Origin of the sequence: Marinobacter sp. C1S70 (assembly GCF_000475355.1) — a bacterium.
Classification (GTDB): domain Bacteria; phylum Pseudomonadota; class Gammaproteobacteria; order Pseudomonadales; family Oleiphilaceae; genus Marinobacter; species Marinobacter nauticus.
This window is the reverse complement of sequence record NZ_AXBW01000012.1, coordinates 1-54,728: the sequence shown is the minus strand read 5'-3', so window position 1 is coordinate 54,728 and position 54,728 is coordinate 1. Positions and strand designations below refer to the sequence as shown.

Annotated in this window: 43 protein-coding genes and 1 tRNA gene; 16 read left to right on the top strand and 28 right to left on the bottom strand. The window is 57.5% G+C overall.

Annotation, left to right across the window (positions count from 1 at the left end; translation table 11 throughout):
* Nucleotides 1-99: 99 nt before the first annotated feature.
* A complete protein-coding gene (locus Q669_RS03725) occupies nt 100-1,317 on the bottom strand; it encodes an aspartate aminotransferase family protein (protein WP_014422570.1) in 1,218 nt (405 codons plus the stop codon).
* A 44-nt stretch (nt 1,318-1,361) separates the two neighbouring features.
* Entirely contained in the window at nt 1,362-2,825 is a 1,464-nt protein-coding gene (locus tag Q669_RS03720) for an exonuclease domain-containing protein (protein ID WP_036148721.1), read from the bottom strand.
* Between the two features lie 176 nt (nt 2,826-3,001).
* On the opposite strand from Q669_RS03720, the gene Q669_RS03715 reads away from it, so the two are divergent.
* Nucleotides 3,002-3,997, top strand: a complete 996-nt coding sequence (locus Q669_RS03715; RefSeq protein WP_031211565.1) for a DcaP family trimeric outer membrane transporter — start codon at nt 3,002-3,004, stop codon at nt 3,995-3,997.
* Between the two features lie 399 nt (nt 3,998-4,396).
* Here the strand turns inward: Q669_RS03715 and Q669_RS03710 are convergent, their stop codons facing one another.
* From Q669_RS03710 to aceE, 3 genes are all read right to left on the bottom strand, one after another.
* A complete protein-coding gene (locus Q669_RS03710; RefSeq protein WP_036148705.1) occupies nt 4,397-5,650 on the bottom strand; it encodes an NADH:flavin oxidoreductase/NADH oxidase family protein in 1,254 nt (417 codons plus the stop codon).
* A gap of 143 nt (nt 5,651-5,793) precedes the next feature.
* Nucleotides 5,794-7,449 (bottom strand): dihydrolipoyllysine-residue acetyltransferase, encoded by a 1,656-nt coding sequence (aceF, locus tag Q669_RS03705; protein ID WP_022991301.1) that lies wholly within the window; start codon nt 7,447-7,449, stop codon nt 5,794-5,796.
* Between the two features lie 10 nt (nt 7,450-7,459).
* A complete protein-coding gene (gene aceE, locus Q669_RS03700; protein WP_022991300.1) occupies nt 7,460-10,123 on the bottom strand; it encodes a pyruvate dehydrogenase (acetyl-transferring), homodimeric type in 2,664 nt (887 codons plus the stop codon).
* 664 nt (nt 10,124-10,787) lie between these two features.
* On the opposite strand from aceE, the gene Q669_RS03695 reads away from it, so the two are divergent.
* Nucleotides 10,788-12,170, top strand: a complete 1,383-nt coding sequence (locus tag Q669_RS03695) for a KamA family radical SAM protein (protein WP_022991299.1) — start codon at nt 10,788-10,790, stop codon at nt 12,168-12,170.
* A 64-nt stretch (nt 12,171-12,234) separates the two neighbouring features.
* On the opposite strand, the gene trxA is transcribed toward Q669_RS03695, so the two are convergent.
* Entirely contained in the window at nt 12,235-13,098 is an 864-nt protein-coding gene (gene trxA / locus Q669_RS03690; protein ID WP_022991298.1) for a thioredoxin, read from the bottom strand.
* Nucleotides 13,099-13,236: 138 nt separating this feature from the next.
* On the opposite strand from trxA, the gene lon reads away from it, so the two are divergent.
* Nucleotides 13,237-15,687 (top strand): endopeptidase La, encoded by a 2,451-nt coding sequence (gene lon / locus Q669_RS03685; protein WP_022991297.1) that lies wholly within the window; start codon nt 13,237-13,239, stop codon nt 15,685-15,687.
* 47 nt (nt 15,688-15,734) lie between these two features.
* Here the strand turns inward: lon and Q669_RS03680 are convergent, their stop codons facing one another.
* The gene (locus Q669_RS03680) at nt 15,735-16,259 is read right to left on the bottom strand and encodes a MarR family winged helix-turn-helix transcriptional regulator (protein ID WP_011786745.1); all 525 of its coding nucleotides are present in this window, start codon (nt 16,257-16,259) and stop codon (nt 15,735-15,737) included.
* A 175-nt stretch (nt 16,260-16,434) separates the two neighbouring features.
* Between Q669_RS03680 and Q669_RS03675 the strand changes: the two genes are divergently transcribed.
* The 10 genes from Q669_RS03675 (at nt 16,435) to Q669_RS03630 (ending at nt 26,434) form a co-directional block, all read left to right on the top strand.
* On the top strand, nt 16,435-17,346 hold the full coding sequence (locus Q669_RS03675; protein ID WP_022991295.1) for a TPR end-of-group domain-containing protein: 912 nt from the start codon (nt 16,435-16,437) through the stop codon (nt 17,344-17,346).
* 163 nt (nt 17,347-17,509) lie between these two features.
* Nucleotides 17,510-18,622 (top strand): branched-chain amino acid ABC transporter substrate-binding protein, encoded by a 1,113-nt coding sequence (locus Q669_RS03670; protein ID WP_022991294.1) that lies wholly within the window; start codon nt 17,510-17,512, stop codon nt 18,620-18,622.
* A 162-nt stretch (nt 18,623-18,784) separates the two neighbouring features.
* Nucleotides 18,785-19,708, top strand: a complete 924-nt coding sequence (gene livH / locus Q669_RS03665) for a high-affinity branched-chain amino acid ABC transporter permease LivH (RefSeq protein WP_014422583.1) — start codon at nt 18,785-18,787, stop codon at nt 19,706-19,708.
* Nucleotides 19,708-20,979, top strand: coding sequence for a high-affinity branched-chain amino acid ABC transporter permease LivM (locus Q669_RS03660; RefSeq protein WP_022991293.1), 1,272 nt, complete (start codon nt 19,708-19,710; stop codon nt 20,977-20,979). The genes livH and Q669_RS03660 overlap by 1 nt, the downstream gene beginning before the upstream one ends.
* A gap of 5 nt (nt 20,980-20,984) precedes the next feature.
* Nucleotides 20,985-21,740, top strand: a complete 756-nt coding sequence (livG, locus tag Q669_RS03655) for a high-affinity branched-chain amino acid ABC transporter ATP-binding protein LivG (protein WP_022991292.1) — start codon at nt 20,985-20,987, stop codon at nt 21,738-21,740.
* 9 nt (nt 21,741-21,749) lie between these two features.
* Complete coding sequence (locus tag Q669_RS03650) at nt 21,750-22,451, top strand: ABC transporter ATP-binding protein (protein ID WP_011786751.1); 702 nt, start codon at nt 21,750-21,752, stop codon at nt 22,449-22,451.
* A 140-nt stretch (nt 22,452-22,591) separates the two neighbouring features.
* Nucleotides 22,592-22,900, top strand: a complete 309-nt coding sequence (locus tag Q669_RS03645; RefSeq protein WP_022991291.1) for a TRL-like family protein — start codon at nt 22,592-22,594, stop codon at nt 22,898-22,900.
* Between the two features lie 276 nt (nt 22,901-23,176).
* Nucleotides 23,177-23,641, top strand: coding sequence for a DUF3015 domain-containing protein (locus Q669_RS03640; protein WP_011786753.1), 465 nt, complete (start codon nt 23,177-23,179; stop codon nt 23,639-23,641).
* 79 nt (nt 23,642-23,720) lie between these two features.
* Complete coding sequence (locus Q669_RS03635) at nt 23,721-25,589, top strand: DUF4105 domain-containing protein (RefSeq protein WP_022991289.1); 1,869 nt, start codon at nt 23,721-23,723, stop codon at nt 25,587-25,589.
* On the top strand, nt 25,559-26,434 hold the full coding sequence (locus tag Q669_RS03630) for an alpha/beta hydrolase (RefSeq protein WP_022991288.1): 876 nt from the start codon (nt 25,559-25,561) through the stop codon (nt 26,432-26,434). Before Q669_RS03635 ends, Q669_RS03630 begins: the two co-directional genes overlap by 31 nt.
* Before the next feature lie 213 nt (nt 26,435-26,647).
* On the opposite strand, the gene pnp is transcribed toward Q669_RS03630, so the two are convergent.
* From pnp to ftsH, 13 genes are all read right to left on the bottom strand, one after another.
* A complete protein-coding gene (gene pnp / locus Q669_RS03625; RefSeq protein ID WP_227501053.1) occupies nt 26,648-28,762 on the bottom strand; it encodes a polyribonucleotide nucleotidyltransferase in 2,115 nt (704 codons plus the stop codon).
* A gap of 344 nt (nt 28,763-29,106) precedes the next feature.
* A complete protein-coding gene (gene rpsO / locus Q669_RS03620) occupies nt 29,107-29,376 on the bottom strand; it encodes a 30S ribosomal protein S15 (protein ID WP_011786757.1) in 270 nt (89 codons plus the stop codon).
* Between the two features lie 80 nt (nt 29,377-29,456).
* Entirely contained in the window at nt 29,457-30,380 is a 924-nt protein-coding gene (gene truB / locus Q669_RS03615; RefSeq protein ID WP_022991286.1) for a tRNA pseudouridine(55) synthase TruB, read from the bottom strand.
* Nucleotides 30,377-30,808, bottom strand: a complete 432-nt coding sequence (rbfA, locus tag Q669_RS03610) for a 30S ribosome-binding factor RbfA (RefSeq protein WP_011786759.1) — start codon at nt 30,806-30,808, stop codon at nt 30,377-30,379. The genes truB and rbfA overlap by 4 nt, the downstream gene beginning before the upstream one ends.
* The gene (gene infB, locus Q669_RS03605; RefSeq protein ID WP_014422593.1) at nt 30,808-33,354 is read right to left on the bottom strand and encodes a translation initiation factor IF-2; all 2,547 of its coding nucleotides are present in this window, start codon (nt 33,352-33,354) and stop codon (nt 30,808-30,810) included. Before infB ends, rbfA begins: the two co-directional genes overlap by 1 nt.
* Before the next feature lie 20 nt (nt 33,355-33,374).
* Nucleotides 33,375-34,868, bottom strand: a complete 1,494-nt coding sequence (nusA, locus tag Q669_RS03600; RefSeq protein ID WP_022991285.1) for a transcription termination factor NusA — start codon at nt 34,866-34,868, stop codon at nt 33,375-33,377.
* A 54-nt stretch (nt 34,869-34,922) separates the two neighbouring features.
* A complete protein-coding gene (rimP, locus tag Q669_RS03595; protein ID WP_011786762.1) occupies nt 34,923-35,384 on the bottom strand; it encodes a ribosome maturation factor RimP in 462 nt (153 codons plus the stop codon).
* Nucleotides 35,385-35,697: 313 nt separating this feature from the next.
* Nucleotides 35,698-35,782 (bottom strand) — tRNA-Leu (locus Q669_RS03590).
* Between the two features lie 8 nt (nt 35,783-35,790).
* Nucleotides 35,791-36,174, bottom strand: coding sequence for a preprotein translocase subunit SecG (gene secG, locus Q669_RS03585; protein ID WP_014422594.1), 384 nt, complete (start codon nt 36,172-36,174; stop codon nt 35,791-35,793).
* A 24-nt stretch (nt 36,175-36,198) separates the two neighbouring features.
* Nucleotides 36,199-36,957 (bottom strand): triose-phosphate isomerase, encoded by a 759-nt coding sequence (tpiA, locus tag Q669_RS03580; protein WP_031211574.1) that lies wholly within the window; start codon nt 36,955-36,957, stop codon nt 36,199-36,201.
* A gap of 79 nt (nt 36,958-37,036) precedes the next feature.
* Entirely contained in the window at nt 37,037-38,380 is a 1,344-nt protein-coding gene (gene glmM, locus Q669_RS03575; protein ID WP_022991283.1) for a phosphoglucosamine mutase, read from the bottom strand.
* Complete coding sequence (folP, locus tag Q669_RS03570) at nt 38,380-39,210, bottom strand: dihydropteroate synthase (RefSeq protein WP_022991282.1); 831 nt, start codon at nt 39,208-39,210, stop codon at nt 38,380-38,382. The genes glmM and folP overlap by 1 nt, the downstream gene beginning before the upstream one ends.
* A 97-nt stretch (nt 39,211-39,307) precedes the next feature.
* Nucleotides 39,308-41,251, bottom strand: coding sequence for an ATP-dependent zinc metalloprotease FtsH (gene ftsH / locus Q669_RS03565; protein WP_022991281.1), 1,944 nt, complete (start codon nt 41,249-41,251; stop codon nt 39,308-39,310).
* 279 nt (nt 41,252-41,530) lie between these two features.
* On the opposite strand from ftsH, the gene yhbY reads away from it, so the two are divergent.
* Nucleotides 41,531-41,839: a ribosome assembly RNA-binding protein YhbY gene (yhbY, locus tag Q669_RS03560; protein WP_022991280.1), complete on the top strand. Its 309-nt coding sequence runs from the start codon at nt 41,531-41,533 to the stop codon at nt 41,837-41,839.
* A gap of 78 nt (nt 41,840-41,917) precedes the next feature.
* Here the strand turns inward: yhbY and greA are convergent, their stop codons facing one another.
* From greA to grpE, 7 genes are all read right to left on the bottom strand, one after another.
* On the bottom strand, nt 41,918-42,397 hold the full coding sequence (gene greA, locus Q669_RS03555; protein WP_022991279.1) for a transcription elongation factor GreA: 480 nt from the start codon (nt 42,395-42,397) through the stop codon (nt 41,918-41,920).
* Between the two features lie 4 nt (nt 42,398-42,401).
* A complete protein-coding gene (carB, locus tag Q669_RS03550) occupies nt 42,402-45,620 on the bottom strand; it encodes a carbamoyl-phosphate synthase large subunit (protein ID WP_022991278.1) in 3,219 nt (1,072 codons plus the stop codon).
* Between the two features lie 82 nt (nt 45,621-45,702).
* Nucleotides 45,703-46,833, bottom strand: a complete 1,131-nt coding sequence (gene carA / locus Q669_RS03545; RefSeq protein WP_022991277.1) for a glutamine-hydrolyzing carbamoyl-phosphate synthase small subunit — start codon at nt 46,831-46,833, stop codon at nt 45,703-45,705.
* 345 nt (nt 46,834-47,178) lie between these two features.
* Nucleotides 47,179-47,982 (bottom strand): 4-hydroxy-tetrahydrodipicolinate reductase, encoded by an 804-nt coding sequence (dapB, locus tag Q669_RS03540; RefSeq protein WP_011786772.1) that lies wholly within the window; start codon nt 47,980-47,982, stop codon nt 47,179-47,181.
* An 11-nt stretch (nt 47,983-47,993) separates the two neighbouring features.
* Nucleotides 47,994-49,118, bottom strand: coding sequence for a molecular chaperone DnaJ (gene dnaJ, locus Q669_RS03535; RefSeq protein ID WP_011786773.1), 1,125 nt, complete (start codon nt 49,116-49,118; stop codon nt 47,994-47,996).
* Between the two features lie 78 nt (nt 49,119-49,196).
* A complete protein-coding gene (gene dnaK / locus Q669_RS03530; protein ID WP_022991275.1) occupies nt 49,197-51,122 on the bottom strand; it encodes a molecular chaperone DnaK in 1,926 nt (641 codons plus the stop codon).
* A gap of 93 nt (nt 51,123-51,215) precedes the next feature.
* Nucleotides 51,216-51,824 (bottom strand): nucleotide exchange factor GrpE, encoded by a 609-nt coding sequence (gene grpE, locus Q669_RS03525; RefSeq protein ID WP_036148710.1) that lies wholly within the window; start codon nt 51,822-51,824, stop codon nt 51,216-51,218.
* Nucleotides 51,825-52,084: 260 nt separating this feature from the next.
* On the opposite strand from grpE, the gene recN reads away from it, so the two are divergent.
* On the top strand, nt 52,085-53,764 hold the full coding sequence (recN, locus tag Q669_RS03520) for a DNA repair protein RecN (RefSeq protein ID WP_022991273.1): 1,680 nt from the start codon (nt 52,085-52,087) through the stop codon (nt 53,762-53,764).
* A 54-nt stretch (nt 53,765-53,818) separates the two neighbouring features.
* On the opposite strand, the gene fur is transcribed toward recN, so the two are convergent.
* Nucleotides 53,819-54,238: a ferric iron uptake transcriptional regulator gene (fur, locus tag Q669_RS03515; RefSeq protein WP_014422607.1), complete on the bottom strand. Its 420-nt coding sequence runs from the start codon at nt 54,236-54,238 to the stop codon at nt 53,819-53,821.
* A 122-nt stretch (nt 54,239-54,360) separates the two neighbouring features.
* On the opposite strand from fur, the gene Q669_RS03510 reads away from it, so the two are divergent.
* Nucleotides 54,361-54,693, top strand: a complete 333-nt coding sequence (locus Q669_RS03510) for an outer membrane protein assembly factor BamE (RefSeq protein ID WP_022991272.1) — start codon at nt 54,361-54,363, stop codon at nt 54,691-54,693.
* Nucleotides 54,694-54,728: the final 35 nt, after the last annotated feature.

Below are 54,728 nucleotides of genomic sequence, written 5' to 3'. Positions count from 1 at the left end.
TTCCGGAAACCGCTACAAGCACATCCCTGTGCGCTTCTCTCCGGCCATCCATGGCCTCCGAAATTTCCGGAAGGGGAACCCAGCCCCAGGGGCTACATTTTACTTAGCCGTGATCTTCTTCACTGCAGCTTCAAACCTTTCCAGCGCTTCTTCAATATCCGTTTCCGGAATGATCAGCGAAGGCGCCAGCCGCACCACATTGGCTCCGGCTACCAGGACCATCACGCCCTCATCCAGACCGGCGTTCAGGAAGTCTTTGGCCTTGCCCTGCCATTGTTCGGTCAGTACACAACCCAAGAGTAGACCAGCACCGCGAACTTCGGAGAACACGCCGTAGCGTTCGCCGATGTCCATCATGCCTTTGCGCAGTTTTTCGGAGCGGGCTTTGACGCCCTTGAGGATTTCCGGCTGGCTGACGGTGTCGATGACTTTCTGGGCCACGGCGCAGGCTAGCGCGTTGCCGCCGTAGGTGCTGCCGTGGGTGCCTACGCCCAGGCTGGCCGCGACTTTGGCGGTAGTGAGCATGGCGGCAACGGGGAAGCCGCCGCCCAGGCCTTTGGCGCTGGAGAGGATGTCTGGCGTTACGTCGTACATTTCGTAGGCGTACAGGTAGCCGGTGCGGCCTACGCCACTTTGGACTTCGTCGAAGACCAGCAGGGCGTTGTGTTCGTCGCAGAGCTCTCGCAGCCCTTGCAGGAATTCGGGATCTGCCGGCATGACGCCGCCTTCACCCTGGACGGGCTCGACCACGACAGCGCAGGTCTTCTCTTTGGAGATCAGCGCTTTCACTGAGTCCAGGTTATTGAATTCGGCGTGATGGATGCCGCCGGGGGCCGGTTCAAAGCCTTCCAGGTATTTGGGCTGGCCACCCACACTGACGGTGAACAGGGTGCGGCCGTGGAAGGAATTCTTGAACGAAATGATCTCGTGTTTTTCCGGACCGTAGTGTTCCCAGGCGTAGCGACGGGCCAGTTTGAAGGCAGCTTCGTTGGCTTCAGCGCCGGAGTTTGCAAAGAACACCCGCTCGGCGAAGGTGAGGTCACACAGGGTTTTGGCCAGCCGCAGGGCAGGCTCGTTGGTCATGACGTTCGACAGGTGCCAGATTTTTTCTGACTGTTCCTGTAACGCACCCAATAGCCCCGGATGGGCGTGGCCCAGGCTGGTGACGGCAATACCGCCCTGCAGATCCACGAACTCTCGGCCTTCCTGATCCCACACGCGGGAGCCTTCGCCTCGCACCGGGATAATGGTTCCGGGGGCGTAGTTGGGCACCATGACTTCATCAAAAAGTTCGCGGGAGACAGGTTCTCTGTTCATGGATCTCTCTCTGAGTGGATGAATTCCTCCCCATAATACGCCACTCAGGGCATAAGAACAGCCGGTTGTGTTATAGCATGTAACTCGATGATGCGATGGTGGTTTCGATCTTTCCCCAGGAGCGCTTTAATGAGCAGCTTGTAGGAATCCAGATCAAAGGTGACCGGGTCTTCGCCGGGCTGATAGTCGTGCAGATCGGCCTCGGTGTGCTGGTCGCTGCGCAGCGTTTCTATATGAATCCAGTTCCAGATGATCAGCCAGTCCGTGCGTCCGTTTTCCGGGTTTTCTTCGGCCAGGGCAACTGGGCCGGGCCAGGGCCAGGTTTTCAGACGCAGATTATGAAAGGCGATCTGCATGCGCAGGTTGAACCGGGTGACGTCTTCCGCGCCTTCACAGGCACCTTTGCACCGCCCCAGGGATCGTTGAAAGCATGGTCCCGGGGTTGCCGGCTCCAACCCCAGGAGTTTTCCGCACAGGTCGTTTTTGCTGGCGATGCCCCGTAACGCACTTAACGCGTCCCGCTTGCTGCGAAACAGGCCGAAGTAATCTCCCAGTTGATCCGGCGTGATGGTTCTGGCCAACTCGGCATTCAGGTAGCCGGAGTTGTCCGGGTGCAGGGCGATGCTGACCAGGCTTTTCGCCGCCCGTGAGCGACGGTTGAACAGCGGGCTCAGGGTCTTTATCTGTTTGAGTTCCAGCAACAGGGCACCTAGCTCTCCGGCAGTTTCGGTGTATTCCACCCGGCGCAGGCTTTCGGACAGCCGGATTCCACGGCTGCTCTGATGATCACCGGAAAAATGCGAGGCCACCCGCTGGCGAATATTGGTGCTTTTGCCCACGTACAGCAGCACATCGTTATCTCCATAAAACCGGTACACACCGGGCCCCGCCGGCAAGTCAGCGAGCATTTCCGCGGGTACGTTGGAGGGTGTGCTGGGGCGCTGGAGCAGGCGGTTGATGGTGGCACCAACGGTGTCTTCGCCATGCTCAAGCAAGGTGTGTTCAAAGAACGCCAGCATGGCAGTGACATCGCCCATGGCCCGGTGGCGCTCAACAGCGGGTAATCCGTGCCGGGCGATCAGCGCATCCATGTTGTGGCGTTCGGCCTCCGGATAGAGCGCCCGGGAAAGTCGAACGGTGCAAAGCACCCGGGCACTGAACAGACGCCCCAATCTGCGGAATTCACTCTTGATAAAACCGTAATCAAAGCGTGCGTTGTGGGCGACAAAAATGCACCCGTCCAGGTGCCGCTCCAGCTCGTCGGCAACGGTCTCAAAACGAGGGGCACTCGCCACCATGGCATTGGAGATACCCGTCAGTCGTTCGATGAACCCGGAGATCCGGGCTTCCGGGTTCAGGAGCGTTTGCCATTCCCCCACAACGGCCCCGTTGCGCCAGAAGCGGATACCAATTTCGGTGATCCGATCCCGCTGGGCATTGCCGCCGGTGGTTTCAATATCGACGAAGGCAAACGTAGGTTCAGATAGCATCTCGTGTTTGAAAGTCATCTTGCCCATTACGACCAAAGTACTCCTCCGGATGCCACCATGACTGAATCGAAGGCCTATAGACATTCGTCTAAATAATCACCGATTCTGTTTGAATTGTCATAGATTCGTAACTACTTTGTCTGTGGGTCCAACAACAATAAACGTGTGGAGACAACAACAATGCAAAGCAACAAATTAAGAATGGCAATTCGTGCGACGGCTACGCGCGACTGACTGCCACTTACGATATCAACGAAAAGATCACCGGTGACAACAGTACTCTGGCTGGTGATTTCTCAATGGTTGACGGCTCTGACAATGAAGGTCATTTTGACGCTTCTGCCACACAAAGCCGTATTGGCGTGAAGGCAACTCTGCCGCAAGACTTCAGGATTACCGTTGAAGGTGACTTCGCCAGCGGAGGCAATTTCCGCCTGCGCCACGCTTTCGGTGAGTATAACGGCATCCTCGCCGGTCAAACCTGGTCAAACTACAACAGCTTCACCGGCAATACGCCGACCCTGGACTTCAACGGCAGCGCCGGCTGGGCAGGCTACCAGCTTCGCACAGCTCAGCTTCGCTACACCACGGGCGGACTGTCCGTTGCCCTGGAGGATCCAAAAGGATCTATCGATGACACTACGGAAGAAAAAGACAGCATGCCCGCTGTCACTGCCCGCTATGAGGGCTCCGCGGACGCTCTGTCATTTGCTGTAGCAGGCCTGGTCAAGCAAAACGCCTATGAGGATGAAACCGCGGATGCAGACGACTCCGCCATGGGTTACGGCATGTTTGGCGCTGCCAAATTCAAGGCTTCAGACATGGTGTCTATCCAAGGCGCCCTGAACTACACAGACGGCGCCAATGCCTATCTGTACCAGTCCGGTTCAGCTGATGCCTACCTCGACGGTGAAGACCTCGAAACCATCTCAGGCTACGGCGCTTCAATCGGCACCAGCTTGTCCCTGGGCAACGGCCGCAGCGTCAACCTGACCTACGGTATGGTGGAACTGGATGTTGAAAATGATGGAGACGAAGAAACCCGCTCCAACATCATTGCCAACTACATGTGGACGCCGGTCAAGAGCGTGATGATGGGCGTTGAATACCAGTACTGGAAAACCGAAACCAAAGGTGGTGACAGCGAAGACGCTAACCGCCTGATGTTCGCAGCACAGTACAACTTCTGATCCTTCCTATCAGAAGTTAACTCAGAATTACCCCGGCTTCGGCCGGGGTTTTTCGTTCCAGGATGGTGCGCCAGCACCATTCCTGCTCAGCTCTTATCTTCCAGCCTCAAAGCCAATTATTCCTTACTTAACATTTTCATAGACTTACCTTCTGCCAGAAGGTTTGGCACGGCCAATGCAGAAGCCTGGATACGCTGGCGACAGCGAACTCGCATTCCTATCGCAACGACGTGAGGTAACGCCATGAAACTCGCCAAAGACCAAAACCTGTTGTTTGAACTGACCCAACCTGCGGAAGCCTGGGCCATGCAGGATCTGCACGATTATTTTGACTGGATGTTCTTTGCCAACTAATCAGAAAGGCGGCCGGCTGGCCCCTGGGGACAGCCGGCCCTCCGATTAGCTGCCCGCACGTAACCGTGTTCGAACGCCTCGGGTGGCCATAACCGCCAGCACCTCCATCAGGGATAACAGGCCCCGGTCGTGCTGTTTTGGAGCCCTGCCACGGGCAATCCTTCCGATCTGACGGGTGTACCAACTGACCTCCATCAGAGCCATATCGTCGATCATTCGAAGGCCGGTTTTAATAGGCTTGACCGCACTGGTAACCGGATCGCCCGCCATAATACGAACCGGCAGATCAGGCTCCACAACCAAGGGCCTTGCCAGCCCCACCAGGTCCGTGGCACCAGAATCGATGGCCTGCGCCATCCCCCGCTCTGTGCGGAACCCGCCCGTGACCATCAAGGGTACGTCCGTCAATTCACGGACTTTTTCAGCAAACTCCAGGAAGTAGGCTTCCCGTGCCAGGGTGCTGGCTTTCACCTCCTCGCTTCCGGCACCTTTCGCCATGGCGGGGTTTTCATAATTTCCTCCTGAGATTTCCACCAGATCAATGCCCTCGGCCACCAGCGCCTTGATCACAGCCAGAGACTCATCCTCAGTGAAGCCCCCGCGCTGAAAATCAGCCGAATTCAGTTTGATACCAACATTAAATTCCCTGCCACAAGCCTTGCGGATTTCTCGATACACAGACAGTACAAAGCGCCGCCGGTTCGCCGCAGAACCACCCCACTCGTCGGTGCGTTGATTGTGATGGGGAGACAAAAACTGGCTAACCAGATACCCATGGGCTCCGTGAATCTGTACACCATCAAATCCCGCCTTTTTGGCGACGGCTGCGGCCTGCGCAAAGCGACGAATAATGTCATCAATCTCCGGCCCCGTGAGCGCACGCGGAGTTGCGAACATCCCCCGCAGGTCCTTCTTGAACGGAATCGCGCTTGGAGACACCGGGTCTCTATTAAGCATCTTCGGGCTTTGCTTGCCTGGATGATTGAGCTGCATCCAGATCTGTTTCCCGCCACCCCGCCCGGCCCTGGCCCAGGATTTGAGAAGATCCAGATCGGCCTCATCCTCGACCACGACGTTTTGCGGCTCCCCGATGTGCCTCCGGTCAATCATCACGTTGCCAGTGATCGACAGCCCGGCACCCCCGTCTGCCCAGGCTCTGTAAAGGGTGATCAATTCTTTAGTCGGATGATTATCAATGCTTCCCAGCGTTTCGCTCATTGCGGACTTGGCAAAGCGATTGGGGATAACCGATCCATTCGGCAGCGTGAATGGCCTGGACAGCAGTTCTGAGGGAGTCATGGGAGCCTCGTATCACAGTCGTTTGTTGTGACACTGATGGTGGGTGGCTCATAACGTGCAGACATTGGCCGAGCTGACCAGGCCTGAGCGGAAGAGTGGTCGCACTGCAACGACACCGTCGCAGTGCGACCAACAAGGCTACATCACAGCAGCAGGGTCCGAATATCCCCAAGCAGCTGCGTCAGCAAGTTGGTAAACCGGGCAGCATCTGCCCCGTTCACCGCACGGTGGTCGTAAGACAGCGACAGCGGAAGCATCAGCCGCGGCTGGAACTCCTTGCCGTCCCACACCGGCTTCATAGAAGCCTTGGAGACACCCAGGATCGCCACTTCCGGCGTGTTCACAATCGGTGTGAACGCGGTGCCACCAATACCGCCCAGGCTGGTGATGGTAAAGCAGGCGCCCTGCATTTCTGCCGGCTTCAGCTGCTTGTCCCTCGCCTTCTGGGCCAGCTCGGCGCTTTCTGCCGCCAGCTCCCACAGGCCTTTCTGGTCGACATCCCGGATCACCGGAACCATCAGGCCATGAGGCGTATCCACCGCAATGCCGATGTGGATGTACTTCTTGCGCACCACCTCTTTGCGCTCCATGTCCAGGGACACGTTGAACTGAGGCAGTTCCGCCAGTGCCGCCGCGCAGGCCTTGAGCAGGAACGGCAGCGGGGTCATTTTCACGCCACGCTTTTCGCCGGCCGCTTTCTGGCCCTTGCGGAAGGCTTCCATTTCGGTGATGTCGGCATCGTCGAACTGGGTTACGTGGGGCACGTTCAGCCAACTGCGCTGCATGTTGGTGGCCGTGGCCGCCATCATGCGGGACATGCCTTCACGCTCGATCTCACCAAACTGGCTGAAGTCCGGCAGTTTCACGCCCGGAATGCCAGAGCCAGTGGCCACGCCACCGCCCTGCTGGGCCTGCTGTAACTGGCTCTTCACGTAGGCGTGGACATCGTCTTTCACGATCCGGCCTTTCGGGCCAGAGCCTTTCACGCGAGTGAGGTCGGCACCCAGTTCCCGAGCCAGTTTGCGCACGGCCGGGCCGGCGTGCACCTTGGTGCCAGGTGAAGGCGGCTCGTAGGTGGAACCCTGCGGCTGGGGCGCCGATTCCTGCTTGCCCTGTTTTTGCTCCGGTTTGCTTTCCTGGCTGTCTGGCTGGGAGCTTTCTCCGGAGTCTGCAGAGTCTTCCTCTTCACCACCATCGTCTTCGATGGTCATTTCCAGCAGGTCTGAACCTTCGGAGAGCTTGTCGCCTTCCTTCACCAGAATCTTGCCGATCTTGCCAGCGTAGGGTGACGGAATTTCCATGGTGGCCTTGTCGGACTCCACTGTTACCAGCGGATCTTCCTCACCAACCGTATCGCCTTCAGCCACGTTGATTTCAATCACCGGCACATCTTCAAAGCCATCCAGCGAAGGCACTTTCACCACTTCGGTGCGAGAGCCGCCGGACTTTTTCCTGGGCGCCGGTTTGCTGTCTTCGGATTTGGCCTCGGTTTTACTTTCTGCTTTCGGCTCGGGCTCGTCGGATTTGTCGCTGCCGTCGTCGTCCGAGCCCCCAGCATCACCGCTGGCGGCCAGCATGCCGATCACGTCGCCCTCTTTCACCTTGTCACCCACTTTCACTGTGATTTTGGTGATCTTGCCGGCCGCAGGTGCCGGCAGTTCTACCGAGGCTTTGTCAGACTCAACGGTCAGAATCGGATCTTCTTCTTCAACCGAATCCCCTTCACTGACGATGATTTCGATGATCTCGACTTCATCAGCACCGCCGAGATCGGGAACCTTGATTTCCTGTTCACTCATGGCGGTCTCCTTAGCTCAGCACCGGGTTCGGTTTGTTGCGATCGATTCCGTACTTGCGCATGGCTTCGAGAACCTGCTCCTGTTTGATCTCACCATCTTTAGCCAGGGCGGCCAGTGCAGTCACCGCCACATAGTAACGATCCACCTCGAAGAAATTACGGAGCTTCTCACGGGTATCGCTGCGGCCGAAACCGTCGGTGCCCAGGGTCATGTAGGTTTTCGGGATGAATGCCCGCAACTGCTCGGAGTGCAGTTTGATGTAGTCGGTAGACGACACCACCGGCCCCTGGGCTTTCTCCAGGCACTGGGTGACGTAAGCCTTGCGCGGCTTGTCATCCGGGTGCAGGTGGTTCCAGCGCTCCACATGCTGGCCATCACGGGCCAGTTCGTTGAAGCTGGTGACACTCCAGACATCCGAGGCCACACCCCAGTCGTCCTTCAGCATCTGCGCCGCGGCACGGACTTCGTTCATGATCGCGCCGGAGCCCAGCAGCTGAACCCGCGGGCTCTTCTTGCGGCCCTTGGTTTCCACCGACTCGAACTTGTACATACCCTTGATGATGCCGTCTTCAGAGTCTTTCGGCATCGCCGGCTGTTCGTAGTTCTCGTTTTCGATGGTCAGGTAGTAGTAGACGTTCTGGTTGTCTTCGAACATCTCCTTCATACCGTGACGGATCACCACGGCCATTTCGTAGCCGTAGGCCGGGTCATAGGCCTTACAGTTGGGAATGGTGTTGGCCAGAATGTGGCTGTGGCCGTCCTGGTGCTGCAGGCCTTCGCCGTTCAGGGTCGTCCGGCCGGCGGTACCGCCGATCAGGAAGCCTCGGGCCTGCATGTCGCCGGAAGCCCAGGCCAGGTCGCCCACGCGCTGGAAGCCGAACATGGAATAGAACACGTAGAACGGAATCAGCGGGAAGCTGTTAGTGCTGTAAGACGTAGCCGCCGCCATCCAGGTGGACATGGCACCGTCTTCGTTGATGCCTTCCTGCAGGATCTGGCCCTTCTTGTCCTCCCGGTAGTACATGATCTGGTCACGGTCCTGGGGCACGTATTTCTGGCCTTCCGCCGTGTAGATACCCAACTGACGGAACATGCCTTCCATACCGAAAGTACGGGCTTCGTCCGGCACGATAGGCACCACGCGCTTGCCGATGCGCTTGTCTTTGACCAGGGCACTCAGAATGCGGACAAAGGCCATGGTAGTGGAGATCTCACGGCCGTCAGACCCTTCCAGCACCTGCTTGAAGATATCCAGTTCGGGGATCTGCAGCGGCTGGCAATCCTTGTTGCGCTTGGGATAGAAACCACCTAGCTCCTGCCGGCGCTTCTTCATATAGACCAGCTCCGGGCTGTCCGGCGCCGGACGGTAATAAGGTACATCTTCCAGTTCTTCGTCTTTCAGCGGCACACCGAAACGATCCCGGAATGCTTTCAGGGTGTCGATGTCCAGCTTCTTCAAAGAGTGTGCCGTGTTCTGGGCTTCACCCGCCGCACCAAAACCATAGCCCTTGATGGTGTGGGCCAGAATCACGGTGGGCTTGCCGTTGGCCTGGTTCACAGCCTTGTGATAAGCCGCGTAGACCTTGTAAGGGTCGTGGCCGCCGCGGTTCAGTTTGCTGATATCCTCGTCCGACAGATTTTCCGCCAGCTTGGCCAGCTCCGGATGCTTGCCGAAGAATTCCTTGCGGGTATAGGCCGGGCCTTTGAACGTCAGGTTCTGAAGTTCGCCATCGCAAAGCTCGTCCATGGCCCGTTGCATCACGCCGTCTTCGTCTTTGTCGAACAGCGGATCCCACATGCGGCCCCAGACCACCTTGATAACGTTCCAACCAGCGCCACGGAACACACCTTCCAGCTCCTGTACGATCTTGCCGTTACCCCGAACCGGGCCATCCAGGCGCTGCAGGTTGCAGTTGACCACCCAGATCAGGTTATCCAGTTTCTCGCGGCCCGCCTTGGAGATGGAGCCCAGAGTTTCCGGTTCGTCGCACTCGCCGTCACCGACAAACGCCCACACTTTGCGGCCGTCCATGTCGATCAGCTCGCGACTGTGCAGGTACTTCATTACGTGGGCCTGGTAGATGGACTGAATTGGCCCAAGTCCCATGGAAACCGTCGGGAACTGCCAGTAATCCGGCATCAGCCAGGGGTGTGGATAAGAAGACAGGCCTTCGCCATCGACTTCTTCGCGATACTTGTCCAGTTGCTCTTCGCTGAAGCGACCTTCCAGGAAGGAACGGGCATAGATGCCCGGCGACGCGTGGCCCTGGAAATACACCAGGTCTGAAGCACGGTCCTCACCACCGCCATGAAAGAAATAGTTGAAGCCCACATCGTACAGAGTGGCTGCTGAGGAGAAAGTGGAAATGTGGCCACCAAGGTCACCCGGGCGCTTGTTGGCACGCACCACCATGGCCATGGCGTTCCATCGAATCAACGAGCGAATGCGACGTTCCATGAACAGATCGCCCGGCATGCGAGATTCCTGGGTCACAGGGATGCTGTTACGGAATGGCGTGGTTATGGAATAAGGCAGTTCAGTGCCATCGCGGCTGGCTCGCTCGGAAAGCCGTTCAAGAATGTATTTGGCACGGTCTACGCCTTCGTTCTCGATCAGAGATTCCAGCGCATCCAGCCATTCACTGGTTTCAATGGGATCATCATCCTGGTACATCAAACCCTCCCCTTGGCATCAAAAGGTGCAACGCCGGCCACGATCAGCGACCAAAGACGGTGCGAAGTCGATAAGCTGCGATGGTATGCAGTATTTTTTTGTGGAAACGTCAGCTTGTAAGAAAGGCTGAGCTGCGTGATTGACCTCTCTCAAGCATAGAACAGCTTTCTCATTTTTCCTGCCGCGCGAACGGTTATCGGTATGGCTTTTGGCACGGACCGATTGCGCGGAGAATGGTTCTGCCAGCCCTGACTATCCAGCAGAAGCAAAACTTTCGTTCTTTTACTACAAAATGACACTAAGAAACAAACAAACACCTGTTTGAATGGCAGATAGCCGCCATTTATTTAGATTACTTACGCAATAATGGCGATATTCCGATCACGAAACAACCGATCTCCGACCAAGGTCGAACCCTCTCCCAGCTCTCATTTACATCAACACACTAAGAATAATCTAAAACTGTCGTTCACGACTTTTCGCATCCTTTAACGACAAATAGGCGCTAATACCGACTGAACGACCGAAAACCCTCGCCCGGACCTCCGTTTTATTAATTAGACCTGAAAATAAATTATGATTTATGTATACTTGCCTGCCCGTTTTTTAACCAGTGAAGGAGGCACACCTCCTTTTGTCTTTGGCTCACAACAGAGGGCGATCCATGAACTCCATCGTCACCTTTCCGAACCGAATTCCGGTTCAGGAATTCGAGGAGCGCCGGTTCAAGGTTTTTACCGACCGCCAGCTCGACAAGATTGAGGCGATCCAGAATCTCCCCGAGGAAACCCTGTTTGAAATGAAAGTGGTGGCCAGCGTGCTGCCCTTCCGGGTTAACGAATATGTGATCAACGAACTGATCAACTGGGACAAGGTGCCCAACGACCCGATCTATCAGCTGGTCTTTCCACAGAAAGGCATGCTCAAGGACGAACACTACGAGCGCATGGCGCAACTGCACCGGGAAGGCGCCGACAAGAAAGACATTCAGGCCGCTGCCAAGGAAATCCGCGACGCACTGAACCCGCACCCGGCCGGGCAGATGGAAATGAACATGCCGGAACTGGACGGAGAGGTGCTGGACGGCGTGCAGCACAAGTACCGCGAAACCGTGCTGTTCTTCCCGTCCCAGGGCCAGACCTGCCACAGCTACTGCACCTTCTGTTTCCGCTGGGCGCAGTTTGTCGGTGACAAGGACCTGAAGATGGCCAGCACCGACGCCGAGAAACTGCACGGCTATCTGCAGGAGCACACCGAAGTGACCGACCTGCTGGTCACCGGCGGCGACCCGATGGTAATGAAGACCAAAAACCTGGTGCAGTACCTGGAACCGCTGCTGCAGCCAGAGTTCGATCATATCCAGACCATCCGCATCGGCACCAAGGCCCTGACTTTCTGGCCCTATCGCTTCGTGACCGACAAGGACGCCGACGAACTGATCGAACTGTTCGCCAGGCTGGTTGATGGCGGCAAACACGTGGCCATCATGGCCCATTACAACCACTGGCAGGAGATCACCACCGACATCGCGGAAGAGGCCATCCGCCGCATTCGCGCCACCGGTGCCGAGATCCGCGCCCAGGGCCCGCTGATCAAGCATGTGAACGACGATGCCGATGCCTGGGCCAAGCTGTGGAAGAAAGAAGTGAAGCTGGGCATCATCCCCTACTACATGTTTGTAGAACGGGATACCGGTGCCAAGAACTACTTCGAGGTCCCCCTGGCCGAGGCTTATCACATCTATCGTGAGGCCATGAAGCAGGTCAGCGGCCTGGCCCGCACTGCCCGCGGCCCCAGCATGAGCGCCGGTCCCGGCAAGGTGGAGATCCAGGGCATCACCGAAATCAATGGCGAGAAGGTCTTCGTACTGCGCTTCCTGCAAGGCCGCAACCCGGATTGGGTGCAGCGACCGTTCTTCGCCAAGTACAGCGAAACGGCCACCTGGCTGCATGAGCTCGAGCCCGCATTCGGAGAAGAGAAGTTCTTCTTTGAGGATGAGTTTGAGGCGATGAAGAAGGGGAATGGCTGGCCGCTCAGCCTGCACTAACCAAAAAGGCCGGAGGATTACCCTTCCGGCCTTTTATTTCCAGTCAGATAAACAAACATACCGTTCAATGCATTAACGTATACAGCTTCCTACGATACGTGCGCACATCCGGATTGTTGTTGCCCAGTTTCTCAAACAACTCCACCAATGTGGTTTTGGCGACGCCGTCCTTGTAGGTGCTATCGGCCTGCATCAGCCGGATCAGCAAATCCATGGCTTCCGCGTTTTTATCCTGCAAAACCATGTGCAGGGACAACTGATGCAGGGCCTCAGGATCTTTCGGGTTGGCCTCAAGTTTTGCCTCCAACTCCGCCTGCGCGGGCAGTTCACCCGACAGCTTGAGGAACTTCACCCTCGCCGCCAGCTGTTTGGCTTTATGCTGCATTTTTTCTTCCGGCGGCAGGCTGTTGAGCACCTGCTCCGCGGTATCCAGATCGCCCTGCTCGGCCTTCAACTGGGCCAGATCAATCAGCACATCCAGGTTTTCCGGGTCTTTCTGGTTCAGCTCCGTGAGGATGGCCAGAGCTCCGTCCACATCACCGGCTTCCCAAAGAGCGTGGGCTTTCTCGTAAGGATCTTCCGCCGGGGCTTCGATGTGCTTTTCCAGAATCTTGCGGATTTCGCTCTCGGGCAAGGCGCCATTAAAACCATCCACAGCCTGGCCATTCTTCACCAGAATGATGGTCGGCAGACTGCGCACCCCCAGGGAGGCCGTCAGCTCCTGCTGCTCGTCGGCATTCACCTTGGCCAACTGGAAGTTACCCTGATATTCCTCCGCCAGCTTTTGCAGAATCGGCATCAGCTGTTTGCAGGGCGCGCACCACTCCGCCCATACATCCACCAGAATCGGCGTGGTAGCAGAGGCTTCCATCACTTTCTGCTGAAAGTTGTCGGCGGTGGCATCAAAGATATGCGGCGAATTGCTCATATGTCGGGAACCTGAACCAGAATGAATGAAATTGTCTGAAGATATGGAGCCAGCGGCGGAAAAATCAAGCCAGCTTGAAAACCCGGCTTTTGTCGTTACATAGGTCTTTAACCACTCACGCCTTGAGAGCAATCCGGTATGAATGACGAGAACCGCAAAGACTCCCTGGAAGAATTTGAAGAAGACGTGACCGAATACATCGGCAAAGACGAAAACAGCAAGAGCCTGGCGCTGCCACAGCAGGTTATGCCGCAGCGCATGTATATTCTGCCGGTCTCCAACCGGCCGTTCTTTCCTGCTCAGGTACAGCCAGTCATGGTCAACCAGGACCCCTGGCAGGAAACCCTGAAGCGGGTTGGTGAAACCGATCATCGGGTTCTGGGCATCTGCTTTGTCGAGAATCCAGAAGCCGAAAACGGCATTCCGGAGAGTGAAGACCTTGAGACCATGGGCTGCGCCGTGCGCGTGCATCAAGCCCAGAATGAGAGTGGCAAGGTTCAGTTCATTGCCCAGGGTCTGCAACGGTTCAGAATTGTCCAGTGGCTTCGCCGTCGCCCACCTTATCTGGTGGAAGTTGAATACCCACAGGAGCCCGAAGAACCGGCCGACGAACTCAAGGCCTACACCCTGGCCATCATCAGCGCCATCAAGGAACTGCTGCGCACCAACCCGCTTTATGGCGAAGAAGTGAAGCAATATCTGTCCCGCTTCGGGCCCGATGACAGCTCACCCCTTGCGGACTTCGGCGCATCCATGACCAGCGCTCCGGGTCGCGAACTGCAGGATGTTCTCGATACCGTGCCCCTGCTCCGGCGCATGGAAAAAGTACTGCTGCTGATGCGCAAGGAGCAGGAGGTCGCCCGCCTGCAATCCGAGATCAACGAGGAAGTAAACGAGAAGGTGCAGAAGCACCAGCGGGAGTTTTTCCTGCGCGAGCAGTTGAAAGTGATCCAGCGGGAGCTGGGCATTGCCAAGGATGACAAGACGGCGGACGTGGAACGCTTCGAAGAGCGAATGGCCAAACTGAATCCGCCGGAAGCTGTGCAGGAGCGATTCAAGGATGAAATCCAGAAACTGCAGGTGCTGGAACAGGGCTCACCGGAATACGGGGTAACCCGCAACTATCTGGACTGGATTACCCAGGTGCCCTGGGGCGTGCATTCACAGGATCATTTTGATCTGGCCGAAGCCCGCAAGATTCTGGACCGGGACCATGACGGCCTGGACGATGTAAAGGACCGGATCATTGAATTTCTGGCTGAAGGCACGTTCAAGGGCGAAGTGAGCGGCTCCATACTGCTGCTGGTCGGCCCGCCCGGGGTCGGTAAAACCTCTATCGGCCATTCGGTGGCGGATGCCCTGGGCCGGGAGTTCTACCGTTTCAGCGTGGGCGGCATGCGGGATGAAGCCGAAATCAAGGGACACCGTCGCACCTACATCGGCGCCATGCCCGGAAAGTTCGTACAGGCCCTGAAAGACAGCAAAGTGGCCAACCCGGTGATCATGCTCGACGAGATCGACAAGATCGGCAGCTCTTACCAGGGCGACCCGGCCTCAGCCTTGCTGGAAACCTTGGACCCGGAACAGAACAGGGAGTTCCTGGATCACTACCTGGATGTGCGCATGGACCTCTCGAAAGTGCTCTTCATCTGTACCGCCAACCAGTTGGACACGATCCCCCGGCCGCTGCTGGACCGGATGGACGTGATCCGCCTGTCCGGCTACATCGGCGAAGAAAAACTGGCCATTGCCAAACATTACCTGGTACCTCGCCTGCTCAAACGGGCGGGCCTGCTGAAGAAGCAGCTGAACATCAGCGACGCTGCCATTCGCCAGGTGATTGAGGGCTACGCCCGGGAAGCCGGCGTGCGGAATCTGGAGAAGCTGCTGCACAAGATTGTCCGCAAGGGCATCGTGCGCCTGCTGGAAAACCCGGATGACCCGGTTCGAGTGGGTGTTGGCGATCTGACCGACTATCTCGGCCAGCCGGCATTCAAGAAGGAGAAATCCCTGAAAGGCACCGGCGTGGTGACGGGCCTGGCCTGGACCGCCATGGGCGGCGCCACTCTCAGCATTGAGGCCTCACGCATTCACAGCAGCCAGCGGGGCTTCAAGCTCACCGGGCAACTGGGAGATGTGATGAAGGAATCGGCCGAGATCGCCTACAGCTTCGTGTCCTCTAACCTCAAGCGGTTCAAGGGTGACCCGACTTTCTTCGACAAATCCTTTGTCCACCTGCACGTGCCCGAGGGCGCAACGCCAAAAGACGGGCCGAGCGCCGGCATCACCATGGCCACCGCCCTGTTGTCCATTGCCCGCAAGGAAGCGCCGCAACAGAACCTGGCCATGACCGGGGAACTGACGTTAACCGGGCAGGTCTTGCCGGTGGGCGGTATTCGGGAAAAGGTGATTGCCGCACGCCGGCAGAAGATCAACAACCTGATCCTGCCGGAAGCGAATCGCGGGGATTACGAGGAACTTCCCGATTACCTGAAAGAAGGTATCTCTGTGAACTTTGCCAAACACTACAACGATGTGTTTCAGGTGTGTTTTGGCAGCAAGCCGAAGCAGGGATCAAGCGTTCATTAATGAACTGCTGAGGCCGGCCCTCGATCAGGGCCGGTCTCAAAACCAGGTCAGGGCTTTTCTTTCCAGCCGTCGTCTTTCAGAACCGAGCCAACGGTCAGCACCGGTGAAGCATCAATATCATCGGCATCCATCATGTTGGCCACGCGCTGCAACGAGGCCAGAATCATGGTCTGCTCCCACTCCGCCAGGCTCTGAAACTTCTGGATGAAGTCCTCCTGCAGAGGGTTGGGCGCACGAGCCAGAATCTCAGCACCTTCCTCCGTGAGATGGGCGTGAACCTTGCGCTTGTCTCTCGTGCTGCGAACCCGGTACACCAGCTTGCGATGCTCCAGTCTGTCGAGAATGGTGGTCACCGTGGCCTGGCTGAGACTCACGTTCTCGGCAATCGTGCCGATCGTAACCTCACCCAGATCCCGGATAGTGCGCATGATCAGCAACTGGGGGCCGGTAAGCCCGGCGTGCTTGCTGAGTCGCTTGGAATGAAGATCCGTGGCCCGGATTACCCGGCGCAATGCCACCAAAACCTGCTCATAGCTGTTCACATCCGTCCCCCGGAAGAGATTTCTGACCATTATTTATACCACTAATTATTAGAGGTCTTTGCACCAAGGATTGCAAGTGTGCAGTTTTACTAGCTTGCTTTCTTGTTGGCATTACCCTCTTCGGTGGGCAATGCAGCATTATTTCTGCCAGCCACTATGCTAAGGTCAGCAATCGCCTCAATTCACTGACTGATGGATCTGGTTAATGATCAGGTATTACCTCATGTTCGCCCTCGCGCTCACTTTTGTCGGCCAGGCTAATGCCCAGCAACAACAACTCGGCCCGGAAGAAGAGCTGACCGCGGAAGACGTAGAGGAAAGCACACGAACCCTGGAAAAACCCATGTATACCCCGTTTGTGGAGCTTTACCTGCTGGAGGAGACCAAGGCACTGCGCCAGGAAATGCAGAACACCCGGGCGGAACTGATCGAGAAAGTGGTGGACAAGGAACTGTCCGTGGCCGACAAAACCATGTCCTACGCCACCGACACGGTGACTTACTTTTTCTACCTGATCGCCGGCGCCACCTCCATTCTGGTGGTGATTGGCTGGAACTCCATCCGCGACATGCGCAACCAGCTGACCAGCCTGGCCGAGAAACGGGTAAACGAACTGGTGGTGGAATATGAACAGCGCCTGAAGGCCATTGAAGAACAACTGCAGCAGAAGTCCGAGATCATCCATCAGAACCAGGCCGAGATTGAGCGCACCAACGAAGTGCACGCGCTCTGGTTGAAGGCAAGCCAGGAAACCTCGCAGCAGAACAAGATCGCCGCCTACGACCAGATTCTGGACCTGCGCCCGGACGATGTTGAGGCATTGAGCTATAAAGCCGACGCCGTACTCGAAATGCAGGAGCCCCTCTGGGCCATCAGTTTGTGCCAGCGCGCACTGAAACTGGCACCAGACAATGGCCACGCACACTACCAGTTGGCGTGCGCCTATGCCGAGATTGGCCGCTGGGAAGATGCCGTCAGCAATCTGGAAAAAGCCATTGAGATCTCGGAAGCCTATCGGGACGACGCATCGGTTGACCCGAGCTTCGAACACCTGCACGATCACGAAAGTTTCAGGAATCTTGTCTTTCAAAATAAGGACGACAGCACGGACGCGTGACACTGCTCAGGACGGCACGGCGCTTGCTAATTCTTTCCCGATAGCTGCGCCGTGTTCCAGAGCAGACACCCTGGCCTGATTTGCTTGACAAGCAACAGACTGTGGTGCTTGTTTAAGTCTCTGAGAACATAAGAATAACCCTGACACAAACAGGAAAAACACGATGAAAACCTCCGTAAAGAAACTCGCTACCGCTGTAGGCGCGTCCGTTGCTCTGATGGCTGCCGGCCAGGCCGCCGCTGAAATCAAAGTTGGTATCGCCGGCCCGATGACCGGCCCCGTTGCCCAGTACGGTGACATGCAGTTCTCTGGTGCCCGCATGGCCATCGAGCAGATTAACGCTGCCGGTGGTGTTATGGGCGAAGACCTGGTGGCCGTTGAAGTGGACGACGTGTGCGACCCGAAGCAGGCCGTTACCGTTGCCAACCGGCTGGTCAATGAAGGTGTTCGCTACGTGGTGGGCCACCTGTGTTCGAGCTCTACCCAGCCGGCGTCTGACATCTATGAAGACGAAGGTATTCTGATGATCACGCCGGCCTCCACCAGCCCGGAAATCACCGAGCGCGGCTACGAACTGGTGTTCCGCACCATCGGCCTGGACAGCATGCAGGGGCCGGTTGCCGGCAACTACATTGCCAGCCAGAGCCCCGAGCGCGTGGCCATCGTGCACGACAAGCAGCAGTACGGTGAAGGTATTGCCACCGCCGTGCGCGATACCCTGCAGGATGCCGGCATCGAAATCGCCATGTTTGAGGGCATTACCGCCGGTGACAAGGACTTCTCCTCCCTTGTCACCAAAATCAAGCAAGCTGATGTCGATTACGTGTACTACGGCGGTTACCACCCTGAGCTGGGCCTGATCCTCCGCCAGGCACGCCAGTCTGACGTAGATGCCAAGTTCATGGGCCCGGAAGGCGTCGGTAACAAAGACATTAACACCATCGCCGGCGAAGCCGCTGAAGGCCTGCTGGTTACCCTGCCCCCCAGCTTCGACCAGAAAGAGGAAAACCAGGAGCTGATCGCCGCCTTTGATGCCAAAGGTGAAGATCCCTCCGGCCCCTTCGTACTCACCTCCTATGCCGCCGTGCAGTTGATTGCGGAAGGCATTGAAGCCGCCGATTCGAAAGATCCGTTCGATGTGGCCCAGGCTCTTCGTGCCGGAAGCTTCGAGACCCCCATCGGCACTGTTCAGTACGACAAAGCCGGCGACATGAAGTCGTTCGAGTTTGTGGTGTACGAATGGCATTCAGACGGCAGCAAAACTCCGGTAAACTGAGCCCAAATCGTTAACTAACGGTAATAATGAGAGCACCTTCCCACCGCGATCCGGGGGAAGGTGTTTTTCTGGGCTCCTGCAGACCCTCACTGCATCCGCACCGGCGACACCGGTGATCGGTCGCAGCCAGGCGAGGGAGCGGGCTTTCGGAGTTCCACAAACATGCAAGACCTCCTGTATTTTTTTCAACAGCTCATTAACGGGCTGACGATCGGGAGCACCTACGCCCTGATCGCCATCGGCTACACGATGGTTTACGGCATCATCGGCATGATTAACTTTGCCCATGGCGAGGTTTACATGATCGGTGCCTACACCGCGCTGATCGCCATAACGGGCCTGGCCACCCTCGGTATCGCCTGGTTACCCCTGGTACTGATCGTTGCGCTTATATGCGCGGTGATTGTCTCCAGCTCCATGGGATGGGCCGTGGAACGAGTGGCCTATCGGCCGGTACGCGGGCGTCACCGCCTGATTCCACTGATCTCCGCCATCGGCATGTCCATCTTCCTGCAGAATTATGTCCACCTCGCCCAGGGCTCCCGCAACATCGGCTTCCCGGCATTGATTGAAGGTGGTTTCCAGTTCGGCTCCGAAGATACCTTCCCGATGTCCATCTCCTACATTCAGATCACCATCTTTATCACCACCCTGATCTGTATGACGGCTCTTTCCCTGTTCATCTCCCGCTCCCGTATCGGCAGGGCCTGTCGCGCGGTCTCGCAGGATCTGGGCATGGCGAACCTGCTGGGCATCGACACCAACCGCATCATTTCAGCCACCTTCGTGATTGGTGCCGCGCTCGCTGCCGTCGCCGGTCTGCTGCTGGGTATGTATTACGGTTCAGTAGATCCGCTCTTCGGCTTTATTGCCGGCCTGAAAGCCTTCACCGCAGCTGTTCTTGGCGGTATTGGCAGCATTCCCGGCGCCATGCTGGGCGGCCTCATCCTCGGCGTTGCCGAGAGCATGACCTCGGGCTATCTGAGTGGTGAATACAAAGATGTGGTGTCGTTCAGCCTGCTCATTCTGATTCTGCTGTTCAAACCCACCGGACTGCTGGGCAAACCGGAGGTTGAGAAGATCTGATGGCTGCCAACAATTTTCGACACGCGCTCTTCTGCGCGATCATCACACTGATCATTTCCTACCCGATCATCGGCTTCAACCTGGAAGCTCAGGGCATCAGCGTGACCCTGACCGGCGCCGATACCAGCACAGTAATCCTCGTGTTGCTGGCCGCGGTGATCGTGTTCCTGTTCCAGTTGTTCCGGGATCAGATCATGGGCGGGCTCAAGAGCATCCCAAGCCCGCTGCCCAAAACCCAGAAGGAGCCGATGGCCGAGAACAAAAGGGCCAAAATCGAATCCTGGGTACTCACCGGCATTGTCGTTCTGGCCCTGTTCTGGCCCTTCTTCGTTTCCCGAGGTGCGGTGGATCTGGCCACTCTGGTCCTGATCTATGTCATGCTCGCGCTGGGACTGAACGTCGTGGTCGGCCTGGCCGGCCTGCTGGATCTTGGCTACGTGGCGTTCTACGCGGTTGGCGCCTACACCTTTGCCCTGTTGTCCCAATACGCCGGTATTTCCTTCTGGATGGCACTGCCTATCGGGGCTTGCCTGGCGGCCTTGTTTGGCCTGGTTCTGGGCTTCCCCGTGCTCCGGTTACGAGGGGACTACCTAGCCATCGTCACACTCGGCTTCGGTGAAATCATCCGGATTCTGCTCAATAACTGGACGGCCGTCACCGGCGGCCCCAACGGCATTGGCGGCATTCCCGACCCTACCCTGTTCGGCATGGAATTCGGCCGTAGGGTGCGCGAAGAAGGCAACACCTCCTTCCATGAGACCTTCGGTATCGCCTACAGCAGCGAGCACAAGGTGATATTTCTTTACCTGATTGCTCTGGTCCTGGCCGTGATCACAGCCCTGATCATCCGCCGGTTCATGCGCATGCCCGTTGGCCGTGCCTGGGAAGCCCTGCGGGAAGACGAGATTGCAGCCCGCTCCCTGGGCCTGAGCCGTACCGCGGTGAAACTCTCCGCCTTTACCATTGGCGCTTTCTTTGCCGGGTTTGCCGGCACGGTGTTTGCCTCCAAGCAGGGCTTTATCAGCCCGGAGTCGTTTGTGTTCCTTGAGTCTGCCATCATCCTGGCGATCGTGGTACTCGGCGGCATGGGCTCGCAGCTGGGCGTCGTGCTTGCCGCCATTGCCGTGACCATCCTGCCGGAACTGGCCCGGGAGTTTTCCGACTACCGGATGCTGGTGTTCGGTGCCGCCATGGTGCTGATGATGGTCTGGCGGCCACAGGGGCTGATGCCCATGCGCCGCATTCATATTGAACTCAGACGCCAGGAGTGACAGACATGCTAGATGTACAGAATCTGTCCATGCGCTTCGGCGGCCTGCTGGCAGTCGACCAGGTAAGCCTGGATGTGCAGGAACACGAAATTGTCTCCATCATCGGCCCCAACGGGGCCGGCAAAACCACGGTCTTCAACTGCATCAGTGGTTTTTACAAGCCCACGGGCGGGAAAATCCTGTTTGAGGGCAATGAAGTCCAGGGTAAACCGGACTACAAGATTTCCCGACTGGGCATGGTGCGCACGTTTCAGCACGTGCGTCTGTTCGGCCAGATGACCGTGGTGGAAAACCTGCTGGTAGCCCAGCATCGCCACCTGAACACCAACCTGATCTCCGGCCTGGTCAAGACACCGGACTACCGGGACCGGGAACGCAAGTCCCTGGACCGCGCCGCCTACTGGCTGGACCGGGTGGGCCTGCTGGAACTCGCCAACCGGGAAGCCGGCAACCTGGCCTATGGCCAGCAGCGCCGGCTGGAAATTGCCCGCTGCATGGTGACCGAACCGAAACTGCTGATGCTGGACGAACCAGCCGCAGGCCTGAACCCGGCGGAAACCAAAGACCTCAACCAGCTGATTGTCAGCCTGAAAGAGGACTACAACGTTTCCGTATTGCTGATTGAGCACGATATGAGCCTGGTTATGGACATCTCAGACCGGATTACCGTCATCAACCAGGGCCGCCCCCTGGCTGCCGGCACCCCGGACGAAGTTCGCCAGAACGACGATGTGATCAAAGCCTATCTGGGCGAGGCCTGAGGAGACACCATGCTGGTACTGGAAGACGTACATACCCACTATGGCAAAATCGAGGCCCTGCACGGCGTGTCCGTGGAAGTGAAGAAGGGAGAGATTGTGTCACTGATCGGCGCCAACGGCGCCGGCAAAACCACGCTGCTGATGACCGTCTGCGGCAGCCCGCAGGCCAGCTCAGGGCGGGTGATTCTGGAAGGCCGCGACATTACCAATGAAGCCACCTCCAACATTATGCGTTCCGGCATTGCCATTGTGCCCGAAGGCCGCCGGGTGTTTCCCGGGCTGACGGTGGAAGAGAACCTGCACATGGGCGGTTTCTTCAACACCAAATCGGAAATCCGTAAAAGCCAGGATCACGTGTACGAGCTGTTCCCGCGCCTGAAAGAGCGGGAGCACCAGCGTGCCGGCACCATGTCAGGCGGTGAACAACAGATGCTGGCGATCGGCCGGGCGCTGATGAGCAAACCACGGATGATCATTCTGGACGAACCGTCACTGGGGCTGGCACCGATCATCATTCAGCAGATCTTCGAGATCATCGGCCAGCTGAGAGAGGAAGGGATTACGGTGTTCCTGGTGGAGCAGAACGCTCACCAGGCCCTGAGCCTGGCAGACCGGGGCTATGTGCTGGAAACCGGTCGTATCCGCCTGCACGACACCGGCAAGAACCTGCTGGCCAACCCGGAAGTGAGGGATGCCTACCTTGGTGGTTGACGGAAATATCTTTGCTTTCACAACTACCTGATAAATCAGAGCGTTACAACATTCCAAACTCCGAACGATTGGATTACAATCCGACGCGGAGTTTGTAACTCTGTTCGTACTAAATCGAAATAGCAAAAAGGACTTCAGTTTTGAAAAAAATCATGTCAACAGCAGTACTCGCCGCTTCCATGACCATGGCCGGTTGTGCAACCTCTGTACCCGTAGGTGGCCTGTTCACTGACATCCAACTCCCGGTTGCGGCTACTGCCAACGCTCAAGGATCGAAAGTCGGTACCGCTAAATGCCAGAGCATCCTTGCTCTGATCGCTCAAGGTGACTGCAGCATCGAAGCAGCAAAAGCTGACGGCAACATCACCTCCGTTACTCATATTGACTGGAAAGCGAACAACATTCTGGGCATTATCGGTAACTATGAACTGACTGTTCACGGTAACTGATTACCTTGAGTGCTACCGGAGCTTTGTGCTCCGGTTTGCTTCCACAGGGTCCGAAATAGACTTTTTAGCCAAGAAATTCCCCTCCTCGGTCTTTACCTGCTTCATCATCAAGCTTGAATCACTCCAAGCGCTTGACTCCTTTTCAATCCTAGGTTTTGATCTATACTCAAACTGACGGTCTCTAACCCTAATCAGATACTGGCCGTTGTCTTGCAGCCAGGGAATCAGACAGCTGCAGGGTATGCGACAAAGCAAAACCACAGAAAGGAGTGGATAATGAAAAAACTGATCGCAGGTGCAATTCTTCTTGGTGCTTCCTCCATGGCTTTCGCCCAGCCCGGCTGTGGCGTGGGAGCCATGATCTGGAAGGGGCAGTCCGGCATTGCGCCACATGTACTGGCCGCGACCACCAACGGAACCTTCGGTAACCAGACCTTTGGTATGACCACCGGCACTCTGGGCTGTCAGACCAACCAGTCTGTTCAATCCATGGCCATGTACATGGACAGCAACATCGACAAGGTTGCCCGCGACATGTCCCGCGGTTCCGGTGAAAACCTGGACACTCTGGCAGTCCTGCTGGGTGTAGAAGAAACCGACCGTGATACCTTCCGCAAAGTACTGCAAGACAACTTTGCTTCCATTTTCCCCAACGCTGATACCACCTCAGGTGAAGCCGTAGACGCCATCGTGGCCCTGCTGGAGCAGAACGACGCTCTGAGCAAATACGTAGCCGCCTGATCACTGGCGACAATGGAACAGAATGGCGCCATGGACGGCGCACAAACCCCAGAGCCACTAATCCGGAAACACCAACTCCATGGGCTTTACCCTCCGTATCGGGCAGGCCGTTTTATGGCTTGCATGCAGTACTGCCTGGGCACAGGCAGAATCCGTTAAACTGCCAGACAACCTTCATCACAATCCAACCTGGCTGACCCTCGGCCATTATCATCAGGACAAGTTCGGTTCCGATTACACCAGCCAGGCCGATGACCCGGCGTTCTTTCTGAGTGACAACGGCAAGACATCGCCCAGAGCCGAGCTGGAAGCCACCCTGGAGGCCATACAACAACCCGGAGGTGGTGATAGCCACGCCCGCTGTCGATTCCCGGCCCGGGATGCCTGGCTGAGAGAGCAACTGGATTTGCCGGACACACCGGTCAACTGCCCCGCTTTCGAGGAATGGGCAGGCACACTGAATACCGAGAAAGTCACCCTGGTGTTTGCCGCGTCCTATCTGAATAGCCCCTCATCCATGTTCGGCCACACCTTCTTGCGGCTCGATCCCCCCCAGGATGACGAAGAAACCGATCTGCTGCTTGCCAACACCATTTCCTACGCAGCCGATGCCGCCGAACATGACAGCGAGTTGTTGTTTGCCTATCGAGGGATTTTCGGCGGCTATCCGGGCATCACCTCCATCAAGCCCTATTACGAAATGATCCGGCTGTACAACGACATCGAACACCGGGATCTCTGGGAGTACACCCTGAATCTCGACCAACAGGAGGTCGACACCCTGCTGGCCCACACCTGGGAAATTCAGGACAAGAACTTCGACTATTACTTCTTCGACGAAAACTGCGCATACCGCCTGCTGGCCCTGATCGACGCCGCCCGCCCGGGCACCGACCTTCTGAGCGAAGTAAGCACTCACGCCATCCCGTCTGACACCGTCCGCTGGGTAAGGGATGCCGGGCTGCTTGACAGCATCCATTACCGCCCGTCTGCTGCTACATCTGTAGCCCATAGCCTGGATAGCCTGCCCTCAGACCACCAGACAATCGCCGCTGCCTTAGCCAATGGCTACGTGGCAGTGAACGACCCGGAAGTTCTCGAGCTGGCTAAAGACGACCGCGCCCAGATCCTGGATGCCACTTACGATTACGTCCGCTACCAGAGCGAAGCCGAAGGCTGGCCCCGGGAACACGCGGCACCGCTGTCTCATCAACTACTGGTCGCCCGCAGCCAGATTGATGATGCAGAAGAGCTTCCAGACGTGCCTGAACCAGAGATCCGCGATGATCAGGGGCATGACACCTTTCGCCTGAGCCTCGGTTCCGGCCAGCAGGCCCACAGCGAATTCACGCAGTTGACCATCCGGCCGGCCTACCACGACGTACTGGATCCGCCCGCCGGTTACCGTACCGGTGCACAACTTCAGTTCCTGCGTCTGGACGCCAGGCTCTACCACAAAAACGACGAACTCCAGGTGGAACAGATCACCGGCGTGGAAATACGCTCCCTGAGCCCCCGGAACCAGTTCTTTGCACCGATCTCCTGGCAAGTTGGTTTTGGCGGCCGCCGCACGGACACCGGCGATGACCGCGTTCTGGCGCCCTATCTCGAAGGCGGAGCCGGCGGCAGCTGGAGCCTGGCCCAGAACACACAGGCCTTCGCCATTGCCACGGCCGATGTAGAAATCGACGATGACATCAAACGTGGCTACGACTTCGCCCCGGGTGCAGACCTTGGCCTGCTGCACCAGAACAACCGCTTCAGCCTGCTGACCGGCGTAAAAACCAAAGCCTGGATCGTCAACAGCCAACACCGGCAAGACCAGTTTTACGCCGAAGCCAACTGGCACATTGGCCGGGAATTCAGCCTATTCGCCAAATTCACCCGGGAAGACCACTACGACAGGTACCAAAGCACATGGCAAGCCGGCCTACACGCCTACTTCTGAGCGCCAGAACGACCATCGTCACACTGCTGGCCATCGCCGCGGTGCTGCAAACAGGCTGCAGCAGCGTATTCTTCTATCCGGACAACGCCACCTACATTACCCCCGACCGGCTTAACCTGGATTTTGAGGACGTCTACCTCGACACCGCCGACGGCGAAACCCTCCACGGCTGGTGGCTCCCTGCCCTCACCGACGAACCAGCCAAGGGCACCATCTACTACCTGCACGGCAACGCCCAGAACGTCAGCGCCCACATCCTCAACGTTGCCTGGCTGCCGGAAAAGGGCTACAACGTGTTCACCCTCGATTATCGGGGCTACGGCCAGTCTACCGGCGCCCCGGACATCGAAGGCGCCCTGCACGACGCAGAAACCGGCCTGCGCTGGCTGACCCATCAGGAACACACTGAAGACCGTCCGCTGTACCTGCTCGGCCAGAGCCTCGGTGGCGCTCTGAGCATCGCGCTCGCCAGCGAATGGACCCAGCGCAACGAACAACCCACCCTGGACGGCATCATCCTCGACGGCACCTTCTCCGGCTTTCGCTACATCGCCCGGGAAAAACTCGACCTTTTCTGGCTCACCTGGCCATTCCAGTACCCACTGAGCTGGACCATCCCGAATGACTACGAGGGCACAGACCGCATCGCCGGCGTGTCACCAGTGCCAGTAATGATTATCCACAGCGTTCGAGATGGCATTATTCCGTTTGAGCACGGTGTCCGGTTGTATGAGGCGGCGGAGCAGCCCAAGGAGTTCTTGCAGACCGATACGCCCCATGCGGCGACGTTTGTGATTCCGGCATACAGGGAGGCAGTACTGGAATTCATGGAAAAAGGCCTTTAGAGGCAAGCACAAGGTCTAGCGCAGCGGTTGTGGGAAGCCTTTCCAAAAGTCTTGAGGGCCATGGACGGCCCGAAAGAAGCGCACATGGATGTGCTCGTAGCGTCTTTTGGAAAGGCTTCCCACAACCGCTGCAGGCACTAAAACTACAAGGCCCATAAACGAAAAAACCCGCCAGGCTTGAAGCCTGGCGGGTTTTTCTAACCAAGAATCATCTTAGTCAGCGAAGTCAGTCGGCTGCTCGCCTTCTTTGACTTCCTTCATGGACAGCTTGACGCGACCACGGTTGTCCACATCCAGCACCTTGACCAGAACTTCCTGACCTTCGCTCAGCTCGTCAGTGACGTTCTCGATACGGCGCTCGGAGATCTGGGAAATGTGCACCAGACCATCCTTGCCAGGCAGGATGTTAACAAAGGCACCGAAGTCCACAATCCGCTCAACGCGGCCCTTGTAGATAGCGCCCACTTCGATCTCGGCAGTGATTTCCTTGACCCGGTTTACAGCAGCCTGAGCGGCGGCGGCGTCAGCGGCGTAGATTTTCACGTTGCCGTCGTCATCCAGGTCGATGGAAGCACCGGTCTCGTCACAGATACCACGGATGGTCGCGCCACCCTTACCGATAACATCACGGATCTTGTCCGGATGGATCTTGATGGTGGTGATGCTCGGAGCGCGCTCAGACAGCTCGGCGCGGGGCTCGGCGATCACTTTGTTCATCTCGTCCAGGATGTGCAGACGCGCAGCGTTGGCCTGCTCCAGGGCGATTTCCATGATTTCGTCGGTAATACCCTGGATTTTGATATCCATCTGCAGCGCAGTAACGCCGTCTTTGGTACCGGCAACCTTGAAATCCATGTCACCCAGGTGATCTTCGTCACCCAGGATGTCAGTCAGGACCGCGAACTTGTCGCCTTCCTTGACCAGCCCCATGGCGATACCGGCCACCGGAGCCTTCAGGGGCACACCGGCGTCCATCAGAGCCAGGGAAGAACCACACACGGAAGCCATGGAACTGGAACCGTTGGATTCAGTGATCTCGGATACCGCACGGATGGCATACGGGAATTCTTCGATGGTCGGCATAACCGCGGCTACACCACGCTTGGCCAGGCGACCGTGACCGATTTCACGACGGCCCGGGGAGCCCATACGGCCCGCTTCACCTACGGAGTACGGAGGGAAGTTGTAGTGGAACAGGAACGGGTCTTTGCGCTCACCTTCCAGGGCATCGATGATCTGCACGTCACGGGTGGTACCCAGGGTGGCAGTTACAATGGCCTGGGTCTCGCCACGGGTGAACAGGGCGGAACCGTGAACGGACGGCAGCACGCCAACTTCCACCTTGATCGGGCGAACGGTCTTGTTGTCACGACCATCGATACGCGGCTTGCCTTCGATAACCTGCAGACGAACCACAGACTTCTCGACCTTGCCGAAGTACTTCTTCACTTCCTCTTCGGAAGGCTGGCCTTCCTCTTCTCCGGCCAGTTTTTCAACGGCGGCAGATTTGATCTCGCCCAGACGCTCGTAACGGGCCATCTTGTCGCGAATGGCATAGGCTTCTTCGATAGCACCACCGAATTCGGCCTTGATGGCGTTCAGCAGCTCGGTGTTCTCTGCCTCAGGCTGCCATTCCCAGCGCGGCTTGCCATTCTCGGCAGCAAATTCCTTGATGGCAGTGATCGCAGTCTGCATTTCCTGGTGGCCGAACAGCACGGCGCCCAGCATCTGGTCTTCTGTCAGGCCTTTGGCCTCGGACTCAACCATCAGCACCGCTTCGTCGGTACCGGCCACAACCATGTCCAGCAGGGAAGTGCTGAGCTCTTCGAAGGTCGGGTTCAGGAAGTAGCCTTTCTCATTGGTGTAACCCACACGGGCAGCACCAATCGGGCCGTCGAACGGGATACCGGAGATGGCCAGGGCTGCAGAAGCAGCAATCATGGCAGCGATATCCGGATCGTGGTTCTTGCTGGCCGACATAACCGTCAGCACAACCTGAACTTCGTTCATGTACCCGTTCGGGAACAGCGGGCGAATCGGACGGTCGATCAGGCGGGAAGTCAGCGTCTCTTTCTCGGACGGACGACCTTCACGCTTGAAAAAGCCGCCCGGAATTTTACCGGCGGCGTAGGTTTTTTCCTGGTAGTTCACAGTCAGGGGGAAGAAGCCCTGGCCCGGCTTGGGCTCTTTGGCGCCAACAACGGTGCCCAGAACGGCAGTGTCGCCGGTGCTTACCAGTACCGCGCCGGTTGCCTGACGGGCAATACGACCGGTTTCCAGGGTGAAGGTTTCCCCACCCATTTCAAATGTCTTGATACGTGGTTGCAGTTCCACAATAAACTCCTGCATTTTCAGCGGTTTTGATTCTGGCCAATGACCCATTCATTCGCCATTTTCCAACAACTGCAGAAGTCTGATCAGTGAACCGAAAGGCAACCCGTCTGAAAGCTAACAGGCTGTTGCAAAACCCCGGCCAGAGTTCCCGGGCTTTTCAACAACCTGCTATCAATAGCGGCTTTCCATTGTGACAGGGAAAATCCTTCGGTTTCACAGACAAATCAACTGCAGCAAAAACGCTTCCTGCTTGTTCGGAATGAGCAAGGCAGGGAGCGGGAGAGAAGCACGGCTGAACCCGGGAACCCCCGGGCCAGCCATCAGGTCGCCAAACCGGATTAGCGACGCAGACCCAGACGCTGGATCAGTTCCAGGTAACGGTCAGCGTTCTTGCGCTTGAGGTAGTCCAGCAGCTTACGACGCTGGTTTACCATCCGGATCAGGCCGCGGCGGGAATGGTGATCCTGCTTGTTGGCCTTGAAGTGATCCTGCAGCTTGTTGATGTTGGCGCTCAGCAGAGCTACCTGAACCTCAGGGGAACCGGTATCGCCATCACCTTGCTGAAAATCTTTAACGATCTGAGCTTTCTCACTGGCAGACAGTGCCATATTTCACCTCATTGGTTGCGATGCATAAGTATTCAGCCGAACCGCGCATCTCTACAGCCCGGCTAATCAGCAAAAGGCGTTTACCGTTTGCTGTTCTTGACCAGACGGCGCGGCACCAGTTGAGTGCCATCGCCTTCCGGCAATGCTTCTGCCAGCCCCACAAAGGAATGCTCGCCATACAGGCGGACGAAACCTTCAAAGGGCTGACCCGGTATTCTAACCGGTTGTCCGTTCAAGATCGATACCAGCGGCACGCCGGACAATCGGTACTCGGGAAACATGGTGAGAGCGGTTTCCGGAGGCAGCAGCAGGCCATCCAGGCTTTCCCCACGCTCACGCATGGCTTCCAGGTCTTTGACATCGTGGGCATTTGCCAGGGTGTAACCGGATGCCAGGGTTCGGCGCAGAGCACTGACATGAGCACCGCAGCCCAGAACCTCCCCAATATCCTCAACCAGTGAGCGGATATACGTACCCTTGGTACAGGTAACCGCGAGATCCAGCTCCTGTTCCCGAACCGCCAACAATTTGAGCTCGTAAATGGTCACCGGCCTGGCCGGGCGCTCAATTTCGATGCCCTCGCGGGCGTATTCGTACAGTGGCCTGCCCTGATGCTTCAGAGCCGAGTACATGGAGGGCACCTGCTGAATGTCGCCACGGAACCGGGCCAACACGGCCTCCAGCTCATCCTCACTGAACTGGGGAACCGGCTTTTCCTCCACCACAGCCCCTTCACTGTCTCCGGTTTCTGTCCGGATGCCCAGGCGTGCGGTGGTGATATACGCCTTGTCGCTGTCCAGCATGGTCTGGGAGAACTTGGTGGCCTCACCAAAACACAGGGGCAGCACGCCAGTAGCGAGCGGATCAAGCGCACCGGTATGGCCGGCCTTCGCCGCACCATACAGGCGCTTGACCTGCTGCAGAATCCCGTTGGAGGTAACGCCCTGGGGCTTGTCGATCACCAGGATGCCGTTTACGTCACGGCCTTTGCGTCTTCGGCTCAAGCGTCACGCTCCGGGTTGTCGGAAACCGGGTCATCGTTGTCGTCCCGGGGCACGGCAGGCTTGTCGCCAACCGCTTCGCGGATCAGGCGATCCATCTTGCGGCTCTGCCCCAACAGCTTGTCGAAGTGAAACCGCAGATGGGGCACCACACGCAATTTCATGGCGCGACCAACCTGCCCGCGCAGAAACCCGGAGGCCTTGTTCAGTACCGTCAGGGAGTCCTGCACTTCGGGTGAATCTTCGGTGAGTTCCTCGGTGGACAGCAACGAAATATAGATATCGGCATAGCCGAGGTCACGGCTGACTTTCACATCATTAACCGTGACCATACCAACGCGAGGATCCTTCACCTCGCGCTGGATCAGCTGCGCCAGCTCTCGCTGCATCTGATCTCCGATGCGATCTACGCGACTGTATTCCCGTGCCATCAGGCCCCCGTGGACTCAAGCTGACGCTCAACACGGACGCGATCGAATACTTCGATCTGGTCGCCCACTTTCACGTCGTAGCCTTTAACACCGATACCACATTCCATACCGTTGCGAACTTCCGCCACATCGTCCTTGAAGCGACGCAGGGATTCCAGCTCGCCTTCAAAGATCACCACGTTGTCACGCAGTACGCGGATCGGCTTATTACGGTATACGGTGCCCTCAGTCACCATACAGCCAGCCACCTGACCGAATTTCGGCGAACGGAATACGTCACGCACATCGGCAATGCCCACGATATCTTCGCGGAATTCCGGCTTGAGCATGCCTGTCAAAGCCGCTTTCACATCATCAATCAGGTTATAGATGATGCTGTAATAGCGCAGATCCAGACCTTCCTGCTCAACCAGACGCTTGGATGCGGTATCCGCACGCACGTTGAAGCCGAAAATAACGGCGTTGGTGGCCATGGCCAGGCTGACGTCGGTCTCGGCGATACCGCCAACACCAGACGAAACAATTTTCACCTGAACCTCGTCGTTACCCAGGTCCTGCAGAGCCTTGGTAATGGCTTCCAGAGAACCACGCACGTCGGTCTTGAGCACAACGTTGAGGGTCTTGACCTCGTCCTTGCCCATATTCTCGAACATGTTCTCGAGCTTGGCAGCTTGCTGGCGCTGGAGACGTTGCTCACGCTCACGGGTCTGACGGAATTCAGCCAGCTCTTTGGCTTTTTTCTCGTCTGCCACAGCGAAGAATTCGTCACCGGCGTCTGGCGTGCCGTTCAGGCCCAGAATCTCGACCGGAATCGACGGGCCGGCTTCTTTCACCTGGCGCCCGGCTTCGTCGGTCATGGCGCGCACCTTACCGAAGAAGGAACCGGCCACCACCATGTCGCCCTGGCGAAGCGTACCGTTCTGAACCAGCACGGTAGCAACAGAACCACGGCCGCGTTCCAGGCTGGATTCAACCACAACACCTTTCGCCGCTGCATCCGGGGACGCTTCCAGCTCAAGGATTTCAGCCTGCAGCAAGACGGCTTCCAGCAGGTCATCGATGCCCATACCGGTGTGTGCAGAAACAGGTACGAACTGAACGTCGCCGCCCCAGTCTTCCGGAATGACTTCCAGAGCTGAAAGCTCGTTCTTGATGCGGTCCGGATCGGCTTCTTCTTTGTCCATCTTGTTGATGGCAACCACGATCGGTACGCCGGCAGAACGGGCGTGCTCAACGGCTTCCTTGGTTTGAGGCATAACACCGTCGTCGGCTGCCACCACCAGGATAACGATGTCGGTACACTGGGCACCACGAGCACGCATGGCGGTAAACGCGGCGTGGCCCGGGGTATCCAGGAAGGACACCATGCCGTGTTCAGTTTCTACATGGTAAGCACCAATGTGCTGGGTAATACCACCGGATTCACCGGCAGCAACCTTGGCGCGGCGGATATGGTCCAGCAGTGAGGTCTTACCATGGTCAACGTGACCCATAACACTGACAACCGGCGCGCGCTTGATCTTCTCTTTGCCTTCGTCCGGGCCGGTGATTTCGCTCAGGACTTCCTCTTCGAAAGCATCCTCGCTCACCGCTTTCGGCTTGTGGCCCAGCTCTTCGGTAACCAGGATCGCCGTTTCCTGATCCAGCGCCTGATTGATGGTTGCCATCACCCCCATACCCATCAGGGTCTTGATAACATCAGCGGACTTGACGGCCATGCGCTGGGCGAGATCACCAACGGTGATGGTTTCCGGAATCTGTACTTCTCTGACCATGGGCTTTGTGGGCCTCTCGAAAGCATGACGCTTTTCTTTCGGTTTCTTTTTGGCCCGCAGCGGCTTGCGAAGAGTGGTTTCCTCTTCGTCTTCGCTCAGTACTACCGGTTCTTCTACCGGACGGCTGCGAGGACCGCGATGGCCAGCCTGCTTCTTCTTCGGCTTGCCTTCTTCAATATCATCGCCGCGCTCACGCACCTTCTCTTTTTTCTTCTTCGGCTTGCGATCCCGACCTTCATCCTCAGGCGGAGGCATGGGAATATCCTCCGGCGCGATGGCAGGCTCTGCGGATTCTGCAGCAGGTTCCGGAGCAGCCTTGGCTTCGGTTTCCGCTGCGGCCGGAGCTTCCGTTTCGGGGGCTTCGGCAGGTGCAGCTTCCGCTGCGACCTTCGGCGTTTCTTCCACCGGTGCCTGCTCTTCGGCCGGTGCCTGTACCGGCTCTTCCGCTACCGGCGCCTCAGCTTCCGGCTCAGGTTGCAGCTCTGCACGCTTGATATAGGTGCGGCGCTTGCGCACTTCTACGTTGACAGTCTTGGCCTTGCCGGCCTTAAGCGTCGTCGTGGTCTTGCGCTTGAGTGTAATCTTCCGCGGTTCAGCTTCCGCCTCGCCATGGTTTTTTCTCAGATAGGCCAGCAACTGCTGCTTCTCATCGCTGGTGACAGCGTCGTTTTCGCTGCGGGCTTTCAGGCCCGCTTCCACGATCTGCTTCAGCAAACGATCCACGGGAGCGCCTACATCTGCGGCCAGTTGTTTTACCGTTACTTCAGCCATACTGGTCCTCCTCTCCCGAATCAGGCCTGGTCTTCAAACCAGGGTGCGCGCGCAGTCATAATCAACTGACCAGCACGCTCTTCATCCATACCTTCAATTTCGAGCAGCTCATCAATCGACTGCTCCGCCAGATCTTCCATTGTGCGCACGCCCATGCCGGCAAGCTTGAATGCCAGCGCCCGGTCCATGCCCTCCATGTTCAGAAGATCGTCTTCGGGCTCAGCGCCCTCCAGGGCTTCTTCACTTGCCAGCGCCTGGTTCAGCAATACGTCTTTGGCACGACGGCGCAATTCAGTGACGGTTTCCTCGTCAAAGCCCTCAATCGCCAGCATTTCTTCCATCGGTACGTAGGCCACCTCTTCAATGGAGGTAAAGCCTTCCTCGATAAGAACACCGGCAAATTCTTCATCAACATCCAGATGAGCGGTAAAGTGTTCAAGCAGGCGGTTGTATTCCTGCTCCTGGCGCTCACCGGCTTCTTCTTCCGTCATCACGTTCAGGGTCCAACCGGTCAGCTCGGTAGCCAGACGAACGTTCTGGCCGTTCCGGCCAATGGCCTGCGCCAGGTTATCTTCGGCAACGGCTACATCCATGGTGTGACGGTCTTCATCCATGACAATGGAGGCGACCTCAGCAGGCGCCATCGCGTTGATGACCAACTGAGCCGGGTTATCGTCGTAAAGCACGATATCCACACGCTCACCGCCCAGCTCATTAGACACTGCCTGTACGCGGGAGCCCCGCATACCAACACAAGCGCCAACCGGATCAATACGGCGGTCGTTGGTCTTCACCGCAATCTTGGCCCGGGAGCCCGGATCGCGAGCGGCACCGCGAATCTCGATCAGTTCCTCGGCAATCTCGGGAACCTCGATGCGGAAAAGCTCGATCAGCATTTGCGAATCGGTACGGCTCAGAATCAGCTGTGGTCCGCGATGATCGGTGCGAATCTCCAGCAGCAGAGCACGAACGCGGTCGCCCATCCGGAAGGTTTCACGGGGAATCAGGTGCTCACGGGGAAGCAGAGCTTCTGCGTTGCCACCCAGATCCACAATCACATTGTCCCGGGTCACCTTCTTGACGGTACCGGACACCAGCTCACCGATACGATCGCGGTAGCTGTCGACAATCTTCATGCGCTCGGCTTCGCGCACTTTCTGGAAGATGATCTGCTTGGCCGCCTGGGCACCAATGCGCCCGAACGCCACAGACTCCACCTTCTCTTCGTACATATCACCCGGCTTCAGATTGGTGTCGATCTCTTCCGCTTCCTGCAGGGTCAGCTCAGTGCCCAACGCAGGAACGGCATCATTATCGACCACCAGCCAGCGGCGGAAGGTTTCGTATTCTCCGGTGCGGCGATCAATGGCAACCCGGATATCCGCCTCTTCGTCTTCATAACGTTTCTTGGCAGCGGTAGCGAGTGCGAGTTCAATCGCCTCGAAAATCACATCCTTCTCGACACCTTTCTCGTTCGAGACGGATTCCACTACCAGCAAGATCTCTTTACTCATGGGATTGCCCTGCCCTCAAAATAAACGATACATCTATAGATTTATTCGAATGTGTCACTCGAAAACCGGCACGATGTTGGCTTTTTCGATACTGTCGAAGGGCAACAGGTATTCGTGGTCATCTACTACAACTACCACGTCGTCGCCCTCCACCCCTTTGATCAGGCCCAGGAATTTGCGCCGGCCCTCAAACGCCATACGCAGCTTGATCTGCACTTTATGACCAATAAATGCCTCGTACTGCTCCAGCCGGAACAGCGGCCGGTCCATACCGGGCGAAGACACTTCCAGCGTATATTCTGTCTGGATGGGGTCTTCCACATCCATTACCCCGCTGACCTGACGACTGACTTTCTCGCAGTCGTCGATCGCGATGCCGTTCTCGGCATCATCAATAAACACCCGAAGCTTGGAATGGTGTCCATGGGAGCGGAATTCAATTCCCCAGAACTCATAACCCAGACCCTCGACCACCGGGCGCAGGATGTCTTCCAGTTGTTTCAGTTTGGCTGACAAGTGTCGCCGCCTCCGTTTCCGAATTTTCAGGGTACAAAAACAAAAAAAGGGCTGTTAATCAGCCCTTTTATGCACCAGGGCCCTTTGCGCCAGGCCCCTTAATCAAAAAGCCCCTGAAACATGGGGCCTTTTGTTGCAAGAATTCGCAAAGCGCCAACCCTTTCAAGCGCTCTGCCGACAGACACCTGGCCTGCCTGGAAGCCTCGATGCTCGCAGGCTCCAATATCCGCGGGAGTATAGTGACGCCACGCGGACTGGTCAAGGACTGACCAAAAAAAACGGCCTGGGTTTGCCAAGCCGTCTTCTTTTAATATGGTGCCCGGGGCCGGACTCGAACCGGCACAGCTTTCGCTACCACCCCCTCAAGATGGCGTGTCTACCAGTTTCACCACCCGGGCATCATTCTTTACTCGAGTTCGGGGAGCGCGTCCCCACCCTCGGATTCGCTGTTAGCTGCAGGCTCATCAGCAGAGGGAGCCTGCTCAGCTTGCGCACCTGCCTGAGACGATTCCTGAACAACCGGAATACCTGCCTCGCCAGCCACTTCGGCGCGCTGCTTGGCAAAAATTGCCAGCGAAAAACTTGTCACAAAAAAGATAACCGCCATAAAAGTGGTCATCCGCGTCAGGAAGCTTCCGCTGCCCTGACTACCAAACACGGTCTGGGACGCACCACCACCGAAAGCCGCTCCGGCGTCTGCACCCTTGCCCTGCTGGATCAGAACCAGGCCCACCAGCGACACGGCGATCACGACGTGAACAACAACTACCAGTGTTTCCAACCAATCCATACAGACTCTCGTAAACGTGTCGGCTTAGACACCTGCCGGGAAAGACCGGCAAATGCTGATAAATTCTTCGGCCTTCAACGATGCACCACCGATGAGACCGCCATCAATATCCGGCTCTGCAAACAAAGCGGCCGCATTATCCGCTTTTACACTGCCGCCGTAAAGTACCGAAATCTCATTAGCCGGTGCATTCATACCATCCAGCACCTTGCGGATTTCCGAATGCATGGCCTGGGCATCGTCTGCTGTCGCGGTTTTTCCGGTTCCGATAGCCCAGACCGGCTCATACGCCACAACAACCCTGGACCACTGATCATCAGCCACAACTGACAACCCACTGCGAACCTGCTCGGCAACCACCGCTTCGGCTTGACCGGCTTCCCGCTCTGCGAGCGTTTCACCTACACACAGCACCGCAACCAAGCCACTCAACAGAACCTGCTCAACCTTGGCGGCTGCCACAGAATCCGTCTCACCGAACAACTGCCGGCGCTCGGAATGCCCCACCAGCACATAACCACACCCCATATCGCGGGCCATTTCGGCGGAGATTTCTCCGGTGTATGCGCCAGATTGCCACTGGGACACGTTCTGTGCACCGGTAGTGATCCGCCCACCTCCCTGCTCGGCAACCTGGCCCAGATAGATCGCAGGAGGGATAATAACCACCTCCACATCTTTGCCAACATTACCGGACTGCTCGCAAATTGCGCCAACCAGCTGTTTCACCAGATCTTTCGACCCGTTCATTTTCCAGTTTCCGGCAACAATTCTGCGACGCATCTCTGTCCTCGACAGTCCCGAGCAAAAGGGAGGCGGAACTATACAGCAGTCACCCGCGGTACACAACCACCCTTCGAAATCAGGGTGTTGAACGCTCCACCACCAGAGCAAGCTCTTCCACCACCCGGGTAATATCGTCCGCGCTCTGACCCTCGGCCATCACTCTGATCAGCGGCTCGGTGCCGGATGCCCGCAGCAGAATGCGCCCGGCATCACCCAGCGAAGCCTCTGCCCGCGCCATGGCCTCAACAATATCCGCCCTACCCAACGGATCAAACCGTTCGGCAACGCGTACGTTGATCATTTTCTGCGGCAGCTTGCTCATGCCTGCCCGTAGCTCTCCCATGGTCTTGCCGGACTTCCGCACTGCCAGCAGAACCTGCAACGCAGAGACAATACCGTCACCCGTGGTGGTGCAATCCCGGATGACCATATGCCCGGAACCCTCGCCTCCAATCAGCCAGTTATTGGCCAACAGGCGCTCCATCACATAACGATCGCCAACCTTGGCCCGCTCGAACTCGACGCCGATTTCGCGCAGAGCCAACTCAACACCAAGGTTGGTCATTAACGTACCAACCACACCACCGTTCAGCCGTCCTTCTGCCTGGCGCTGGGAAGCCAGGATATACAACAGTTCGTCGCCATCCACTTCGGAACCATCACGATCCACCATCAACACCCGGTCGCCGTCACCGTCGAAGGCAATACCAAGATCAGCCTTTTTCTCGGCAACCGCCTGTTTCAGCGCGCCCAGATGGGTAGAGCCAACATTCAGGTTGATGTTCAGGCCATCTGGCTCCGCGCCAATCACCGTCACTTTCGCCCCCAGCTCACGGAACACTTTGGGCGCCACGTGGTAGGTAGCACCGTGAGCACAGTCAAGCACCAGGTGCATGCCGTCGAGAGTAAACTCGTTTGGCACGGTACTTTTGCAGAACTCCACATAGCGACCGGGCGCATCGTCTACCCGGCTCGCCTTGCCCAACTCTTCCGGCTCACACACTTCGATAGGCTGGTCCAGCCAGCGCTCAATCTCGGCTTCCAGGGCGTCGTCCAGTTTGGTACCGGCAGAAGAAAAGAATTTGATGCCGTTATCATGATGAGGGTTGTGGGATGCACTGATGACAATTCCGGCAGATGCCCGGAAAGTTCGCGTGAGGTAGGCAATAGCCGGTGTCGGCATCGGCCCCAGCAACTTCACATCAACACCCGCCGCGGCCAGACCAGCCTCCAGCGCCGATTCGAACATATAGCCGGACAAACGGGTATCCTTGCCGATCAGTACGCTGTTGCGCTGGCCCGCACGCTTGAATGCCTTCCCCGCAGCCCAACCCAGATGCAGCATGAACTCCGGCGTAATCGGACTGTCTCCGACCCGGCCACGAATGCCATCGGTACCAAAGTATTTGCGCTGGGTCATCAGATTGCCTCCTTCACTGCCGTTACGATCCTGACGGCGTCCACAGTTTCCCTAACGTCGTGCACCCTGAGGATGCTCGCCCCTTTCATGGCCGATATTGTCGCGGCAGCGAGGCTGGCCGGCAACCTTTCATTCACATCACGACCGGTGACCGCACCCAGCATGGATTTTCGCGAGACCCCGACAAGCAATGGGTGCCCGAGAATATGCAACTGCTCAAGGGTGGCGAGCAGTTGATAGTTATGCTCCACGCTTTTGCCGAAGCCAAAACCGGGATCAAGAATAATGTTATCGGCACGAATACCGGCCTGCTCAGCCACTCGCATACGCTCCGTCAGAAAAGAGCTGACTTCCCGCCGCACATTCCGGTACCGAGGATCGTCCTGCATGGTATCCGGCTCACCCTGGATGTGCATGATGCAGACCGGAATGCCGGCCTTTGCCGCCACTTCGGGCGCGCCTTCCCGCTGCAGGGCGCGGACATCGTTGATCAGGCCAGCACCCAGTCGGGCAGTTTCGGCCATCACCACCGGATTGCTGGTATCCACCGAAATCACGGTATCCAGCTCTTTGGCAATGGCTTCAACTACCGGACACACGCGGTCCAGCTCTTCCTGGGTCGACACTTCAGTTGCACCGGGGCGAGTCGATTCACCGCCTACGTCAATGAAAGTAGCCCCATCGCTCACCATCTGCCGGGCCCGCACGAGTGCAGCCTCCCTGGAATTAAAGTGTCCGCCATCGGAAAACGAGTCGGGGGTGACGTTCAGAATGCCCATCACGTGGCACCGAGACAGATCCAGTTCGCGACCGGCAAAGTTCATTTTCATAACGCGACTTCCACAGGCAGAGTTTTCGGAGAGGCAAAAACAAACGCCGCCCGGGGGCCCGGGCGGCGCATTCAGTTACTCAGGCTTTGACGGCGAGTCAGTGCTCGCCGGCAGGACGCCCTACGCCGGGCTGCCGGCCGTCGTCGGAGCTTCTGGGCTCCGGCGCCTGCTCAGGCTCTTCGGCTTTGACGCCCCCGGCAGGACCACTGTCACCCCAGTTCTTGGGTGGACGAGGCTCCTTGCCAGCCATGATGTCGTCAATCTGGTAACGATCGATGGTTTCATACTTCATCAGCGCTTCGGCCATCATGTCCAGCTTGTCCCGGTTATCAATCAGGATCTGCTTGGCCTTTTCGTAGCACTCATCAATGATATTGCGAACTTCCTCATCAATCCGCTGGGCAGTCTCTGGCGAGTACACCGTGTGCGCCTGCCCCGCAGAGCGACCAAGGAAGGGTTCCTCACTGTCTGTGTCATACTGGAGAGGACCAAGTTTCTCGGACAGCCCCCAGCGGGTCACCATATTCCGGGCCAGGCTTGTCGCCCGCTCGATGTCGTTGGACGCACCAGTGGTGACACCATCAAAACCCAGGGTCAGCTCTTCGGCGATACGGCCACCAAACAGACTACAGATCGAGCTGGTCAGATAGCGCTTGGAGTGGCTGTACTTGTCCTCTTCCGGGAGGAACATGGTCACGCCCAGGGCGCGGCCACGAGGAATAATACTCACTTTATAGACCGGGTCATGCTCAGGCATCAGACGGCCCACAATCGCGTGCCCCGACTCGTGGTAAGCCGTATTCCGCTTTTCCTTTTCGCTCATCACCATGGACTTGCGCTCGGCGCCCATCATGATCTTGTCCTTGGCCAGCTCCAACTCTTCCATGGAGACCAGGCGCTGATTACGACGGGCCGCAAACAGCGCAGCTTCGTTGACCAGGTTGGCAAGATCGGCACCGGAGAAGCCCGGCGTGCCCCGCGCAATCACCGCAGGATCAATACCGTCGGCCAGCGGCACTTTTTTCATGTGCACTTTCAGAATCTGCTCACGGCCAATGATGTCTGGCAGGCTCACCACCACCTGGCGATCAAACCGGCCAGGGCGCAACAGCGCCGGGTCCAGCACGTCCGGACGGTTGGTGGCGGCAATAACGATAACGCCTTCATTGCCTTCGAAGCCGTCCATTTCCACCAGCAACTGGTTGAGGGTCTGCTCACGTTCGTCGTGACCACCGCCCATACCAGCACCGCGGTGACGGCCAACCGCATCGATCTCATCGATGAAAATAATGCAGGGGCTCTGTTTTTTCGCCTGCTCGAACATGTCGCGAACACGGGAGGCACCCACGCCCACAAACATTTCTACAAAGTCGGAGCCGGAGATAGAGAAGAACGGCACCTTGGCCTCGCCCGCGATGGCCTTGGCAAGCAGGGTTTTACCGGTACCGGGAGGGCCCACCATCAATACGCCCTTCGGGATGCGACCACCAAGACGCTGGAACTTGCTGGGATCCCGAAGGAAATCCACCAGCTCTTTCACGTCTTCCTTGGCTTCGTCGACACCCGCGACATCGGAAAATGTGGTTTTGATCTGGTCTTCACTCATCAGGCGCGCTTTGCTCTTGCCGAACGACATGGGGCCTTTGCCGCCACCGCCGCCCTGCATCTGGCGCATGAAGAACACGAACAATGCGATGATGATCAGAATCGGGAACGCGGCTACCAGCAGCTGCGTCCACAGGCTCTGGCGCTCGGGCTCCTTGCCGATCACTTCGACGTTGTTGGCGAGCAGGTCATCCATCAGCTTGTTGTCAGACACCTGCGGCCGGATGCTCTGGAACTGGGAGCCGTCGTTGCGGACACCCTGCACCTGCAGACCATCAATGGTCACCTGCCGTACCTGGCCCTGCTGGACCATCTCGACAAACTGGGAATAGTTAACTTGTTGGCCAGTGGTGGTGGGAGAGAAATTCTGAAACACCATCAGCAGCACAGCGGCTATGATTAGCCAGAGAACCAGATTTTTTGCCATATCGTTCAAGGATCATCACCTGTGAATTGCAGGATCAGCGCCTGAAGGCCGCCAACCCTTTTCCGACACCTTACACCAATTGTACGCCGGTAAACCAGAAACGGCCCATCCGGAACCGATCGCGATACTACCTATATGGGACGCCATGACCGGAATTACAACACCCTCTGTAAGTGAATACGGCCATTTGTCATGAGTCGCTATCTGTTACAATCGCTGAATTATACGTGGTTGCCAGCGGATTCACCGCTGACCTTTTGTTAATTGCACCTATTAAGAGATTACATCATGAGTCTGTCACCGGAACAGCGCCGGGAATACCGGGCTATTGCCCACAACCTGAAGCCCGTCATCATCGTTGGCGACAAAGGCCTGTCTGAAGGGCTGCAGGAGGAACTGGACCGTGCCCTGAACGACCATGAGCTGATCAAGATCAAAGTCGCCAGCCAGGATCGCGAAGTCCGCCAGGAAGCCATTCAGGCTCTGTGCGAAAGCTCCGGCGCAGAACTGGTCCAGACGATCGGTAAAATCGCCGTCATTCTGCGTCGTGCGAAGAAACCGAACCCCAAGCTGTCGAATCTGCTGCGCAACAAATAAGCGTAAGCTGAGACGCGAAAAAGCCGGCCTGGTTCCCCAGAGCCGGCTTTTTCTTTATGCCCGATCAGCACAACCGAGTCAGATATATTCCACTTCGGAAATCTCGTACTCCACGGTACCGGAGGGGATACGGATAGCCACCACATCCCCTTCGTTCTTACCAATCAGCGCGCGGGCGATCGGCGAGGACACCGACAGCTTGCCTGCCTTGATGTCGGCCTCATCTTCACCCACGATCTGGTAAGTAACCTCTTCGTCGGTTTCCATGTTGACCAGATGCACAGTGGTGCCGAAGATCACCTTGCCGGTATTCTCCATGGTGGTCACATCAATCACCTGGGCCACGGACAGCTTGCCTTCGATTTCCTGAATGCGACCTTCGATAAAGCTCTGCTGCTCCCGGGCCGCATGATACTCAGCATTTTCCTTCAGATCGCCGTGCTCACGGGCATCGGCAATGGCCGCGATCACCCGCGGCCGATCTTCGGACTTCAGCTTTTTCAGCTCCTCACGCAGACGGTCTTCGCCCGTCTTGGTCATCGGTACTCTGTCAGCCATAGCCTTACTTTCCTGCGTGTAGTTCCTGGAGGCGACGAACGGTGCGCTCCGGGCCAAACTTGATGGCCCGGCAGAAGGCTTCGCCACCTGCCAGTGTGGTTGTGTAGGTTACTTTGGTCTGCAAGGCAGACTGGCGAATCTGCGCCGAATCAGAAATCGCCTTGCGACCTTCCGTAGTATTGATAATCAGCTGAACCTGACCATTCTTGATGGCATCGACAATGTGCGGACGACCCTCGCGAACCTTGTTCACCCGCTCAACGGCGATACCTTCGGCTTCCAGCGCCTTGGCGGTGCCAGTGGTGGCAATAATCCTGAAGCCAGCATCCACCAGGTCGCGGGCAACACTGGCCGCACCCGGCTTGTCGACATCGCGCACCGACATGAAGGCCACGCCCTGGGCCGGCAAGCGCTCGCCCACGGCCAGAGCGGCCTTGGCAAAGGCTTCATCAAAGCTGTCGCCCAGGCCCATCACCTCACCGGTGGATTTCATTTCCGGCCCGAGGATCGGGTCCACGGCCGGGAACTTGTTGAACGGGAACACCGACTCTTTAACGGCGTAGTAGGTCGGCACGATTTCCTGAGTAAAGTTCAGTTCTTTCAGGCTCTTGCCGGACATCACCCGGGCCGCAACCGCGGCCAGAGACACCCCGATAGCCTTGGACACAAACGGCACGGTCCGTGAGGCACGCGGGTTCACTTCGATCACGTAGATCTCACCATCCTGATAGGCCAGCTGCACGTTCATCAGGCCGATAACATCCAGCTCGATGGCCATTTTCTTCACGGCCTCGCGCATCTCGTCCTGCACCTGCTTGCTCAGGCTGTAGGGCGGCAGGGAGCAGGCGGAATCACCAGAGTGAACACCAGCCTGCTCAATGTGCTGCATGATACCGCCGATCACAACATCAGTGCCGTCACTGATCGCATCAATATCGACCTCGATGGCAGCATTCAGGAAGTGATCAAGCAGAACCGGACTGTCATTGGAGACCAGCACCGCGTTACGCATGTAGCGCACCAGTTCGGTTTCGTCATAGACGATCTCCATGGCCCGGCCACCCAGCACGTACGACGGGCGCACCACCAGCGGGTAGCCAATCTCGCGGGCAGCCACGATGCCTTCCTCGTGGCTGCGCACAGTGGCGTTTTCCGGCTGCTTCAGACCCAGGCGCTGGATCATCTGCTGGAAGCGCTCGCGGTCTTCGGCGCGGTCAATGGCGTCCGGACTGGTGCCGATAATGGGCACACCGGCGGCTTCCAGGCCACGCGCAAGCTTCAGCGGAGTCTGACCGCCGTACTGGACGATTACGCCCTTGGGCTTCTCGACGTTGATGATTTCCAGCACGTCTTCCAGGGTGATCGGCTCAAAATACAACCGGTCGGAGGTGTCGTAATCAGTCGACACGGTCTCCGGGTTGCAGTTGATCATGATGGTCTCGTAGCCATCCTCACGCATGGCCAGAGCCGCGTGCACACAGCAGTAGTCGAATTCGATGCCCTGACCGATCCTGTTGGGGCCACCGCCGATGACCACAATTTTCTCACGGTCTGATGGCTCCGCCTCGCACTCTTCCTCGTAAGTGGAGTACATATAGGCAGTGTCGGAGGCAAATTCAGCCGCACAGGTATCCACGCGCTTGTACACCGGGCGGATGCCCAGGTCGTGGCGCAGCTTGCGCAGGCTGACTTCGGAAATGCCCAGCAGTTTGGCCAGGCGGGCATCGGAGAAGCCCTTGCGCTTGAGGCGGAACAGGGTGGCCTTGTCGATATCGGCCTTACCGGCCGACTTGAGGGCCTGTTCTTCGCGCACGATGTCCTCGATCTGCACCAGGTACCAAGGGTCTACCTTGGTGTGGCGGAACACTTCGTCCACGGTCATGCCGGCGCGGAACGCATCGCCGATGTACCAGATACGCTCGGCACCAGGCACGTTCAGCTCCCGGGTCAGGGTTTCGCGGCTGTTCTCGGAGTCCAGATCTTCCAGCTTTTCATCGAAGCCTTCGGAACCCACTTCCAGGCCACGCAATGCCTTTTGCACCGATTCCTGGAAGGTCCGACCAATGGCCATAACCTCACCGACAGATTTCATCTGAGTGGTCAGGCGGGCGTCGGCCTGGGGGAATTTTTCGAAGGTAAACCGGGGAATCTTGGTAACCACGTAATCAATGGACGGCTCGAACGAGGCCGGGGTGACGCCGCCGGTGATTTCATTCTGCAGTTCATCCAGGGTGTAACCCACCGCCAGCTTGGCCGCCACCTTGGCGATCGGGAAGCCGGTGGCCTTGGACGCCAGTGCGGATGAACGCGACACCCGGGGGTTCATCTCGATCACCACCATGCGGCCGGTGTCCGGATTAATGCCGAACTGCACGTTGGAACCGCCGGTTTCCACACCAATCTCACGCAGCACCGCCAGGGAGGCGTTCCGCATGATCTGGTATTCCTTGTCGGTGAGGGTCTGGGCCGGGGCCACCGTAATGGAATCACCGGTGTGCACGCCCATGGCGTCGAAGTTCTCGATGGCGCAGACGATGATGCAGTTGTCGTTCTTGTCGCGAACAACTTCCATCTCGTACTCTTTCCAGCCGATCAGGGATTCGTCGATCAACAGCTCGTTGGTCGGCGACAGGTCCAGGCCACGAGTACAGATTTCCTCGAACTCGTCCTTGTTGTAGGCGATACCGCCGCCGGAACCACCCATGGTGAACGATGGACGGATGATGCACGGGAAGCCGATGTCTTCGGAGATCTTCCAGGCTTCGTCCATGGAATGAGCGATGGCCGCACGCGGGCACTCCAGACCGATTTTCTTCATGGCCTTGTCGAAGCGGTCACGGTCTTCGGCTTTGTCGATAGTGTCGGCGTTGGCGCCGATCATTTCAACGCCATGCTTCTCCAGCACGCCGTGCTTTTCCAGGTCCAGCGCACAGTTCAGTGCAGTCTGACCACCCATGGTGGGCAGCAGGGCGTCCGGCTGTTCCTTTTCGATGATCTTTTCGACCGTCTTCCAGGTGATCGGCTCGATGTAGGTGGCATCGGCCATGGCCGGGTCGGTCATGATGGTGGCCGGGTTGGAGTTCACCAGGATCACCCGGTAGCCCTCTTCGCGCAGCGCCTTACAGGCCTGGGCTCCGGAGTAGTCGAATTCGCACGCCTGCCCGATCACGATGGGGCCGGCGCCCAGGATCAGGATGCTTTTAATGTCGGTACGTTTTGGCATGTCTTGGTAAACCTGTCAGCAACTTTTGAATTCTTGCAGCGCGGTATTCAGCGCCGGTGAGCTATCGTTGATGGCCTTGCCCTCAGGCAGATCGCGCTTCCATCAGCTGGATAAACTCGTCAAACAGCGGAGCCACATCATGGGGCCCCGGGCTGGCTTCCGGGTGACCCTGAAAGCTGTAGGCCGGCTTATCGGTGCGGCGAATGCCCTGCAGAGTGCCGTCAAACAGCGATTTGTGAGTCGCTTCCACATTGGCGGGCAGGGTTGTTTCATCCACAGCAAAGCCGTGGTTCTGACTGGTAATCATCACAGTGCCTTTGGCAATGTCCTGCACCGGATGGTTGGCACCGTGGTGGCCGTGGCCCATTTTCATGGTTTTTGCACCACTGGCCAGGGCCAGCAACTGGTGGCCCAGGCAGATGCCGAATACCGGAATCTCGGTTTCCAGCACTTCCTGAATGGCCTTGATAGCATAGTCGCAGGGCTCGGGATCACCCGGGCCATTGGACAGGAAGATGCCATCGGGCTTCATCGCCAGTACATCAGAGGCCGGGGTTTGCGCGGGCACGACGGTGATCTCGCAACCGCGGGCCGCGAGCATCCGCAGAATGTTGTATTTTACGCCGTAATCCCAGGCCACCACCTTGAACTTGTCTTCGGAGCGGTCACTGTAGCCGTTTACCAGATCCCACTCGGCCTGGTTCCACTGGTAGGCTTCGCTGCAGGTGACTTCTTTGGCCAGGTCCATGCCCTTGAGGCCGGGAAACGCGTTAGCCAGTTCCAGTGCGCGTTCGACAGTGGCGCTTTCACCAGCGACGATGGCGCCATTCTGGGAGCCCTTGTCCCGGAGGATGCGGGTCAGTCGGCGGGTGTCGATGTCCGCAATGCCAACAATGTTGTTGCTTCGCAGGTAGTCATCAAGGCTACCCTTGTTTCGCCAGCTGCTGGCGAGCAGGGGCAGATCCCGGATGATCAGGCCAGCGGCCTGGATGCGGTCGGATTCTACGTCTTCTTCGTTAACACCGGTGTTGCCAATGTGCGGATACGTCAGGGTAACGATCTGGCGGGAGTAGGACGGGTCGGTCAGGATTTCCTGGTAGCCGGTCATGGCAGTGTTGAACACTACCTCGCCGCTGGTTTCTCCGTCTGCGCCGATGGCGGTGCCGTAGAAGAGGCTTCCGTCTGCGAGTGCAAGGATTGCTGGTGTGCTCAAGGCTTGTATCCTCATCGAGTGGCGTAAGTTCGTCACGAACAGGAACGCAAGCGCATAATCTCAGGTTGCAAAAAAGCGAGACAAGGTAAAAACCCGGTCCCGCTTTTATAAACTTTTCAAAGGTACGCTTGGTGCAGTCAAATCGCCTTATTGTAAGCGATTTTGGCGGTTTTTGTCCACGCCGAATTGCTCCCGGCCTGACGCAAACTCCGGCCACGGGAGCAGGGCACCTTCCCGAAAACCGCTACGAGCACTTCCATGTGCGCTTCTCTCCGGCCATCCATGGCCTCCGACATTTTCGGGAAGGTGCCCTGCTCCCGCAGCCTCTGAGCATGCTATTCAATCTCAGTTTTTCAGGCTCAAAACGTCCTGCATGTCATAAAGACCAGCCGCCTTACCCTCAAGCCACAACGCCGCCCGCATGGCACCTTTTGCGAAAGTCATCCGACTGCTCGCCTTGTGGGTAATTTCGATGCGCTCACCCTCCGTTGCAAACAGTACCGTGTGATCGCCCACCACATCGCCGGCACGGATGGTTTCGAAGCCGATTTCCTTGCGGGTGCGTTCGCCGGTGAAGCCTTCGCGGCCATAGACCGCACACTCTTTCAGGTCGCGGCCGAGGGCATCAGCCACCACTTCGCCCATGCGCAGGGCAGTACCTGAGGGAGCGTCTTTTTTGTGGCGGTGGTGGGCTTCGATGATTTCCACGTCGTAGTCATCACCCAGGGTTGCGGCGGCGGTGCGCAGCAGGTTGAGGACGACGTTGACGCCCACGCTCATGTTGGGCGCAAAGACGACTGGAGCATTTTCAGCCGCCAGGGCCAGTTGCTCTTTTTCGGCGTCGGTCATGCCGGTGGTGCCGATCACCAGCATTTTGCCGTTGGCGCTGCAAAACTTCGCGTTTTCCAGGGTCAGGTCCGGGAAGGTGAAGTCCACCAGTACGTCGAAGTCGTCTTTGACGTCGTCCAGGCTGGCGGCCATTTTTACGCCGGTTTTGCCGATGCCGGTCATTTCACCGGCGTCGGCGCCAATCAGACTGCTGCCCGGCTCGACGATGGCAGCGCCGAGCTCAAGGCCTTCGGTACCGTCGACCGCTTCGATCAGCACTTTACCCATGCGCCCGGCGGCGCCGATGATCGCTACCCTCATCTGCTCTACCCTCAGAATTTCATTTCGTCGAAGAAGTTTTTCACACCCTCAAACCATGAGGTTTTCTTGGGGGCATGATGAGTTCCGTTGTTACCATCCAGGGTTTGCTGGAATTCTTCCAGCAGCTCCTTCTGGCGCTTGGTGAGATTCACCGGCGTTTCCACAATCACCCGGCACAACAAATCACCAGCCGGGCCACCGCGGACCGGGCTGACGCCTTTGTTACGCAGACGGAACAGTTTGCCAGTCTGGGTCTCAGGCGGAATCTTGAGCTTTACCCGACCATCCAGCGTTGGCACTTCCAGCTCGCCACCCAGGGTGGCGTCGACGATGCTGATGGGCACTTCGCAGTAAAGATTGCGACCGTCACGGGTGAAAATGGAATGCTCACGAACGGCGACCTGTACGTAAAGGTCTCCAGGAGGCCCTCCGTCTACACCCATCTCACCTTCGCCGGACAGGCGAATACGGTCGCCAGTATCAACACCTGGCGGCACCTTGACGGAGAGGGTTTTCTCCTGGCGCACCCGACCCTGGCCATGACAGCTCTTACACGGGTTCTTGATGATCTGGCCGGAGCCGCGACAGGTAGGACAGGCTTGCTGTACGGTGAAGAAGCCTTGCTGCATCCGTACCTGCCCCATGCCCTGACAGGTGCCGCAAGTTTCCGGGCGGGAGCCTTTTTCGGCGCCACTACCATCACAGGCTTCACATTCTTTATGGCCAGGGATGTTGATCTTGACGGTTTTGCCTTTAACGGCCTCTTCCAGATCCAGCTCCAGGGTGTAGCGCAGATCTGCACCGCGGGTGGTGCGGCCACGGCCTCCGCCACCAAAAATATCGCCGAACACATCACCAAAGATGTCAGAGAAGCTGGCGCCACCACCGCCAAAGCCGCCGCCGGCCTGACCGTCTACGCCGGCATGACCAAACTGGTCGTAGGCGGCGCGCTTACTGGAGTCCGCCAGGATTTCGTAGGCTTCGCTGGCCTCTTTGAATTTGGTCTCGGCATCCTTGTCATCCGGGTTACGGTCCGGGTGGTACTTCATGGCGAGCTTTCGATACGCCCGCTTAATTTCCTTTTCGTCCGCATCCCGGGAGATCCCGAGTACTTCGTAATAATCGCGCTTGGCCATGCTTCAAAACCCTGTTTTTATAACGAGGAAAACGCGAGCCCGGCCCGCGTTTCCCCAACTACTTGATGTACTTCGGAATTACTTCTTGTCGTCGTCTTTGACTTCCTCGAACTCGGCATCGACGGCGTCGTCAGCACTCTTTGCCTGACCTTCTTCCTGGCCACCGGCCTGCTGAGCCTGGTCGGCCTGATCCGCGTACATCTTCTGGGCCAGCTCAGAGGACACTTCGGTCAGCTTCTGAGTCTTGGCTTCGATCGCTTCCTTGTCAGAACCCTCGAGGGCCTCTTCCAGATCCTTGATGGCGGCCTCGATGGACTCCTTCTCGCTGTCGGAGACCTTGTCGCCGGCCTCACTCAGGGTCTTGCGCACGGCGTGTACCATGGCATCACCCTGGTTACGGGCCTGGACAAGCTCTTCGAACTTGCGGTCTTCCTCGGCGTTGGCCTCGGCGTCGCGCACCATCTTCTCGATTTCCTCATCGCTCAAGCCAGAAGAGGCCTTGATCACGATGGACTGCTCTTTACCGGTCGCCTTGTCTTTGGCAGACACGTTCAGGATACCGTTGGCATCAATATCGAAGGTTACTTCGATCTGCGGCACGCCGCGCGGTGCCGGCGGAATGTCGGTCAGATCGAAACGACCCAGAGACTTGTTCTGTGCCGCCTGCTTACGCTCACCCTGAACCACGTGAATGGTCACTGCAGTCTGGTTGTCATCCGCTGTAGAGAAGATCTGCGATTTCTTGGTCGGAATCGTGGTGTTCTTCTCGATCAGCGGAGTGGCCACGCCACCCATGGTTTCGATACCCAGGGTCAGCGGGGTTACGTCCAGCAGCAGCACGTCTTTCACGTCGCCAGACAGTACCGCGCCCTGAATCGCAGCACCCATGGCTACGGCCTCGTCCGGGTTCACGTCTTTACGCGGCTCTTTGCCGAAGAACTCTTTTACTTTCTCTTGCACCAGCGGCATACGGGTCTGACCACCGACCAGAATAACCTCGTCGATTTCACTAGCCTTCATGCCCGCATCCTGAAGAGCCACCTTACAGGGCTCCAGACTGCGCTGAACCAGGTCTTCCACCAGCGACTCCAGCTTGGCACGGGTCAGCTTCACGTTCATGTGCTTGGGACCAGACGCATCTGCAGTGATGTACGGCAGGTTTACGTCGGTCTGCTGGCTGCTGGAGAGCTCGATCTTGGCCTTCTCGGCCGCCTCTTTCAGACGCTGCATGGCCAGAGAGTCGCCGCGAAGATCGATGCCGCTGTCTTTCTTGAACTGGTCGGCCAGATATTCAATCACTTTCAGGTCGAAGTCTTCACCGCCCAGGAAAGTGTCACCATTAGTGGCCAGTACTTCGAACTGGTGCTCGCCGTCTACGTCCGCAATTTCGATGATGGACAGGTCGAAGGTACCACCACCCAGATCGTATACAGCAACTGTGCGGTCACCGCCCTTCTTGTCCAGACCATAGGCCAGGGCAGCCGCGGTCGGCTCGTTGATGATCCGCTTCACTTCCAGACCGGCGATCTTGCCGGCATCCTTGGTGGCCTGGCGCTGGGAGTCGTTGAAGTAAGCCGGCACGGTGATAACCGCTTCGGTTACCTTTTCGCCCAGGTAGTCTTCTGCAGTCTTCTTCATTTTCTTCAGAACTTCTGCAGACACCTGCGGCGGCGCCATTTTCTGCCCCTTCACCTCAACCCAGGCGTCACCGTTGTCTGCCTTGGCGATTTTATAGGGCACCATCTTGATGTCTTTCTGAACCACGTCATCTTCAAAACGACGACCAATCAGTCGCTTGATGGCGTACAGAGTGTTGTGCGGGTTGGTCACCGCCTGACGCTTGGCTGACTGGCCAACCAGAGTCTCGTTGTCATCGGTGTAGGCGATGATGGACGGAGTGGTGCGATCACCCTCTGCGTTTTCAATTACCTTTACCTTGTCGCCATCCATGATGGCCACACAGGAGTTTGTGGTTCCCAGGTCGATACCAATAATCTTGCTCATCGAATCACTCCAAATCTTTCTGAATGCTGTTCCGGAGAAAGCCTACCCCGGCCTTTGCTGTTTAATCGCTATATTGGCGCTCTGCTCGACTTTTCAAGCCTGCTCGTCGATTTTTGGCGCATCTTCTGCCTTGGCCACTACGACCATCGCCGGACGAACCACCCGGCCATTAAGCAGATAACCTTTCTGCACAACCGCAACCACGCTGTTAGGCTCGGCATCCGGCGCCGGCACCATGGACATGGCTTCGTGCTGCTGCGGATCGAACGGCTCACCCACCGGGTTGAGCTGTTCAACGTTGAATTTCTTCAGGCTGTTCTTGAACAGCGTCAGGGTCATTTCCACACCTTCGCGAATGGACGCAACCAGCTCGCCTGCGTTTTCGTGACCCTCGGTGCTTTCGACCGCCTTCTCCAGACTGTCAGCCACCGGCAACAGCTCTTTCACAAACTTCTCGAGCGCAAACTTGTGAGCTTTTTCCACATCAATCTCGGCCCGGCGACGGACATTCTGCATCTCCGCCTGTGCCCGCAAGGCCTGCTCCTGGTACTCCTGCAATTTCTGCTGCAGCACATCCAGCTCGGAGCCCTGCTCCGGTGACTGCTCGGCATCCTGGTTACCTGCAGCCTGCCCTTCCGCCGCAGCTTCTGCTGCCTCGTTGCGTTCTTCTACCTGTTCGTTGCGCTTTTCGTCAGCACTCATGACAACTCCTGATAACGTTTTCACGGCCACGGAGGCCTGCAGAAATAACCACTCCCGCTTGTGCAGAAAGCAGGAAAGAATCGCTTTGCGAACCGATATGGGGCCCGCTTCCCGGGTTTCAACCGTCACCCACGCAATCTTTGATGTTTTCATCATTTCCTGTTTGCAAACCGGAAAAACACTGTATATATTCACAGCAACTGTATGAACGAACAGTGGTCAGAGTTATTACTTGCTCAAGAACGAGCGGAGGTTGCGGCATGCTCACACAACTCACGGTATCGAACTACGCCATTGCAGAAAGGGTTGAACTCCAGTTCAACCGCGGTATGACAGCCCTGACAGGGGAAACCGGCGCCGGCAAGTCGATTGTGCTTGATGCCCTTGGCCTGGCCATGGGAGGCCGGGCCGATGCCGGCGCTGTTCGCCATGGCGCCAAGCGTGCCGACATTACCGCCAGCTTCGATATATCCCGCATCCCCGAAGCCCGGTCCTGGCTGGACAGCCATGAGCTGGACGACAAGGACGATTGCATCCTGCGCCGGACCATCAGCAAGGACGGCCGCTCCAAGGCATTCATTAATGGCCAGCCCTGCCCGCTGTCACAATTGAAAGAACTGGGCGGCCTGCTGATGGATATCCACAGTCAGCACCAGCATCAATCCCTGCTGCGCAAGGAAACCCACCGAAAGCTGCTGGACGAGTTCGCCGGCGCGGAAAGCCTGGCCGACGAAACCCGATCTGCATGGAAAGCCTGGCACCAGACGCGTCAGAAACTACAGCAACGCCAGCACAATGCTGATGAGGCCGAGGCCCGTTTACAGCTGCTGCGCTATCAGGTGGAAGAGCTGGACAGGTTGGCGCTGGGCGAGGACGAACAGACAACCCTGGAAGCCGAACAGGCACAGCTCAGTCAGGCCGACGCCGTACTTCACAGCAGCCACCAGGCCGCCCTGCTATGCACTGAAGATGAGGTTTCGGCCGCAGACCTGGTGCGCCAGGCACTGCACCAACTGGAGCAACTGCCGGTTGATGTCCCGGCACTGACCGACACCATCCAGATGCTGAACGAAGCACAGATTCAGATTTCAGAAGCCGGCGACAACCTGCGCCGCTTCGTAGACGACTACGAAGCCGACCCGGTCCGACTGAACGAAGTGGAAGAACGGCTCAGCGCCATTTATCAGATGGCGCGCAAACACCGGATCACCCCGGAGGAGTTGCCGGAGTTGCATCAACGCCTGAGCCAGGAGCTGGCCGAACTGGATGGCGGTGAAGGCAGCCTGGAACAGCTTCAGGCCGAGCTGGAAAACCTGCGGGCACGGTTTGACGCCCTGGCCACCAAGCTGACAGAAACACGCCGGAATGCCGCCATCGAGCTCGACCAGCGAATCGCCCGGGAGTTGGCACAATTGAGCATGCCATCGGTGCAGTTTGTCAGCCACCTGAGCCGGAACAGTGATGATGAACCTGCCCCTCACGGCATGGAAGAGGTGGAATTCCTGGTGAGTGCCAACCCGGGCCAACCCGCCCGATCGTTGGCCAAGGTGGCTTCCGGCGGTGAACTTTCCCGCATAAGCCTGGCCATTCAGGTGGTTGTGGCACAAACCTCCACCACACCGACGCTGGTATTCGATGAGGTGGATGTCGGCATCGGTGGCGGCACTGCGGAGGTCGTAGGCCGCCTGTTGAGATCACTCGGCGAGAATGGCCAGGTACTGTGCGTCACGCACCTGCCGCAGGTGGCGGCCCAGTGCCATCAGCATTTGTTCGTCAGCAAATTTACCGAGAAAGACGCGACCTATTCACGCATCGAATCCCTGGATGACCAGGGGCGGATCAGCGAAGTCGCAAGGATGCTTGGCGGAGTGGACATGACAGAACAGACCATAGCCCATGCCCGGGAGATGTTTGTAAAGGGCCAGGCAACCCATCACTAATCCCCCTCTCGTTTCGGAGAGCTTCTGGGCCAGCCTTGTCGCTGGCCCTTTTTTTTACTTCTTATCGGACTTCAGTGGCTTCACGTAAAGGATCAGGCTGTGATCGACAATCTCATAGCCGTGCTCTGCCGCAATCTTCTGCTGGCGCTCCTCGATAACCTCATCGACGAACTCAACAACTTCGCCAGTCTGGGTGCAAACCATGTGGTCGTGATGATCATCACCGGCCATCTCGAACACCGCGTGACCGCCTTCGAAATTATGACGTAACACGAGGCCTGCAGCTTCGAACTGGGTCAGCACCCGGTAGACTGTCGCCAGGCCCACGTCATCGCCCTGGTCCAGCAGCTTTTTATAAACGTCTTCAGCACTCAGGTGGTGTTCTTCGGCATTCTCAAGGATATTGAAGATCTTGACCCTTGGCAGAGTAACCTTCAGACCGACTTTTCGTAATTCGGCGTTTTCAGATGACATGTTACCATTCGCTCTTTGGTGTGCCTAACGGCTTCCGGTATGATGAAGCCGCAGTACGACGGATGACCCGTTTCACACCTGCTCAACGCAGGCGAATTCAAGATAGAGGATTTCCCCCGGCGATGCAAAAGCTCCCCGCTATCGTTCTTATTAGCATTTTATCCTTGTCCGGCTGTGTTTTTCCGGGCGTTTACAAAATCAATGTCCAGCAGGGCAACATTGTCACCGATGAGGAGCTGACGGAACTGTCCGAGGGCATGCCCAGAAGTCAGGTTCACGCGCTGCTGGGAAGCCCGTTGATGTTGAACCCCGTCGACCCGTCCCGGGAATACTATGTTTACACCTTTCAGCGCCGGGGCAACGAGATCGAAGAACAGCGCATCATCGTTTACTACGAGAATGATCAGCTGAGCCACTACGAAGCCCAGCTCCTGGAAGAAACACCAGCCTACTAGCGCTTACGCTTTCTTCCTGAATCCGTGACTTCAAC

What these genes read in the sequence shown, in the direction of transcription:
- aceF (WP_022991301.1), bottom strand. Translation starts at nt 7,449, where the DNA reads ATGAGTGAACAGGAAATCAAGGTTCCCGATCTCGGCGGTGCTGATGAA.
- Q669_RS03510 (WP_022991272.1), top strand. Translation starts at nt 54,361, where the DNA reads ATGCAAAAGCTCCCCGCTATCGTTCTTATTAGCATTTTATCCTTGTCC.
- Q669_RS03725 (WP_014422570.1), bottom strand. Translation starts at nt 1,317, where the DNA reads ATGAACAGAGAACCTGTCTCCCGCGAACTTTTTGATGAAGTCATGGTG.
- livG (WP_022991292.1), top strand. Translation starts at nt 20,985, where the DNA reads ATGCTAGATGTACAGAATCTGTCCATGCGCTTCGGCGGCCTGCTGGCA.
- greA (WP_022991279.1), bottom strand. Translation starts at nt 42,397, where the DNA reads ATGGCTGACAGAGTACCGATGACCAAGACGGGCGAAGACCGTCTGCGT.
- grpE (WP_036148710.1), bottom strand. Translation starts at nt 51,824, where the DNA reads ATGAGTGCTGACGAAAAGCGCAACGAACAGGTAGAAGAACGCAACGAG.
- trxA (WP_022991298.1), bottom strand. Translation starts at nt 13,098, where the DNA reads ATGAGCAATTCGCCGCATATCTTTGATGCCACCGCCGACAACTTTCAG.
- Q669_RS03635 (WP_022991289.1), top strand. Translation starts at nt 23,721, where the DNA reads ATGGGCTTTACCCTCCGTATCGGGCAGGCCGTTTTATGGCTTGCATGC.
- Q669_RS03720 (WP_036148721.1), bottom strand. Translation starts at nt 2,825, where the DNA reads ATGACTTTCAAACACGAGATGCTATCTGAACCTACGTTTGCCTTCGTC.
- Q669_RS03680 (WP_011786745.1), bottom strand. Translation starts at nt 16,259, where the DNA reads ATGGTCAGAAATCTCTTCCGGGGGACGGATGTGAACAGCTATGAGCAG.
- aceE (WP_022991300.1), bottom strand. Translation starts at nt 10,123, where the DNA reads ATGTACCAGGATGATGATCCCATTGAAACCAGTGAATGGCTGGATGCG.
- glmM (WP_022991283.1), bottom strand. Translation starts at nt 38,380, where the DNA reads ATGACCCAGCGCAAATACTTTGGTACCGATGGCATTCGTGGCCGGGTC.
- Q669_RS03675 (WP_022991295.1), top strand. Translation starts at nt 16,435, where the DNA reads ATGATCAGGTATTACCTCATGTTCGCCCTCGCGCTCACTTTTGTCGGC.
- infB (WP_014422593.1), bottom strand. Translation starts at nt 33,354, where the DNA reads ATGGCTGAAGTAACGGTAAAACAACTGGCCGCAGATGTAGGCGCTCCC.
- tpiA (WP_031211574.1), bottom strand. Translation starts at nt 36,957, where the DNA reads ATGCGTCGCAGAATTGTTGCCGGAAACTGGAAAATGAACGGGTCGAAA.
- nusA (WP_022991285.1), bottom strand. Translation starts at nt 34,868, where the DNA reads ATGAGTAAAGAGATCTTGCTGGTAGTGGAATCCGTCTCGAACGAGAAA.
- dnaK (WP_022991275.1), bottom strand. Translation starts at nt 51,122, where the DNA reads ATGAGCAAGATTATTGGTATCGACCTGGGAACCACAAACTCCTGTGTG.
- Q669_RS03710 (WP_036148705.1), bottom strand. Translation starts at nt 5,650, where the DNA reads ATGACTCCCTCAGAACTGCTGTCCAGGCCATTCACGCTGCCGAATGGA.
- carB (WP_022991278.1), bottom strand. Translation starts at nt 45,620, where the DNA reads ATGCCAAAACGTACCGACATTAAAAGCATCCTGATCCTGGGCGCCGGC.
- yhbY (WP_022991280.1), top strand. Translation starts at nt 41,531, where the DNA reads ATGAGTCTGTCACCGGAACAGCGCCGGGAATACCGGGCTATTGCCCAC.
- rpsO (WP_011786757.1), bottom strand. Translation starts at nt 29,376, where the DNA reads ATGGCACTGTCTGCCAGTGAGAAAGCTCAGATCGTTAAAGATTTTCAG.
- Q669_RS03640 (WP_011786753.1), top strand. Translation starts at nt 23,177, where the DNA reads ATGAAAAAACTGATCGCAGGTGCAATTCTTCTTGGTGCTTCCTCCATG.
- Q669_RS03670 (WP_022991294.1), top strand. Translation starts at nt 17,510, where the DNA reads ATGAAAACCTCCGTAAAGAAACTCGCTACCGCTGTAGGCGCGTCCGTT.
- livH (WP_014422583.1), top strand. Translation starts at nt 18,785, where the DNA reads ATGCAAGACCTCCTGTATTTTTTTCAACAGCTCATTAACGGGCTGACG.
- Q669_RS03650 (WP_011786751.1), top strand. Translation starts at nt 21,750, where the DNA reads ATGCTGGTACTGGAAGACGTACATACCCACTATGGCAAAATCGAGGCC.
- recN (WP_022991273.1), top strand. Translation starts at nt 52,085, where the DNA reads ATGCTCACACAACTCACGGTATCGAACTACGCCATTGCAGAAAGGGTT.
- fur (WP_014422607.1), bottom strand. Translation starts at nt 54,238, where the DNA reads ATGTCATCTGAAAACGCCGAATTACGAAAAGTCGGTCTGAAGGTTACT.
- lon (WP_022991297.1), top strand. Translation starts at nt 13,237, where the DNA reads ATGAATGACGAGAACCGCAAAGACTCCCTGGAAGAATTTGAAGAAGAC.
- folP (WP_022991282.1), bottom strand. Translation starts at nt 39,210, where the DNA reads ATGAAAATGAACTTTGCCGGTCGCGAACTGGATCTGTCTCGGTGCCAC.
- Q669_RS03660 (WP_022991293.1), top strand. Translation starts at nt 19,708, where the DNA reads ATGGCTGCCAACAATTTTCGACACGCGCTCTTCTGCGCGATCATCACA.
- Q669_RS03630 (WP_022991288.1), top strand. Translation starts at nt 25,559, where the DNA reads ATGGCAAGCCGGCCTACACGCCTACTTCTGAGCGCCAGAACGACCATC.
- dnaJ (WP_011786773.1), bottom strand. Translation starts at nt 49,118, where the DNA reads ATGGCCAAGCGCGATTATTACGAAGTACTCGGGATCTCCCGGGATGCG.
- Q669_RS03695 (WP_022991299.1), top strand. Translation starts at nt 10,788, where the DNA reads ATGAACTCCATCGTCACCTTTCCGAACCGAATTCCGGTTCAGGAATTC.
- rbfA (WP_011786759.1), bottom strand. Translation starts at nt 30,808, where the DNA reads ATGGCACGGGAATACAGTCGCGTAGATCGCATCGGAGATCAGATGCAG.
- dapB (WP_011786772.1), bottom strand. Translation starts at nt 47,982, where the DNA reads ATGAGGGTAGCGATCATCGGCGCCGCCGGGCGCATGGGTAAAGTGCTG.
- secG (WP_014422594.1), bottom strand. Translation starts at nt 36,174, where the DNA reads ATGGATTGGTTGGAAACACTGGTAGTTGTTGTTCACGTCGTGATCGCC.